Below are 57,671 nucleotides of genomic sequence, written 5' to 3' on the forward strand. Positions count from 1 at the left end.
ACTTCTCGGAAGTTTAACTGATGAGCAATTGACTGAAATTCTTACTTATCATGTACTTTCCGGCGAAGTATTTGCAGACGATTTAGGAGCTGAACAAGCCCCGGCTTCACTTGAAGGTGGAGAAGTGTTTGTAACGAAAGATGGTGACGGTAATGTGACGGTTAATGGATCAGCTTCCGTGGTCGCTGCAGATGTTGATGTTACAAATGGTGTTATTCATGCCATAGACCAGGTAATTCTTCCTGATGCATACGGCACCGTTGTTGATGCTGCTTCCAAACGCTATGATTTTGAAACGCTGGTCAGCGCTGTAGTTGATGCCGGATTGGCTGACGCACTGTCTGCAGCCGATGGAACTTTTACCGTATTTGCACCAACCGATGATGCCTTCGCAGCTCTTCCGGAGGGTCTCCTGGCAAGCCTGTCAGTAGAACAACTAGCTACTATCCTGAGTTACCATGTTTTACCGGTTGAAGTAGCTTCCGGTGATTTAGAAGATGAGCAAGCTCCTGCTTCACTAACTGACGAGGCAGTTTATGTGACTGTGGCGGACGGTAATGTTACTGTGAATGGATCTGCAGGTGTTGTTGCAGCTGACATTGCTACCAGTAACGGAACAATTCATGCCATTGATCAAGTAATACTTCCGAATGCATTTTTGGATATTGTTGGGATAGCTTCTAAAAACTATATGCTGAGTACTTTAGTCACATTGGTTGCTGATGCTGATCTCGTTTCAACTCTCCAGGGAGATGGACCATTTACAGTGTTTGCGCCGACCAACGCTGCATTCGAAGCTGTAAGTGAAACATTAGAAACCTTAACACCTGAGCAGGTAGAAGAGGTACTTTTATACCATACTGCTGCCACAGAGGCGCTTTCTGGTAGTCTTTCAGATGGAATGACGGTAACAACAGTCCAGGGAGAAGATATTACTGTTAATATTGATGGAGAAGGAAATGTAACTTTGAACGGCTCCGTGAATGTTACTACAGTTGACCTCCAGGGAACGAACGGTGTAATTCATATTATAGATGGTGTGTTATTACCACCAAGCTACACTGATTAATTAAGTTAGCGCAAGTTAGTACCATTACCCTAAAAAGAGAAAGGCAGTATGTTTTACGTACTGCCTTTTTTCTTTTAAAAAACCATTTAGAACCCTACCAAGTCCAGCGATAAAGAACAGGATTTTTTTGTACCCAGTGGTTCTTTCCGGGATAAGCTATTCTCATATTTACAAGTGGCCAATACATTTTATGATAAATTCTACCCGGTTTGATGTATTCAGAAATACCTTTAGCTTCCTCAATTCCAACTTCCGATCTCATTAGTAGCCTACCACCAAAGCGTTGATAAAAAGGGCCACTATCCAAGATTTCATCTAATTGTAAATACATTTCTGAATCTTTCGCCTTAGCCCGAATCTTACGTGCCGTCTTCAACCCGAATAGGGATAATTCATGGTTGGATGTTTCAATATCATTACATCGTAAAATTTCTCCACTTTTATCAATCAGCCAGGCCTTTTTTTCCCAAATTTCATTTTTATTCATCAAGTAATATACAAACGTAGAGTTGTTGAGATGATATCGACCCCAGTACCACTCAACAAAACTCTCTTTTAGAGGTTCGAATCCCACATTATGATCGTGATATCCTAAACCATTAAAATTTATTTCCTCATCATGGTACCCTGAAACCTTAATGTTCCCCGATACATGACATGAAGGCATCACCAGATTCCATTCATGAGATTCTTGTCCATTATCTTTTGAAGGACTGAACGGCTGAGACTGCCGGTCTGCACTGAATGTAAGATCGGCTACAATTGAATCTCCATTAGAAAGTGACTGGTCTAATGAAATTGAATATTCAAGTCGGGTTTGGTGACTTCGACCTTCAAAACGGTTATTTTCTACTCTTCCTTTTGGCAGTTTATTTGAATATTCCGCTGATTTTGAATCAACTTCCCGAAAAGAGTAATAGATTGGTTTACTACCTTTATAAATCGATATACTGATAGCCGGATACTGTTCTGCATTAGCGGATGAATTTTTCTCTTGGGCCTCTATATATCTTCGGGAAAATGGGTTTCCTTCATAAAAAATGATGACAAGTTTGTACCCGTCTGTGGATTGTGCATCAAAGTACCACCACTCATAACTCCCTGAAATCTTCTTCTCGGTTTTCGTATCCTTTGAGTAATTTGATATTATATTCATAGCATCAAAAGAATGGTAAGGGCATTGATTTCGTTCTTAACCTCTACCATTTTAACGACAATATCATGGCAATACAAGTAATTACCTGGCTTCTTTTTTTTGCTTTAATTTACCTATTGATCACTTCCCTGATTTTTATTCGAAACCGATTCGAACTTACCCCTCTTAGTACTTCACCAACATCTACCGAAAATCCAAAAGTATCTGTCTGTATTCCTGCAAGGAATGAAGAAAATAAAATTGGGAAACTGTTGGCATCTCTCGAAAATCAAACCTGGGAAAATTATTCGGTACATGTTATGGACGACCAATCCGCAGACCGAACATTTGAAATCGCTGAATCATATCAAAAAAAATTCCCAAACAATTTTTTTGTTCATAAGGGCGAAGACAAACCGGGTAACTGGTTAGGGAAACCCTGGGCATGCTACCAGTTATCAAAAAAATCTGATGGAGATATCCTTCTTTTTCTTGATGCAGATACTGAGGTTGCTCCAACAATGCTTGAGCACACCGTGAACTCCATGAATCACTACGAGTTAGATATGTTGACTGTTTGGCCCCGTCAAAAACTGATTACCTTTTGGGAAAACACCATCATCCCTGTGGTCTACTATACTTTATTAACATTGCTGCCTTCTATTTATGTCTACAGGGATCCAAGATGGATGCCATCAAAACTGCGAAAAAAGATGGCTCCTAAATTTGCAGCTGCCTGCGGCCAATGTATTGCTTTCAGACGTGATACATATGGAAAAATTGGCGGCCATGAAGCAGTTAAAGATCAAGTCGTAGAAGATGTAGAACTCGCAAAAACTATAAAAAAAAATGGATATGTCTTGCGAATGTTCAGTGGAATCGGCTCTGTAACCTGCCGGATGTATAATAATAGTAAAGAGATATTTGAAGGATTGAGAAAAAACTTTTTATTGGGTTTCAATGAGAATATACCTGCATTTATCATTGCAGGGCTGCTTCATTTAATAGTATTTGTATTGCCATTTTTTACACTCATTTTTTCGTTATTAATCTTTGATCCTACAATCTTTTTTCTTTCAATTGCATGTATCTCATTCATTCTTACTTTGAGATTAATTCTTGCTTTATGGTATCGTAATAATCCTTTGTTTGCATTTACACATCCCATTGCAGTTCTTTGGTTTCAGCTATTGGCTATTGTAAAGATCCGGGATTATTACAGCAGCAGTACAATCGTTTGGAAAGGCAGAGAAGTTTAAAATCAATCCTTTAACAGCTGTTTATTTTTATTGAATTAGATTGCATATTGAAGTAGATGAAGGAGTTGATCAAGAAATATCTTAAGTATCTGAAAATTGAACGCAATTCTTCTGAACACACTATTACCTCGTATCAAAATGATCTTTATCAGCTCCATGGTTCCGCTTCCCGGCACCTTGAGCAGGATGAAAATTCTCTTGATATTTCAGAAATTGACAGGCTTATCATCAGACTTTGGCTTGGAGAGCTTACTGAAGAAGGTATGGCAAGAAGTACAATCGCAAGAAAAGTAGCAGCCGTTCGTTCATTTTTTAAATACTGTTTTAAAAGAGGTTATATCCAAAAAAATCCTGCGCATTTGTTAATTATCCCAAAGAAAGAACAGCGGTTACCTACAACGGTACAAACCGGCGAAATTAGTGAAATGATGGAACTTGCCGGTGAAAATGACCCCGCTACAATTCAGGAACGAGCAATCCTGGAACTCTTTTACTCAACGGGAATACGATTGAGTGAACTAACAAATCTAAATGTAAAGGATATTCAATTACACCAAAAACAATTGACAGTTTTTGGCAAAGGAAGTAAGCAGCGAATAGTTCCACTTGGTGAAAAAGCTTTAACGGCCATTGAAAAGCATTTGGAACAAAGGAACCAGCTTTTTACTTCTGATACTAGTAGAGATATAAATGCACTTTTTCTGTCGGTTGGAGGAAAAAGAATCTATCCGCGGATGGTTCAGAGAATTATCAAAAAATATTTACTGAAAGTGAGTGAAGTGACTCAAAAAAGTCCCCATACGCTTCGTCACAGTTTTGCAACACATATGCTTGATGCCGGAGCGGATATTCGCTTAATTAAAGAATTTCTTGGGCATGCAAATCTAGCATCGACCCAAATTTATACACACACCAGTGTAGAACGTTTACAAAGAATATACAGTCAAGCCCACCCAAGGGCAGAAAATAAATCCTAAAGGAGGAAACTATGAAGACTACATTCACAGCAAGGCATTTCCAAAGCAGTCCGGATTTAAAGGAATATTGCTTAAGCGCAGTAGAAAAGCTTGACCAGTTTTTCGATAAGATTATTGTCTGCGATATTATACTTAAACCCGGACATGATGATGATAACCCCTCAATTGCTGAACTGAATGTAAAAGTACCAGGAACATTAATTAATTTGTCGGAAGCGGCGCCCAGTTACGAACAAGCAATGGGTGCTGCAGTTGACAACGCTGTAAGACAAATTAGAAAATACAAAACCAAACATTTCGAACATCAATAAAGTCTGTAACATTATTTCCCGTACGGTGAATCATGCATCAATAGTAATGCAGTTGTCGTGCGGGATTTTTTTATTGTAAATTTCGAATAATTCTGAACCATAACTTAAACCAATGTCTTTAGAAAACCAGGAAGCCATACCGATACGTGAAGATATCGAAGTATCTTACCTGATCGAGAAACTGAAAGAGCGTACTCAAATTGATATTGAAGCTTATGCGGGAAAGGATTATTCGAAAAAGAAGTTGGTCACTGAAGCCGATCTTCATCGTCCCGGTTTGGCATTAGCCGGCTATACCGACCTTTTTACCTATCAACGTATTCAGGTAATCGGAAATACGGAGTGTAATTTCCTGAGAAATTTATCCGAAAGTGAACGAACTAAATCGTTTGAAAAATTAGTTTCATTCGATCTGCCGGTCATCTTTATAACCAGCGGGAATGAACTTAGCAACGATCTTTTAAAAAAAGCTGAAAATAGAGGAATTCCTGTCTATCGTACGGAGTTGGAAACCACAAAATTCATGTACCTTCTCCGCGATTTTCTTGAAGATTATTTTGCCCTACAAACCATGCTGCATGGAACCATGGTAGATGTTTATGGAATTGGGATTCTGATCAGCGGAAAATCTGGGTTGGGTAAAAGCGAAGTAGCACTGGACCTCGTTGAAAGAGGACATCGGCTTGTTTCTGATGATGTTGTAATGCTTACCAAAAAAAGTAATGTATTACTGGCATCCGCTACAGAGATGAACAAGCATTTTATGGAGATCCGCGGACTGGGTATTATTGATGTGATGTCGATGTTTGGGATTCGCTCCATACGCTATCAAAAAAGACTTGAAGTTATCCTGGAACTTTCACTTTGGGAAGATACAGAAAACCTGAACCGCACAGGGCTCGACCACGATACTGTTGAAATTTTGGGAACAAAAATCCCCTTAATCCATTTACCTATTACTCCCGGCAAAAATATTACTGTAATTGCCGAAGTCATTGCAATGAACTATCTGCTCAAACATTACGGCTATGATGCAGCTGAAGAGTTTCAGAAAAAAATCAAAAAGCATATAGCAGATAAGAAAAATCGGCACGATATGCCAAGACGAGCTGTTGAATATTTTGAAGGGGATTTCGAGTAGTTTATTGGACATTCCTCATTTTTATTTTACACCCTAAAAGTGTACCTTTTTGAATCTAACTTGATCTCTTTGTTGTTTATTTTCTATGACAAGAAAAAACCATTTTTATTATGACTCAGACCGTTGCGAGTTTGTTCCTATAGAATACGATCTGAAAAAAAAGCTCATACACTCATTCTCTTTTTGGCTCATAAATGGAATTGTTTTGGCAGCGTTTGGTATTGCTTTACTTTCCAATTATGTGGGTACTCCTGCCGAAATTATGCTTAAAGATGAGAATCAAGCACTTGTGGAGCAGCTAAAATTAGCTGAAACATCAATCACAGATATTGAGAACCAGCTTGAATCTATTTCACAGCTTGATAATGAAATGTACCGTACAATTTTAGGACTCGACCCCGTTACTGAAGATCTTAGAATGGCGGGTACCGGCGGGTCTGATGCATACTCTGAATATGACTACTACAGTGAAGATACTGCCGCTATTTTAAGAAGTACTGCATCTAAACTTGACCGACTGGAACGAAGACTCGGAGTTCAAAAAGTATCATTTGCTGAAGTAAAAAAATACTATTCTACAAATAGAGAGAGATTGAAGAGCATTCCTGCTATTCGTCCGGTTAATGGAATCATTATAAGTGGTTATGGTATGAGAATTCATCCTGTATTACGATATAAGCGAATGCATGAAGGAATTGATTTCCGCGCTGACATTGCCACAGACGTCTATGCCACCGGAGATGGCGTGATTAAGTTTGCAGGGCGAAATGGGACCTTTGGCAACCTCATTGAGATCGACCATGGCTTTGGATTTGTAACTCGTTACGCCCATTTATCAAGTTTTGTGAATAATCTTAAAGTCGGACAAGAGGTTAAGCGAGGAGAACTAATTGGATTTACCGGTAATTCAGGTTTAACTGAAGGACCTCATTTGCATTACGAAGTGCTTGTTAATAACCGGCCAATCGATCCTTTAAATTACCTAATTGCAGATGTTACCCCGGAAGAATATTTACTTTTCAAAAGAAATGGTTCCACTTCAACCAATGAGCCTCTCTCCTACATCAACTAATTTTTACTGATTTTTTTCTTTTTACTGATTAATCCCGTTGTAACCCGGCAGATTCTTTGAACTAATTAATCAAGATCATCTTTTGGACCACATACGGCTTTGAAGCCTTTCTTCCGTATCGTTCGAATATATTGAAAGTCTGAATGTTTCCTTATCTTCTTCCTCAAATAGCTTATGTAAACATTGATATAGTTCGTTTGGGTATTAAAATCGATGCCCCATACCTTTTCTGCTAACTCTTCTTGAGATACTGTTCTGCCGGAATTACGAACCAGGTACACCAAAAGGTTGAACTCGCTGTTTGTGAGTTTAACCTCAGCGCCGTTTATTATCATTTTCCTTTCTATGAGATTAATTTTCATCTCATGACATTCCAACTCGCTTTCGGAACTGTTATGTGAATTTGTTCTCCTGTGAATCGCCTCAATCCGTGCTAAAAGTTCTTCCACACTGAAGGGTTTTGTGAGGTAGTCATCAGCTCCAACATTTAGAACTCTTACTTTCATGTTGGTTTCCTGTTCGGCGGATAAGACTAAAATCGGAGTTGTTACATCATTTTCACGCAGATCTACACAGACATCATATCCGGTACCGTCCGGCAGTCGTAAATCAAGAACAATCATGTCGTAATCGTTCTTCATAGCTTTCTCTTTACCGGCTTTAGCAGAGTCTGCCTCAGCAATAATCCCTCCGTTATTTTCAAGAGCTTTTTTTACGAGTAGCCGAACAGTTGGATCATCTTCAACTACGAGAAACTTTAATCCTTCTAATTTTTCCATATAATCATTGATGTTTTTATAGCACTGATGAACAGATTAGTTTATCTATTTGATTGTGTTGAAAAGTCTATAGTTTTTGTTACTTAGCCATTCACAAATCAAACTGATGAACTCATCATTAAATCTATGTTTTTGGTCGATTAGTTTAAATTCTGCTGAAACATTGTGATTAATAAGCCTTTTAATTTCGTTTCTTTGAGGCTGATAATCAACTAATTTATCGTGTTCCCCATGTAAAGCAAGTATATTTAAATGGGATATTAATTCCCATTTCTCTTCTAAAATTTCTGTTTTTATTCTCGCACCTGCAACAATTAATTCATTCACGAGTCTTGGTCTTGTTAATGAATAATATCCTGCAAGGTATCCCCCCATGGAATACCCAATTAAGCAAGTTCTTTCAACTTTAATTGAGTTTTTGATTTCTTTAAGGATTTTATCAATAAAAACGGATGTCTGTTCAAGCGAACTCAGAAACTGTTCCTGTTCACCATCATACAGATACCAGGATGCTCCCCAGTCTTTAACTTTCTTTTTGCTTCGTCTGTCATAGATAGGATAAGGGCCCTGGATGAAAAGATGATAAGCTTCAACTTTATCAACTATTTCTGAGCATCTTTCACTAAATACTTCAAGATTATCTTTAAATCCATGCAGATAAAGGACAAGGGGTTTTTCTATTTTTTCAGTTCCAGTTTCATGTACTCTAAATGGAACATCATAGCAAAATGAGGATTTTCCTGAAATAAGAAATTCATCATTATTATCATTCATTCTAAGTACAGTTATTTTGAAGAGGAGTGAATATTATTGATAATATTCTTCGTCAATGCAACTAACCTACAGTTTATAAAATCTATTTTCCATACAAATATGAAAACACTACATACAGAACGGGAAACTTTCAAGAATGAAAAGAAACTGTAGCTTAGTAATTGACTTTGGTAAGGGTGAGTCCTTTTGCCGGAGCTGCATGACCTTTCTGATCAGTTTTTGCTCCGGATAGCAGGTCACGGAATTTTTCTATCGGAAGCGTTCCATCGGAAATCCGTATCATGGTACCCACCAATCGGCGTACAAGGTGCCTCAAAAACCGATTTCCTTCGATTTCGTAAATCAATTTATATTCTCTTTTTTCCCACCGGCTTCTTGTAATAGTAGAAGTGGTTGTCATACCCCTTTCAGCCGGCGGGATACAGAAATTTATAAAATCATGCTCACCGGTAATCTCTTCAGCACATTCTTCTAACAGCTCAAAGGAAATAGGTTTGAAGGAATGCCAGGCAAAATTTCTCAATAGCGGGGAGGGTCTCTCAATAACAAGGTATTCATACTCTCTTGATGTCGCATGAAACCGAGCATGGAAGTCATCAGCGACCATCTTTGCATCAATGAGTGCTACATCTTTTGGAAGAAGTCCACTTAATGCCCTGTGAAGCCGAGAAATACTATATGAGTCCGGCAAATTGGTATGGGCGACCTGTTCCCTGGCGTGAACACCTGCATCTGTTCTGCCTTGCCCAACAATATTTATATCATCTTGATAAAATGTTGACAAAGCCTGTTCAATGACACCCTGGACTGTTCGGCCTTCCGGTTGCTTTTGCCAACCATTAAAATTTGTCCCGTCATATTCAAACGTCAGTTTATAACGGTTGCTCATTTTAGATATCCCATCAAAATTGCAGATTAACACGTGCTACAATCCCAAGTTCATCAGATGAAACAGAAATAGGCATAATGTTCAATTCCGGTTGATATGTTTGTTTTTTTGCACGGTTGTATGAACTAATAGCACTTAAAACTCTATTTACAACCATTAAACCAAGAATTGCTGGAAGTTGATTTTTAACGCGATCAACATCCGACTTTAAGTTATTATAGTTATCACGGTCCACTTCAGATTCCCATTTCCATTGGTTAACAGATTCAACTTCATAGAGGCGATTCCAATTTCTGCTTCTCAGTTGAAAATTGTTGTATTCTTCAATGGAATTAAAATCACCAACTGCTAACCTAAATGTTCGGCTCCGGTCTGAAATATCAACACCCGCTTTCAGAGAAGCTAAAGTCTCGTACTGGTCTTTGAGATTTCCCGCCCGTAATCTAAAGCCAAAGTATGAAGCGATCAGTGCAACTTCTGTACCCAAGTGTATTTGGCCTCTCCTCCACTGATCGGAATTTACGTAATAATGGCCCCAACCCGGTAGAATCAAGGATCGGACGAAAGCAGCTTCCGGTTTTACCCTATTCTGTGCCTGACATAAAGAATATGCTGAAGCAGTGAATAAGGTACTTAACATGCCAATGATCAGTATTCGATAAATCATCACTTAAGTAAGTCAGTTTGAGTCACTGCTCTAAAATAAAAAAAGCGACTCCAATTAATGAAGTCGCTTTGAAATGATTTTTACTTTAAGAAAGAACTACTCTCCATCTTTCGGAAGCAATGCTTTCCTGGAAAGTCGAAGTTTTCCTCCATGTTCAACTTTCAGAAGTTTCACTTTTACAGTATCACCAACTGAAAGAATGTCTTCTACACTTTTCACATGGCTGTGGTTCAACTCAGATATATGAAGCAATCCTTCTTTTCCGGGCACGATTTCAACAAATGCCCCGTACTCCTTAATCGCTTTCACTGTGCCTTCGTAGGTTGCGCCTTCATCTAGCTGACCAGCTATGGCTTGAATTCGTTTCTTGGCATTTTCAGCTTTCTCAAGACTGTCAGCTGAAATAGTGATCTGACCCTTGCCCTGATCATCCTCTTCAATCCAGATTTCCGTATCGGTTTCCTTCTGAAGAGTCTGAATCACTTTGCCGCCAGGACCAATCACAGCGCCAATACTGTCGCCGTCAATCGTCATGTTGATAAACTGGGGTGCGTATTCTGACAAGGTTTCTCTGCCCGTTGAGATGGTTTCAGCCATTTTCTCAAGTATATGCAATCGGCCGGTTCTGGCTTGTTCAAGAGCTTCTTCAAGTATTTCAAAGCTGATTCCCTGAACTTTCATATCCATCTGAGTGGCAGTAATACCGTCTGCTGTACCTGCGGTTTTGAAATCCATGTCTCCCATGAAATCTTCCTCACCACGAATGTCAGAAAGAACAACGGTGTTATTTTCACCAACAATCATACCCATTGCAATTCCGGCAACCGGTTTAGGCATCGGAACTCCGGCATCCATAAGCGCCATAGAACCACCACAAACTGATGCCATTGAAGATGAGCCGTTAGATTCTAAAATGTCGGATCTAACACGAATTACATATCCAAAATCTTCAAATTTCGGAAGAACCATCTTTAAAGCACGTTCAGCAAGATGACCATGACCAATTTCACGACGTCCCGGTCCTCGCATAAATCCAGCTTCACCTACGCAGAATGGAGGGAAGTTATAGTGCAGGTAGAAGGTTTTGTCCTCTTCAAAATAAAGAGTGTCAACTGATTGAGCATCTTGTTTGGTTCCGAGAGTTACTGAAACTAAAGACTGGGTTTCTCCGCGCGTAAAGATTGCTGAACCGTGAGCCCGGGGTAAATAACCAACTTGAGTCCAGATGTCGCGAATATCTTCAGGTGATCGGCCATCAATTCGGCGTTTCTTCTCAAGAATCATATTTCGGAGTTCTCGTTTCTCAATCTTGCTCAGCAGATCAGAGATTTCATCACCCGCTTCTTCATAATCCTCGGTAGCCGTCAATTCTTCAAGAACAGCGTCTTTAACTTCTTTTAGACGGCCATTGTACTCTTCTTTTCCAAGACCAATATTTACGATCTCTTTAATTTGCTCAGCAGCTTTCTCTTCAACTGCGGATTTTAAATTTTCATCGGCGGATTCCGCCTCAAATTCTCGTTTTTCAACACCAAATTCTTCACGAAGCTCTTCCTGAAATTCACAGAGTTTGACGATTGCCTTATGACCTTCTTTGACGGCTGCAAGCATTTCAGCTTCGCTCATTTCATCCATCTCTCCTTCAATCATAATAACGCTTTCGGCAGTACCGGCAACGATAAGATCCATATCGCTTACTTTCAGCTCATCGATAGTGGGATTAATAATAAACTCACCATCAATTCGGCCAACTTTAACCTGAGCCATCGGTCCTGCAAAAGGAATATCTGAAATGTGAATTGCAGCAGACGCTCCAAGCGCACCTAATACATCAGCTTCATTTTGTCCATCTGATGAGAATACCTGGCAAATAACTTGTGTGTCATTGTAATATCCTTCAGGGAAAAGTGGCCGTAAACTCCGGTCGATTAATCGGCTGGCGAGAGTCTCACCGTCTGATGGGCGACCTTCCCGCTTGATAAAACCACCCGGAAATTTTCCGCCTGCTGAAAAACTTTCTCGTAAATCTACAACCAGCGGGAAAAAGTCTTGTCCGGGTTTTGGCTCCTTGGCACTAACCACGGTACATAAGACCATCGTATCCCCCATGCGAACGGTTACGGCACCATCAGCTAACTTTGCAAGTCTCCCCGTTTCTACGGATAGCGTTTTTCCCGGTGCAAACTCAACACTTTTAAAATCTTCTTTCATAAAATCTATTTTTTCTTTCGTCTAAATTGTCAAATGTAATAATCCTTTTTTCAAGCAAATCAAACAAATACTCTGTGGTAAGCGATTGGTATTTGAGGATAAAAAAAAGGCACGAATGAACGTGCCAAAATGGAGATGCTTATTTTCTTATACCTAGATCTTTAATCAATTCGCGATATTTAATAATATCACTTTCTTTCAGGTAATTGAGAAGTCGCCTTCTTTTACCAACCATTTTTAACAGACCGCGTCTTGACGAGTGATCCAGTTTATTCTCACTCAAGTGCTCAGTTAGATCGTTAATTCGAGCAGTCAGAATAGCAATCTGTGCCTCTGTTGACCCCGTGTTATCTTCGGCGCCACCATAGTTTTCAATAATTTCTTGTTTCTTTTCTTTCGTTATACTCATTTCAAATTTCTAAAATTTACTTTATCTGATATAGCTACTTAAAATAATGTTATTTCATATGTTTTGCAATGTTAGGTGAGCTATTCCCTAAAACAGATTTAACTTCTTCTTTATCTTTATTCAACTGATTCTTCAATTCCTCTAGGCCATTAAACTGTTTTTCATCCCGAATTCTTTTTACAAATTGTAATTGAACATCTTTGCCGTAGATTTCAGTGTTGAAGTCAAGAATATGTACCTCAAGAGTTATTGCGTCGCCATTGAATGTAGGACGTTCTCCAATATTCATCATGCCCTTGTAGTAAGATTCTTCATAGCGAACCCAAACAGCGTAAACACCTTTTTTGGGAATAACTTTTTTTTCGTTCTGAGGCTTTATATTAGCAGTTGGAAACCCAATTTTTTTCCCTCTTTTATCTCCATGGACCACCGTTCCATTAAGAATGTAGTACTTCTCGAGAAGTGAAGCCGCAAGTTCCATATCCCCATCTTCATGCAGGGCATTCCTGATGGCTGTACTACTCACAGTTTTATCCCCCACTTCTTGTTTTGAGACCACGTAAGTTTTGAAACCCAGCTCTCTGCCTAACTCTTCCACGGTTTCAATGGTGCCCTCACGATTTCTGCCAAACTGGTGATCATACCCGATTACAAATGAAGACACACCAATTTTTTTCCAAATGACATCTCTCACAAACTCCTCCGATGTTAACAGTGAAAAATCACGATCAAAAGGAATCACTACCATCTCATCCACTCCAAGGTCAGCCAGTAATTCACTTCTCTCATCAAGCGAACTCAGTAATTTAATGCCTGCCTGTCCGGGATTGATGATATCCCTGGGATGTGGATCAAACGTAACAATAACGCTTCTTGCATCTTCTTCCTTGGCCAGATCAATTACACGGTTTACAAGTACTTTATGGCCTGCGTGAACACCGTCGAATGTACCGACTGTTAACACAGTTTTGAGGTTTCTTTTTACATCATCAAGAAATACGATATCAGCCATCTTTCTTTGATTTTATTCGTTCATCAAATTCTTCAGGAGTTAATGCATTGTCAACAGAGAAGTGACCCGTATCAATCCTTCTCAGTGACGTTAAGTGAGCGCGGCTCTCCAATTCAATTCCTAAATCGTGGGCCAAGGAACGAATATAAGTGCCTTTACCACAATGAACCCGGACTGTAATTTCAGGAAGTGAAAAATCTTCAATTTCTATTGAATGTATGGTAATCTGCCTTGGGTATAACTCAACATCCTCTCCTCTTCTGGCTTTTTTATAGAGCCGCTGTCCTTTTACACGGATTGCCGAGTATGCGGGGGGTACCTGGGAAATAGTACCTGTAAACTTATTTCTAATTGCTTTTCGAACGGCTTCCTCTGAAATATGGGTCCATTCCACCTCTTTATCGGGCTTCGTTTCAGCATCGTAACTTGGAGTTGATGACCCAAACTTAATGTTAGCAATATAAGTTTTTGGGAGTGCCTGGATTTGCGAGACCGTTCGTGTGGCTTTGCCTGAACACAATATCAACAGCCCGGTAGCCAATGGATCCAGAGTACCGGCATGGCCAACCTTTTTTGCAGGTATACGCCTTCGAATATATCTAACCACATCAAAACTGCTCCAGTGAATGGGTTTGTCCATTAATATGGCTGCTCCACGTTTATATATCTCTGAGTTTGTAATTTGATCGTTTTGCTTATCAATCACTGGCAAATCAGAAAGAGGAATTATGCTTTTTGCCATAGATAGTCACCCTTATTAGGATGGATCATTCTCAGAGCTCGAGTCCTCATCATAATCTCCGCGCCCTTCTCTTGCTTTTTTAAACAGGCGCTCCATTTTATTTACATATTCGGCTGTATCATCCTCATAGAAAAGAAGCTCTGGAATCCGCCGAACCTGGTTTTTAATTTTTGATGCGAGCTGATATCGAATCTCATCCTGTGCATCATCAATTGCTTTGTAAATGGCCTTAACATCACGGTCAGGTGAAAATATACTCAGGTAAACTTTGGCAATTGAAAGGTCCTGAGTCATTCGAACCTGGGTTACTGTAATAAATGTACCGGTTGGCTGATAATCTTGCTGAAGAATCTTGCCGATATCTTTTTGAATAACAGAACTAAGCCTTTCTGTTCTAATACTCATAATTCTCCAATTTTTTGTATGAGTTTTACTTCCAATTCTTCAAGAAAGGAATGTTTCCGGTAATTATCGCGCATCCTCAAGCTTACGTTTCTCTTCAACAACTTCGTAACTCTCGAATTCATCGCCTACTTTAATGTCGTTGAAGTTTTCGATACTTATACCACATTCGTAACCGGCCTGCACTTCTTTAACATCATCCTTGAAGCGTTTGAGCGTATCAATCTCACCATCATAAATCACTACTCCATCACGTATAATCCGTATTGGGTTGTTGCGATTTATTTTGCCTTCGTTAACATAACAGCCGGCAATAGTTCCTACACGAGAAATTTTGAAGATCTCACGAACTGTCACAAGTCCTTTCATCTCTTCTTTGATTTCCGGACTAAGCATACCCTCCAGGGCATCATGAACTTCATCAACCGCATCGTAAATAACACTAAACAACCGAATATCAATACTTTCATTTTCGGCAAGCTTACGTGCTGTTGATGTTGGTCGAACCTGGAATCCAATAATAATCGCATCAGATGCAGATGCAAGTAACACGTCACTTTCTGTTATTGCACCCGACCCTGTATGAATGATATTTACAGACACCTCTTCTGTGCTAAGTTTCTGCAGTGCACCGGAAAGGGCTTCAATAGAACCATCCACATCGGCTTTTATGATGATGTTCAGTTCAGAAACTTCACCCAGAGCCATTCTTCTGGAAAGATCATCGAGCGTAAGATGCTTGGTTTGTCTAAGTGATTGCTCTCTACGAATTTGCTGTCGCTGATTAGCAATTTCTTTAGCTGCTTTCTCCTCTTTCGGAACAATCAATCGATCACCGGCCTGTGGAGTATCATCAAACCCTGTTAACTGAATAGGGGTTGATGGCCCGGCTGCTTCTAACCGTTCTCCATGTTCGTTTTCCATCGCTCGTACACGGCCAAAAACCGGGCCGGCAACAAATGGATCACCCACTTTTAAGGTTCCGTTCTGTATAAGAATATTTGCAACAGTTCCTTTTCCTTTATCAATCCTGGATTCCAATACAATTCCCTGGGCAAGTCGGTCTGGATTAGCCTGCAACTCCATTAGTTCAGCTTCAATCAACACTTTTTCTAAAAGTTCGTCGATTCCTTCACCTGTATGAGCAGAAACTTCTGCAACCTGGTTCTTTCCGCCATACTCTTCAACGATTACACCGTGCTCAGAAAGCTGACTCTTAATCTTATCCGGGTTTGCGCCTGCTTTATCCATCTTGTTGATGGCTACTACCATTGGTACACCGGCTGCTTTGGAGTGATTAATCGCCTCAATTGTTTGAGGCATCACAGCATCATCGGCAGCTACAACAAGAATCACAATATCTGTTGCCTGTGCACCTCGGCTCCTCATTGCAGTAAATGCCTCGTGGCCGGGTGTATCAAGGAATGTAATTTTCTTACCAGAATCAGTTTCAACTTCGTAGGCACCTACGTGCTGAGTAATTCCTCCGGCTTCACCTGCAGCAACTTTTGCTTTACGGATATAATCAAGAAGTGATGTTTTACCGTGATCGACGTGCCCCATTACGGTAATTATTGGTGATCTTGGTTCGAGATCTTCGGGATCATCTTCTTCAACCTCGATTTCATCTTCGATCATCTCTTCCGCATCGACAAATTCTACATCGTAGCCGTACTCTTCAGCTACCAATTCGATCGTTGCGGCATCCAATCGCTGATTGATGGACACCATCATACCGAGCGACATACATGTTGTAATAACATCATTGGATTTCACTCCCATCAAATCAGCAAGATCACTTACTGTGATAAATTCAGTGACTTCGAGAGTTGTCTCTTCAAGTTCTTCGAGTTCCTCCTGCTGTGCCCGCTCTTCTTCTCTCTCTTCTCTTCTTTGTTTACGACGTTTTTGTCGTTTACTTCCAACAGTTTCACCCTCCTTAATTCTCTGGAGAGTTTCTTTCATTTTCTTCTCTACATCCTCTTCATCAACTCTGCTGCTTCTGCGTGATCGTTTCTTTTTAGATTTCTTCGAGGACTTGGCGGAGCTGTCGTCATCCTTTTTAGTTTTCTTTTTCTTGTCTTTTCTGGATGATCTTTCATCGGGATCGAGGCGATCTTTTCTGCGTTTTCTCTTTTTCCTCTTTTTCCTGTTTTCGCGTGAAAACTCAACCTTACCAAGAACTTTTGTACCACTCAGTCGGCCAGCACGCCCGCGGACAACATCTTCATCTTCTTCATCTTCTTCTTCGTCTTCTCCATCCTCTTCATCTTTTTCTTCTTCTTCCTCATCCTCATCTTCATCTTCATATTCTTCCTCATCCTCATGATCATGATCATCATCTTCTTCTTCCTCTTCCTCTTGGTCTTCAGAACCTTCTTCTATTTTTGTTTCTTGTTCTTCTTCAGGCTCTTTTTCTTTCTCAGCTTCTACTTCTTCAGATTTTTCTGCAACCTCTTCATCTTCATCTTTTTCTTCTACTTCAGCAGTTACCTCTTCTTCATCATCTGCTTCTGCTGCTACTTCTTCCTCTTCCTTATCTTCAGTAACCTCTTCAGGTTCCTCCGTAACTTCTTCTTTTTCTTCCTCTTTCTCTTTTTTCTCTTTGTCTGATGATTGATCATCTACAGGTTCAAGCTCTGCTTCAGGCCCCGAATCTTCCTCCGGTTCCAAAGGGAGATCATCCATCGGTTCGAGATGGCTTTCAATCGTCACGCTTTCATTTCGGCTCGACATGATTTGGTTTCGGCGGCTTTCATATTCCTCACGCGCTCTCTCATGTTCAATACTTTTCTCTTTGTCATCACCATACACACCCTCAAGCACCTCGTACATCTCCGCGGTGATGCTGGAGTTCGGACGATTGGTTACATCGAACCCATTCTCACTCAATGTATCTACAATTGATTGAGTGGCAACATTGAATTCAGATGCTACCTTAAATAGCTTTTTAGGTTTTTGCTTCGTCATAAATGGGTGTTACGTGTTTATCTATCTATAAAAAGTGAAAAATCTTTTAGAATCTAAAGGTACGATCAATCTTCTTCGTCCTCAAATTCATATGCTATGATATCGATGATTCTCTCAGCTTCCTCTTCTGTGATTCTGCCGTCGGTTCTTCGAACCAACTCATCTTCATCCAACTCAAGAACGGCACGAGCACTGTCGCAGCCAATCTCTCTTAGGATATCAATTGTTTCGGCACCAAAATCAATTTCAAATTCAGCAATGTCAATGTCGTCTTCCTCTTCAACTTCGCGGAATACATCAATTTCTGCATCTACAAGTTTAGATGCCAGACGTATGTTCACTCCCCCTTTCCCAATTGCTTTAGAAACCTCATCTGCGGGAACTAAAACACTGGCCCGGGAACCATCTTCATTTAGTTCAACTTTTAAAACTTTAGCAGGCTGGAGTGCACGTTTAATGAATTCGATCTTATCATCACTGTAATTAATGACATCGATATTTTCATTTTGAAGCTCTCGAACTACAGCGTGTATTCGGATTCCCTTCATTCCAACGCAAGCGCCAACAGGATCCACACGCTCATCATGGGAGATCACGGCAACCTTTGAGCGGTCACCCGGCTCACGCGCAATCCTTTTCAATTCAATGATTCCATCAAATACTTCAGGAATCTCGTTTTCAAATAATCTTTCAAGGAAAAGTGGCGATGTTCTTGATATAATAACGGTTGGATTTCCGCTGTAGCGTTTTACTTCTACCACTACGGCCCGTATCGTATCCCCTTTTCGGAATCGATCCTTATAAATCTGCTCATTTTTGGGAAGCAGCAATTCTACACCGTTATGATTCACCAGTATATCTTTATTATTTCGAACCTGGTAAACATCACCGAGAACTATCTCGCCAACTCGGTCGGAATAATCCTCAAATATATTATCTTTTTCAATCTCACGAATTCTCTGAGCCAACTGCTGCCGAGCCATCGTTACAGCTCTGCGCCCAAAATCCTGGATTGAAATTTCCTGTGCGTACTCATCGTAAAGTTCAAGATCAGGGTCATGCTTTTGAGCCTCCTCCAGTGCAATCTCCGTAACTTCATCTGTGAGCTCATCTGCGGGTACAACCTCGCGAATGTGCAAAATCTGAATTTCTCCTCTGTCTGCATTAAGAATCACTTCAAAAGCATCATCTGACTCATATTTCTTTCGGATCATAGTCCTGAAAACATCTTCAAGAATAGACAGCAGCAGATCTTTATCAATTCCTTTGTCTTTTGCAATTTCAGCAAAAGACTGAATAATGAGCTTCGAAATATCGTCTTGCATCAGATAATTACTTTAAAAGTTAACAACTAAATTTTGGGTACAATCTTTGTTTCCACAATACTATCGAATGAGATATCCTTCACGCCATTCTCATTCGTTTTTAATGAGATCTTATCCTCATCTACCTGCTCAATAACGCCTTCCAGCTTGTAATATTGATCATCTTCCCTGAACTTAACCTTTGCTGTACGCCCTTTGTTTTTTGCATATTGGCGTTTGTCAGACAATGGCCTGGACAATCCGGGAGACGATACATTAAGCCTGTACTGATTGGGAAAAATATCTTCCCTGTCCAGTACATCTCCAATTTTTTTGCTTAATGCCGAATATGTATCTAACGATACATTGTTGCTTTCAGAATCAACCAGTACCCAAACTTCTGGCACTTTATGATGCTTAATCTCCACATCAACAAGAAATGTATCCCCTTGATCTACAATGGGATACGCTATTTCTTTAATTTTTTTTATTGACTCGTTTTGCATCCGTATCACTACATATAAGTACAAAAAAAAGTGAGAACCTTTCGGTGCTCACTTCGCAGACTTGAAAAATAACCTAAAATGTAGAAAATTACAACTTAACTGGTTCGCTAATAGTTGGTAGAAACATTACGATTGTACTCTGCTTGCTACACTGTAAAATACTTTAACTTTTATTTATTTGATGAAAAGATATTCCTTATTTCTCTATATAAACCTAATGGTTTTTACTTTTTTATTTATCTCATCTTGTGGTGGCAACAACCACCAATCTGAAAATCAGGTTGATGAAAATGGACGAGAATTAGAATTCATAGCAGAAGTTTCTTTTGTAAAAAATGAAGCCGATACGATTTCATCGATAGAAGTTGCTGTTGCCGATGACAATCAATCCCGAAGCGAAGGTTTAATGAACGTTACAGAATTACCTTCAGATTCCGGAATGCTCTTCATTTTCACAAATAATCAACCAAGAAGTTTCTGGATGGCAAATACGCCCCTCCCTCTCGATATTATGTTTGTGAACTCCGAATTGGAGATTGTTCGAATTCACAGAAATACTCAACCATATTCACAAGAAAGTATTCAATCTGAAGTTCCGGCTCGTTTCGTGGTTGAAGTAAATGCGGGATATACACTTGAACACGACATTCGAGAAGGCATGAAAATCGCTATTGAGGGTGTAGATTTTTAAAATACTCCAGAGTTTTTCTCCCCTCCATACTCTTGAATAATTTTGTGATACAGTTGGATAGATTTTTTCCTCAAATCTTCGAGTGTACCATTATTCTCAATCGTATAATCTGCAAGATGGGTGAGTTTATTAAAGTCGGGTTGATTCTCATCCCTGTCCATCACTTTTTTCTTTGACACAGAATCTCTTTTGGAAACACGTTCCAGGCGATCCTCTCGATCACTTCTGACGATTACAACCAGGTCCAAATTTTCAGGCCTGCCATTGTTCAGGAGTAGTGCAGCTTCCTCTACAACCATCTCTTCACCGGCTTGTTTGGCTTCATTGCTAATCTCGACAAACTTTCGGGCTACCGCTGGATGTACAAGCTGGTTTAACTCTTCAACTCTACCCTCTTCAAAAGCTTGATGTATTAAATGGGGACGATTTAAACGGCCATCCGGATGATATGTGTCCTCGCCAAAGGCCTCGATTAAAGATTCTCTGAGCCGGTCGTCTGTAACCATCAACTCTTTGGCGAGATCGTCGGCATAGACCACGTTGGCACCCAGTTTTTCCCACTCTTTACAAACTGTGGTTTTTCCCGAGCCTATGCCTCCCGTAACGCCGACGGTAATCATGTTGAAACAGTTGCCGTATTCATGAGCAGGTATGCTTTCATGAATTCATCCAGATCTCCATCCATCACGCCCTGAACATCTCCGGTTTCGTGATTCGTCCTGTGGTCTTTCACCATGTTATATGGATGGAAAACATACGACCGGATCTGTGAACCCCACTCGTTGCTACTCTTAGAATCCTCAAGCTTCTGCTTTTCTCTTTCTTTGATGTTTTTCTCCAACTCGTACACTTTGGATTTTAACATCGTCATCGCTTTTTCCCGATTTTGCATTTGTGAACGCTCCTGCTGGCATTCAGCCACAACTCGTTCCTCACTACCATCAGATAAATTACCTGTCCAGATCAGGCGAACGCCTGTTTCAACCTTATTTACATTCTGTCCACCAGCCCCACTGGCATGAAATCGCTGAAGTTCAATATCAGAATCATTCAGATTTATTTCGATTGTATCATCCACGATGGGTGAGACAAATACCGAACAAAATGAGGTGTGCCGTCGAGAATTACTGTCAAATGGCGAGATTCGAACCAATCGATGAACGCCGCTCTCAGATTTCAAAAACCCGTAGGCATTAGAGCCCTTCACTTCAATCGTGGCACTTTTCAAACCGGCTACATCACCATCCTGGTATTCAATCACTGATACATCGAAACCTTTTTTCTCTGCCCAACGACTGTACATCCTATAGAGCATGACTCCCCAATCCTGGCTTTCAGTTCCACCGGCACCTGGATTAAAAGTAATAATAGCGTCCCGGTGATCGTCCTGATCGCTGAGCATATTTTGCAACTCTAAATCCTTCAGCTTCTCCCGAAAGCGGGAAACCTCTTCTTCAATTTCGTCCGTTACATCTTCACCTTCATCCAGGAATTGCTTATAAACCCGGATACTATCCCGTAACTCATCGAGCTCATCCCATTTTCCAACGATCTGTTTTTCAAAATCCAGATCACGCATCACCTGCTGGGCTTTTTCAGGATCATCCCAAAAGCTGGGATCCTGAGTTCGCTCTTGTAATTCTATGATTCGAACGTTGCGTTTCTCATAGTCAAAGATACCCCCTGAGCGCATCAAGGCGCTCAAAGAGTTCTTTGACTTTGTCAAATTGTATCTGACTCATCAATCTTTATCTGTTAAACAGTTTCGCAATGGCAAAACCTAAGAGTAACCCTCCGGCTAATGCAACTCCAACACCCGTTTCAGGATTTTTTTCTACATATTCGCGGGCATGAGAGTACTCTTTTTGGAGCTCTCCCTGGAGCCGGTCACCTTCAGATTTCAATTTTTTTCGAATTTCTGCGTAAGTATCCTTCAATTCTTTTCTTTCTTTCTCAAGAGTTTCTTTCAACTCCTCTTCTTTTGCTTTTAAATCAGCCATGTTTTCCTCCTTATTATTTAATTAGTGCGTTCAAGCAATTGATTTTGAATTAATAGCCTGGTCTCTGTACTGTAACTCGTATAATTTTCGATAAATTCCACCTTCCTTTTGTATCAATTCACGGTGATTTCCGCATTCCCTGATCTGACCTTTGTGCATCACCAGAATTTTGTCTGCACCCTGAATGGTCGACAACCGGTGCGCAATAACTATGGACGTTCGGCCCTGCATCATTTTTTTACAGGCGAGGGAAACAAGTTCTTCCGTTTCAGAATCAACACTCGAAGTTGCCTCATCTAAAATTAAAATTTTTGGATCATAAACCATAGCCCTTACAAAACAAATTAACTGTCTCTGTCCCATAGATAACGATGCTCCACGTTCCTGAAGTACAAAATCGTAAGTTCCGGGTAATTTTTTTATAAATTGATGCGCTTCTACCTCTTTTGCAGCTTCAATAACCTGTTCTCGCGTAATCTCTTCGTGGCCGAGTGTAATATTCTCAAGAACAGTACCTGAAAAGAGAGCGTTATCCTGTAACACGAGAGCAAATTGAGATCGTAAATTCTTTAAAGATACATCTTTAATATTTGTTCCATCGAGCAATATTTTACCTTCCTGGATATCATAAAATCGCAACAAAAGATTTATAAGCGTAGTCTTTCCGGCACCGGTAGCTCCAACAACTGCAAGCAGTTCACCCGGTTCTACATCAAAGGATACATCATTAATAATCAATTCTTCATCGGCATTATACCGGAAGGATACATTTTGGAATTCGATCTTCCCTTTTGGATTCTTCAGAGATTTTCCTTCAGAACTTTCAAGTACTTTCTTGGGTGTATCCAACACATTGAATATTCGTTCGGATGAAGCCAATGCCGACTGAAGTGTATTGTATTTTTCGGAAAGCCCCCGAATTGGATTGAAAAACTGACGTACATACTGGATAAATGCAAGTAGCACCCCAAATGTTACATCTCCCATAAGTGCCCGGCCCCCGCCATACCAAACAACCAATGCCATGGCAAGGCTTGCAAATACCTCAACCAGCGGCCAGAAAATTGAAAAATAGAAAATGGTTTTTATATGAGCTTTACGGTGATCGGCATTGATATCAACAAACTTCTCCTTTTCTTTCTTCTCGCGATTGAAGAGCTGAACTACCGACATTCCATTAATATGCTCTTGTACAAAAGAGTTCAGCCGGGCAATCTGGTCTCGAACTTCGAGATAGGCGATGCGAACTTTTCCCTTGAACCAGAAAGTTGCGTAAAAAAGCATGGGCAGGACAAGTACCGAGACAACGGTCAACTCCCAACTCATACTGAGCATAAAGTAGAGAATGAAAAAGATCCTGAAGAGATCTCCGATCATGTTTACAATTCCATCAGACAAAAGTTCACTCAGGGCTTCAATATCACTTGTGGTTCTTGTGATTAATCGGCCGATGGGGTTTTTGTCGAAAAATTGAACGTGCAGAGATTGGATTTTTTCAAAAACAGCATTCCGAATTCTGAAGAGAACTCCCTGTCCAAACCATCTCGTTACATAAGTATTGATGATGAGTACCACAAACTCACCAACCAAGGCGAGTACAAGAAGTGTGATTATCCAGAGGAGCCCATCTACATCACCAATTGCAATATGGTCGTCAACGGCTATCTGGGTCAGTTTTGGCCGTATTGTTCCCAGGTAAGACGCTGAAAGTGTGAGAAATATGGCAAACAGTGCCCACCAGCGATAAGGTTTGAAAAAATAGTAAAGCCGCCGAATCAATTCAGAATCGACGGCTTCAGTTTCACGTTTAGATTTCAAAACACAGTTCTAATTAGAAACGGTCAAAATTGTCGAAAGGTGTTCGCGGCGTAATATGTTTAGGTGGCCGAGATGAACCCTGGTTGTCGTTATTGTCGTTTTTTCGGCTTCGTTCAGGCCGTCTGCGTTTACGTTCGCTTGAGGAACTACTGCTTCGACTTCGTTTTTTTCTATCGGAAGATGAACTCTTACGCTTTCTAAAACGCTTTTTGCTACTATCAGATTTGCGGCTTCGTTTCTTGCTTTTTCCTCCACCACCACCTGACTTGTCGTTTGCCTCTTTTATATAGACTTTTTGCTGTACGATGCCTTTCTCTTGCGAAGGATTTGTAAATATGGGGCGCAATTCGGTGGCCAGCCATGCCGGAAAGAATTTGTCCCTCGCTTCTCGTAACAATACAAATGGGTTTGTATACCGGGCTGAAAAGTGACCAATTACCAATAATTTGGTTTGTGCCTCATTGGCAACCCGTGCGGCATCTGCTGACGTTGAATGCCCGGTTTCCACAGCTTTGTCAGCCAATGATTCACTGAATGTTGCCTCGTGATACAAGATATTTGTATTCATGGCAAGCTTCACAGCGTTGGGGCAATATTTTGTATCAGTAACGTAAGCAAAGCTGTCTCCGGGTCGCGGATGCCCCACAATATCGTACGATTTGACAATAGTGCCGTCTTCCAGCTCTACATCTTCACCGGCTTTCAATGCCTTATACTGAGCGTCTTCGGTGATGCCCATAGCTTCGGCCTTCTCGGCATCTACTTTCCCGGGTTTGTCTTTTTCCTGGAAACGATACCCAATACAGAATGTAGAATGATTCAGAGGCCGTGCTTCTACATAATATTCATCTTCATCTACGACCCGCTCCTCTTCAAAACCTTCTTCTACTTCAACAAAACTGATTTCGAAATTGAGATCTACATTTGCAAAGTTCAGGTTCCACTCAACATACTCTTTGACCCCTTTAGGACCAATGATTTTCAGAGATTTATCTCGTCGTTGTAGTTGCAGAGTGGAAAGAAGTCCTATAATTCCTGAGAAGTGATCTACATCGAAGTGGGTGATGAAGATGTTTTCGATCTTGGACCGTTTGAGCCCGGCCTGTAACATCCTCATTTGAGCGTTTTCACCACAATCGAAAAGGTGTACATCTCCTTCTCTCCAAAGTGCAACGGATGGTAAGTGTCTGGTTGCAGTTGGCGTTGCAGAGGCAACACCTAAGGGTACAATAATCATTGTTTATCTCCCGTATGTTTTTGTGGGCTTTTGCCGTTCAAACAAAAGGTCCCCGTTTTTGTGTTTTATATTTGAGCCAATTCTTGTTCAAGTAGTTGTTTACGGTACATGTCTGAGTAACGTCCTTCTACTTCTATTAATTCATCATGAGTACCGGATTCTATAATTGAACCATTTTGAATATAAAAAATTGTATCGGCGTTTTTAACTGTAGAAATTCTGTGCGATATCATAACCGTAGTAACGTGTGCAAGTTCCACCCTAAGATGCTCCAATATGGCATCTTCTGTTTTTGTATCAACGGCGCTGAGCGAATCATCAAAAATTACGATACCGGGTTTTTTTATAATTGCCCGGGCGATTGCTGTCCTTTGTTTTTGTCCGCCTGAAAGAGTAATTCCCCTTTCTCCCACAAGTGTCTCAAATTTTTTCTCAAAATCCAAAATATTCTGCAACACCTGTGCACTGTCAGCCGCTTCTTCAATCTGTTTCATTGATGCATCTTCAGCACCAAATGCAATATTTTCTTTAACCGTTGTTGAAAATAAGAAAGTTTCCTGCGGAACATAACCAATCACTTTTCTGAGATTCCGCAATCTCCATTCTTTAATATTGACCCCATCAATTCGAATTTCGCCCTCTGTTGGATCAAATAACCGCGGAATTAAATTTACTAGTGTTGTCTTACCAGCTCCGGTTCTGCCTACGATAGCAACGTTACTACCGGCGGTAATTTTCATATTCAGATCTTTTATAGCGTATTCATCTGAACCCGGATATTTAAAACTAACATTCCGGAACTCAATTTCTCCTTTTATCTCAGAAAGTGGTTTTGCAAACGATCCTTCTTTATCACGAATTTCAATCGGTTCTGAGAGCAGATTGTTGATACGTTCCCAGGATGCCAGTGATTTTTGCAATGTATTCACCGTATACCCTAAAGCAGCTACCGGCCAGGTTAAATAAGCTACATAAATAACAAATTCAGCGATATTTCCTATTGTTATGGCATCGTCAATCACCATCATTCCACCTTTCCAAACTACAATTACAACGGAAAGGCCAATCAAAAGATTAAGAGTTGGATGAAAAAGTGATTCAACTAAGTCGAGGCGAAGCTTTTTTACTCGGTAATCATCACTCTCTTTTTCAAACTTTTGCTGTTCATATGCCTGCCGATTGTACGCTTTAATCAGACGGATACTGCTGAAAGCTTCATTTGCCTTACCCGCAATCCTGGAGTACTGTTCCTGGATGATTACCTGGTATTTATTGATGTAACCGCTCACCCAATAGGCAAAGGCAGATAAAAAAGGTAGTGGAAGCAACGCCCAAAAAGTGAGTGTGGGATTTACAATGATCATCATACCAATGATAAAACCGGCACGTGTAAATGTATTGATGGTATACATCAATACGGGGCCAAAATATTCACGAACACGTGCTACATCTTCGGTAGACCGTGTATAAATTTCTCCTGATGAGTTCGCTGCAAAATATCGCTGAGGAAGCACCAGAAGTTTGTCCATCACACGATTACGAATATCAAACTCAATTTTTCGTGAACTTACAATCAAAGTTTGGCGTGTTGCGAAAAGAAGAATCCCATACAAAAGTACGGTTCCAACCAGCAGTAAAGAATTATAGGCAAGAATTTCTCCAGCTTCGCTCGAAAAGAGTATGTTCATCATTGAATCAAACTCGCCAGCACGTTCAGCTCCCAGCTGTTCAATACGATCCATCGTTCGACGGATCAGCACCGGAATCCAGATAAGAAAAAAATTGGATCCGGTTAGAAAAAGTGCTCCAAGAAGGAGAATCCACTTATATTTTTTTAAATAACGGTTAAGTTTTTTGAAAGAATCCAAATCAGGGGTTGTTTACAAGTCCTTTCGCTTTTTTTCATATTTGGAAAACGAACCTGTTTGTAATTTCATTCAGAATTTATTGGCCCAGTCATTCGCCAACAAATATCCTGAACGGTAGCCATCATCAACTGTATTACCACCCAGGTAATCACCAATAAGAGCAAGGGGTGCATCTTCATCTTCCAGCTCCAAATAGGGTCTGTTGATTACTTTTTGAGCACGGCTGTATCGCCAGAAATGTAACTGCTGCCACTTAGGGTTGGAAGCCCATCCTCCGGAAATTTTTGCAAATTCTCCCAACATTTTTTTAGTGACTATTTCCTCATCACTGGTTCGATGTTCTCTTGCAAAATCAGCGGTTGAATGAAGAACAAATGATGTTTCCTGGGTATCTCGTTTTAATTTTTCATTGGAAATAAATTCAAGCGAACTATTTCTGCAAATCAGCCCTTCCCACTCCGGTACTTCTTCATCTCCGTATCCCGCCATCAAGGAAAATGAGGGCTGGTAAGAAACCTCGTCAATCTGACGAACAATCTTCAGTGTATTGGTTTCATCGATCGTTGATGAGATTATTCCATATGCCTGTGGTGCGGGAAGTGCAATAATCACGGCATCAGCTTCAAAGGTATCACTGGATGTGAGATTCATCATCCATGATCTTTTTTTGGATCGATTCGTTCCAAAGTAGGTTAGACCCCCCACTTTCGTATTCGTACGGATATCGACCCACCGGCTCAGATATTTTCCAATTTGATTCATTCCCACTGTAGAGGTATAAAGTGCCTCAGTGGATTGATTTGGAGCTGAATCGAGAATTTTTTCCCCATCGTAGGCTGCGAAATTATCTCCCCATGTTTGAATCAATCCCTTATCTAATAGCTCAGCCGTGAATTCCCGAAATTCATTGGATTTTACGCCAAAGTATGAGAGTCCATGATCCACTTTTGATGCCAGATTTTTGCCGGCATATCGAGTTGCCATTCTGCCACCATATCCCCTGCTTTTTTCAAAAATTGTTACTTCGTGCCCCGCTTTTGCTAAAATTCGGCCGGCCGTCAAACCGGAAAGTCCCGCTCCGATAATTCCAATAACCATACTTTATGCTAAATTCTTTTTGGATGAAATTAGATTTAATACTGTGGTGCGGAAGTTAATGAATGATTCACTCTACTTCTTATCTTTTTTGATTCATATATCTTTTCTAAAATCTTTCCAGCTGTTTAAAGTCTATACCTCGTATAATTTTACTTGAGGCTCGACAGCCTCTTTTGATAGAAGTGCCGGCCAGTAGGCAACAACTTCACTTGCTTTTGGCCGTCCGCCTGCAAAGCCAGTTACACCGCTTGGCCCCGTTAATATTAACGGGGCGATCTCTTTTCCAAACCGATCCAAATCTTCTTTAGAATCTCCATGAACAGATATTCGCAACTGAACCTCATTCAAATCAGATTGATCTTTATTAAACTCAGACACATCCTCACTGCATGCATTCACACCTATAAAATCAACATTTGTAGCTCTGAATTTTAAATCGAGATTTTCAGCACGTTTTAGAAGAATCTCACCAGCTTTTTGAGCTTTCTTGAGAGCATCCGGCCAACTGTATACCAACGTAGATGAAAGTTTATATCCATCCGTATAACTTGCCGAAATTTTATATGTTGGTGTTTCAGGACGTCCTTTAATCCCCCAAACCTTTACTCGATCTTTACCATCTTGTTTAATCTGTATGCTGGTGAAATCTGCTATACAATCTGGTGTGATATACTCTTTTGGATCACCAATTTCATATAATAGCTGTTCTTTTACTGTCATTTCTGAGATAAGCCCACCGGTTCCTGCGTGCTTGGTTACAAAAAACGACCCATCCGGCCTTGCCTCAATGATCGGAAATCCGATATTTACCAGATCATCCACTGTTTCCCAATCTGTAAAATTTCCACCACTTACTTGTGCTCCACATTCAATGATATGTCCGGCAACCGTTCCTGCTGCCATCAGATCATTATTTTTAAGATCCCAATCGAATTCATACACCATTGGAGCCAGTGTTAAACCGGTATCCGTAACACGCCCCGTAACTACAATATCCGCCCCCTCTTTCAGAGCTTCTACAATCGGGCGACACCCAAAATAAACATTTGCACTGAGAAGGTCTTCCTTGATAGTTTTGATTAACTTTCCTGTCTCCATGTTCTTTAGCTGATGACCAGCTTCAATCAAATTATCCAGGTTAGGAAGAATATCGTCTCCATCCACAACTGCAATCTTTAAGCCACTGAGCCCGACCTTTTCAGCAACTTCCAGAATAGCATCTTTGCACGCATTTGGATTCACGCCGCCCGCGTTGGAGATGACCTTGACCCCTTCATGTTTTATCTCCTGAAGTGTTGCTTCAATCACATCTACAAAATCTCGGGCATAGCCATATTTCTCATTTCTCATCCGCTGCTTTTGCATGATAGACATCGTTACTTCCGCAAGGTAATCCATCACCAGGTAATCAATCTCTCCTCTTTTAACCTGGTGGATTGGTGCATTCGGTAAATCGCCCCAAAAGCCCTGTCCTGATGCAATTTTGATCTTTTCTTTCATACTCAATTTGTTTGTTGTGTGTGGTTCGTTGTTTGTGGTTTGTGTTTTGATGTTCTGTGTTGATCGAATATTGTGCTGGAGCAAGCGTCCTTGGTCAACGAAGCTTAAGCATAGTTGACTCTCTAGTGCCCTTTATCGAAGGTCACAAGTCTGAAGACTTGCGCCAGCTGGGGTTTATTCACATTTTTTTTTCAATTCAACTGACAACTAACAACAACCCACAAACAGTAACTGAATTATAAGGTGAATTTTACCTGATTTATAATGATTTTCAGCCAGCTGATTAATTTAAAATAATGATTATCTACAATGCTATTTCCAGTTGCTGCGCTGATTACAAACGATGCTGTTATATTTGGAATCTTGATGGCTATTCTTGCCATTATTTTTATCACTTCTCACAGCGACCATCCATTCTGGCAAAAATTTTACACATTTGTTCCCGCACTGCTTCTCTGCTATTTCATTCCGTCGTTATTAACCACTTTTGGAATAGTAAATGAAGCCGAATCGAATCTTTACTTTGTTGCTTCCCGGTATCTGTTGCCGGCATGTTTGGTTCTCCTGACTTTGAGTATCGATTTCAAAGGGATTTTAAATTTGGGGCCGAAAGCAATCATTATGTTTGTAACGGGTACTGTAGGAATTTTAATTGGTGGTCCGCTGGCCATTATTATTGTTGGTTTTTTTAATCCCGAAGTAGTTGGCGGTGCCGGCCCCGAAGCCGTTTGGCGGGGCCTTTCAACTGTTGCAGGAAGCTGGATTGGCGGTGGAGCGAACCAGGCGGCCATGTACGAAATTTTCGATCCCAGTGATGAACTCTTCGGTGCCATGGTTACCGTCGATATCATCGTTGCGAATATATGGATGGCTTTTTTACTCTACGGCGCTGGAATGTCTGACCGGGTAGACAGTTGGTTCAAAGCAGATTCTACTGCCATCACCGAGTTAAAAAACAGTATTGAAGAGTACAGGGCAAGTATTGCGAGAGTACCTACCTTTTTAGACCTGGTAAAATTGGGAGCGATTGCGTTTGTTATTACTGCATTGGGACATCTTGCCGGTGATATCATAGCTCCCTGGATAAGGGAAAATGCCCCGCTTCTCAGGCAGTTTAGCCTCGATTCAGCTTTCTTCTGGATCATTGTCGTTGCCACCACGGGTGGGCTGATTGCCTCTTTTACAAAAGTTCGGGAATTGGAAGGGGCCGGAGCCTCAAAAATTGGGAGTATTTTTATCTACATTTTGGTGATGACCATCGGCATGAAGATGGATATCTCATCCATGCTTGATGCCCCCGGATTTTTCGTGATTGGTGCTGTTTGGATTCTTATTCATATAATCCTTCTTCTCTCCGTTGGAAAACTTATCAAAGCCCCCTTCTTCTTCACTGCCGTTGGCAGCCAGGCAAACATTGGTGGAGCCGCTTCGGCACCCATTGTGGCTTCTGCGTTTCATCCGGCTCTCGCTCCAGTTGGAGTTCTGCTTGCTGTCTTAGGATATGCTTTGGGTACATATGCTGCGTACTTTTGTGCATTATTGATGCAGTCGGTGAGTTGAGCAGAAAAAGACATGGTATTTTTCTTGCCCTTCTAAAGACCTTTTTCAGTTGTGCATTAAAATCAAAAAGAAATGCTGTGCTAATAAGAAAAAATACCATGTCTCGAATACATTGATTTAGATATTCAATAATTCAGAGTCCTGACGTAAATCCCAAAATCGAAGAACTATTATTCTGTTCGATTCAGCTCTATAGAAAAGTTTGAACTGCTTATCTATTAAATGGAATCTGATGGATTTTATTCAGTAATTTCTCTTTCCTTTCTTCAGTTGTCATGACCGATCATTTTGTTTGAAAGCTTTTAAAATTATAACAAAACGGATTCAGTGCTCAAATATTCATCGATAAGGCAAGTAAAAGACATGGTATTTTTCTTTCTGGTTCAGAACTCCTTTTAATTTCCAGACTCACGTTCAAGATTAAACTTTCTGCTGGCAAGAAAAAATACCATGTCTAATACGAATTACCGATTCACCGCATCCCGATCTAAAAACTGCTCAAAGAGTTGATCGTGGCGGCTGGTCATTGGGATTTTGTAGCCATTAATGAATACATGTTCGATCTTTGTCAGTGCTTCAAACGGATCACCGTCAGCAATAAACAGGTTGGCTTTTTTGCCCTCTTCAATACTTCCAAGCTCATCTGCCACACCAAAAGCTTCAGCCGGATGAATTGTCACTGCTTTCAGCGCTTCTTCTTTACCCATTCCATACGTTGCAGCATATCCGGCATGAAATCCAACATTTCTTACGTTCTCGACGCCCTCACCGGTAGAGATCATCACTTTCACTCCGGCTTCTGCCATTAAACCGGCATTTTGATAAGGCCGCTGGTAATTATCATAATCGCGGGTAATATTGTACAGGCTTGTAGTAACAACCGGTATTTCGGCCTCAGCCAACTCTTCGGCTACCCTCCATCCTTCATTTACACCTGTAAATATGAAATGAATCTCCTCTTTATCGTTTGTCCATTCAAGCGCATTTTTGATGTTTTTTTCATGATTCACGGAAATAATTACCGGAACCTCACCATTCACAACTTCCCGCATCGCTTCCATTTTAATGTTTTTATCAGGTTGCTTCCGGCCTTCCGGATCGAGGTCATATTGTCGCCACATTTCATTATAGAACACTGCTTCTTTCCAAAATTCGTTTAGTTCTTTTAGTTCCTCTTCGTACTCTTTTTGAACCTCTTCATCGGATCTGTCATCCCAAAAACCGCCTTTAAGCGCTGACGGCCATTCGATATGAAGTCCCGCTGATCGCTCCATCGCCATATCATCTGGCGTATAACCCCAGAGATCAAGCAATGCTGCTTTCCCTGCAATCCCACCAGACGATGGAATTGAAACAACATTCGTGATGCCATTGACACGTGTAACTGGAATGGCTACTGAATTGGGGTTCACAGCAGTAAATGCCATCATATGTGGATTAAAATCACCTACTTCGTTAAAATCCTGTGTAAGGTCAATGGATCCAACTTCTTCAAGTCCAAGGCGGGTGTTGGCATCAAAAAAACCCGGATAAACATGCTTACCGGATGCATCAATCACTTGATAATCAGTTGGGATCTTAACGTTTTCGCCTACCATGGTAATGGTGTGATCCTCAATCAAAACTATGCCCCCTTCAATTGTGCCGTTAGTTACGGTGTGAATTGTGGCATTCGTGATGGCAAATTTTCCAAATTCAGGTTTTTCTGTGATCTGGGCGAATAATATTTGAACGCCCATGCATAAAAATGTAATCGTTACTAGAACTGCTTTTTTCATTGAACTGGTTATTTAGTATGATTGTGGAATTCCTGTTGAAGTGCCTGCCGGTTTTCCTGCGAATCAAAAAGCATAAACAGATCTTGCATGCAGGCATCTGTATCTCTTCCATCTGAGTTATGTATCTCCACGGATCGTGTATCCTCGTAATCTTCAGTGGCATTGATAGCACGATCTAACCTCATATCATCGGCGTCATTTTCACGATCGAAATACACTTTTCCATCAATAAGAGTCATTTCATTAACACTGTAAATGCTTAATGGATGGCCACTCCATATGGAGATATCACCATGTTTTCCTTCTTCAATAGAGCCGACATGCTCATCAATTCCGAGCTGAATAGCCGGATTAATTGTAATCATTTTTAATGCATCACTTTCTGAACTATTGCCATATCGAATGGTCTTTGCAGCTTCGTGATTCAGGTGTCGAATCAATTCATCAGAGTCGGAATTTATACTCGTCACCACGCCATTTTCATTCAAAATAGATGCGTTGTAAGCTGTGCTGTAATAGACTTCAAATTTGTATGCCCACCAATCGGAAAAAACGGATGCATGAGCGCCATATTCGGCAAGTTCGGGCGCTACCTTAAAGGCTTCGTTAGCGTGTTGGAACGTATAATTCTCCACACCATAATCCTCGAATACACGCGCGAGCATCAGGATTTCATCGGACCTGTAAGAGTGGCAGTGAACCAAAATATCACCCTCAATTATATCGGCTAGAACCTCAAGCCTCAGATTTTTTGCAACAGGTATGGGGGGAACTCCTTCGCCTGTTCGGTCATATTCTTCTTTAGCGGCGAGGTATTCAGTCCGGTTTCTTCGATAGTCGATGGCAGCATCAAAATACTCCCGAATCACCATTTCAACTCCCATTCGGGTACTTGGATGAATTCCGGAACCCTCACCGTGCACACGCATCGGATTCTCACCAAGTGCGAATTTTATGGTTTGAGGTGCATCTTCAAACATCAATCCCTTTTGATCTTGTCCATACCGCAATTTCAGCGTTGCATTTCGTCCTCCAATAACGTTAGCTGATCCATGCATCAAGTTGATGGTGGTCACTCCACCGGCCAATGCAGCATAGATCCTTACTTCGTTTGGATCGATCGATTCCTTCATGGTTACTTGTGGAGTTGCCGGAGCCGTTGCTTCATTGATATTTACACCATTCAGATGAGAGTGCGCATCGATGATTCCGGGCATCACATATTTGCCGCTTGCATCAATTCGGTTGACTCCCCGCGGCGCATCTATGTTATCACCAATTTCTGTGATGATTCCATCTTGAATCAAAACATCCGTGTTTTCAAGATTTTCTCCGGTAATGGTAATCACCGTTCCGTTTTCAATCAGAACCGAATCTGTTTCCTGAGCAGCAGCCTTATCAAATTGGCCGCTCACAAAAACAACCATGAAACTGAACAGTCCGATTACTGTTTTCAATCTGTTCCAATAAATAGATTTTCGTTCAAACATTGTATCCGATAAAATATTCTGTTTAAAATTCATGAACCTCTCCATTTGAGATGACCATTTTCACAGCTGATTCCTCTTCCAAAAACGGTGAATTAAATACTGCAAAACTTGCATTAAAGCCTATATCCAACTGACCAAGTGTTTCACTGATCTCCAGAATTTCTGCGGTATTTACGGTTAGAAGCTGAAGAATTTCATCTTCACTAAGGCCTCCCTCCTCTTTCAATGCGCGAAGATGTTCATGCAATTTATCTGCATCGAGCCCTGCACTTGCAAATCCAACGCTTACCTCTTCGTCGAGCAGAGTTCGAATATTTTCAGCCGCAGCTTTATATGCTTCAGCCTGGCGTTCTCTGTATCGCTCCTCTTCCTCAGATCCAGGTTCATTGGTATCGCTGTCTTCATCCTCCTTCATCCAGTCGGGTTTTTCGGGGAGTTCAATGGAAGCCAATACCGGAATCCCCATCTCACCAAGTTCATCCGCTTTGTAATGCACCGATTTACCAGATATAATGATTACATTCAGGCCGAACTCATTATTCAGAATCATAACTCGCTCAAAACCTTCAGGTGAATCTACACTGGCGTAAAGATGAGCATCGCCATTTATTAAAGGAAAAAGAGATTCTAAAACCCCATCTCTTTTAGGAGGTTGAATAGTTCCGTCAGCGTCTGCAAAATATTGGATGTGATCTTGCAGAGCTGTTGCATCGTACATGAGCTGACGAAACTGGGCCATTACCCCCATAGTTGTCGAAGGGTACGCTCGGCTTAACCACCCTCCGGCAGCTCCCTCCAATGCAAATTGATAGCCGGTTGATTCTTTTAACAGATGATCCGGAGTACCCTCGCCATTTAAAAAATATAGATCCGGCTGGCCAGCTAGCATAAATCCTTTCAGACCAAGGTTTGCCGAAGTGATACCTGTTTTCATTACATCTGTGAAAGTATTCCCCGAGGCGTCCAGGTGATCTCCCGCAGATCGGTCGGGTTGAATTCCTGCACGATCGTACCCCGGATTGCCGGGATCATCAGGTTGCTCAGGGCGTTCCGGCGGCTCCGGGCTTCCCCAGGTTCCGAGTCCGTCAATAAATCCCGGGTAAACGTGGAGTGAATCTCCACCATCGATGACGGAATAGGCATCAAATGGTATTTCAATATCTGAACCGACAGATTCAATGATTCCATCACGCCAAATAATTGTGCCCGAATCAATAACCGATCCGTCACTTTTATGAATTGTTACATTTTCCAAAGCGTAAGCTGGTGGGCTTTGGGCAAAAATTGATTCCGGCAGCGATAAGCAACTTATAACGAGTGCCACCGACAAGTAGTAGATCATTTTCATAGAAACATGTTTCGGTTTTAAGTTTGGCACGAATTATGAAAAGATTTGTACAGGTTCAAGGAAAAAACGTAAAAAATTTGTAAATAGAGCCACGAACTATTCTTTAAGACATGGTATTTTTTAGTACTAGCTAAAAGTATGTTGCTATAACTATATACGAAAACAGCAACAAATTCCTGACTGGCAAGAAAAAATACTATGTCTCTCTTATCCTATACCTGAATCACTCCGGTCTTAAATTCAGGGATATCAGGGTTGTGATTGGCGTATTCAATCGCATTTGAAATTTTCTTACGAGTCTCTTGAGGTGTGATGATATCATCGACCCAAAGCCGGGCTGCGGCGTACTTAAAATCCGTCTGTTTATCATAGCGATCTTTAATTTCTTTAAGAATTTCGGCTTTTTCATCATCCGTAATCTCCTCTCCCCTCTTTTCAAGTGATGAGATCTTTATTTGGGTCAACACTTTGGCCGCTTGGGTTCCGCCCATCACGGCAATTTGAGCTGTGGGCCATGCGTAGATAAATCGTGGATCATAAGCTTTGCCGCACATTGCATAATTTCCGGCACCGTAACTGTTCCCGATTATTACTGTAATCTTAGGCACGGTGGAATTTGCAACGGCATTGACCATTTTTGCCCCGTCTTTGATGATTCCGCCGTGCTCACTTCGTTTGCCAATCATAAAACCTGTTACATCCTGCAAAAAAAGTATTGGGATCTTTTTCTGATTGCAGTTCATTACAAAACGGGCGGCTTTGTCAGCACTATCGGAGTATATAACTCCACCTATCTGCATCTCTCCGGTTTTACTCTTCACGATTTTTCTTTGATTTGCCACAATTCCCACACTCCAGCCATCAATTCGTGCATAGCCGGTGATGAGTGTTTGACCATATCCTTTCTTAAACTCCGTGAAACTGTTCGCATCTACCACCGACTTGATGATCGGTATTATATCATACGGCTTGCTTCTGTCTTGCGGAAAACCAGACAATGCATCTTCCATTTTAAATTCAGGTTGAACAGCATCTTTTCTATTAAAATCAGCGTTTTCATACGGTCCAAGCTTACTTATCAAATCACGAATTGTAAGAATGCATTCCGAGTCATCTTCCATTTTATAATCTGTCACACCACTGATTTCTGTGTGGGTTGTAGCACCCCCAAGTGTTTCATTCTCGACATCTTCACCAATGGCTGCTTTTACAAGGTAACTGCCGGCCAGGAATACACTACCCGTTCCATCCACAATCAATGCTTCATCACTCATAATTGGCAGGTAAGCGCCACCTGCCACACAACTCCCCATTATTGCTGCAATTTGTGGAATTCCTTTCGCACTCAGCTGAGCATTATTTCTAAAAATTCGTCCGAAATGCTCTTTGTCCGGGAAAATCTCATCCTGCATGGGCAGATAAACTCCGGCAGAATCCACCAGGTAGATAATTGGCAGATGATTTTCGAGGGCAATCTCCTGGGCTCTCAAATTCTTCTTGGCGGTCATAGGAAACCAGGCACCGGCCTTTACTGTTGCATCGTTCGCAACAATCATACATTTCCTTCCGCTCACCGATCCAATTCCTGTCACAACTCCTGCCGAGGGACAACCTCCCTCCTCTTCATACATCTCATAAGCGGCCCAAATACCGAGTTCATCGAACTGAGAAATATCATCCAGCAATAAGTTGATGCGCTCTCTTGCCGTCATTTTTCCCTTTTTATGCTCTTTCTCAATGCGTTCAGGGCCACCTCCTTTCTCAATTTTTTCTTTCTCTTTTTCTAATGTATTGATAAGCTCCGGGAACCAATCTTCTTTCATTATGCTTGATATTAGATTACTTTTATGAGTTGATTATACCGATTGTGCAAAACACGTTCCAATGTGGTAAAATAAAAACTGCTGAATGCGTTATAAATGAAGTATATCATTACACAAAACTATTTAAAATGATAAAACAAATATCTACCCTGGTCCTGCTTCTTTGCCTGCTAACATCAAGCCTTTACGGACAACAACGTCAAGATCAGCGACGAAACACCGCTTATCAAGCATTATTGATGCGAACGGATAGGCCACATTCCTATTTCGATCATGTTTCCTTTCCGGTTAGTGACAGTACTTCTCAATTTGCCTTTCTGTTCCGCATAGACTACGACTCTGTGCCATTTATGAAAGCTGGCATAAATACGGAAAAACCAACTTCTGATGCTGAGTACTATGCTGACATCCAAATTGGACTTGAGATTTTTGAAGGACCAGCTTCAAAATCAAGGAATTCGTCACAGATACCCATATCTGTACTCAGAGATAACTGGCAAGATACTCTTTGGGTTGATTCTTACGAAAAAACCCAATCGAGAACTGATTACTTCCAGGGTATGATGAGCACTCCCTTGAGTACCGGTCAATATCATTATGAACTGCAAATTCCTCGCCCGGAATTACCGGTTGCTCAGGGAAACAGGTCCTCAAGACAAGACAGGCCAAACCCCAGAAGAAATCTAACTGTGAATGGAGTTGACGGTACTGAAGATCCGGATTTCATCTTGTTAAAATCATTTCAAAGCGGCCAATCTTCGTTTTCTGCCACTTTTTTGAATTATGGGGATAATATTCTTTATGGAGAAGATTACAGCGTTTTGATTCAAATCCCCTCTGACGCTGAACCGAATCAGCTAAGTTTGAACCTATATCGATTAACCGGAGGTGCTAATGCAGATTCAGAAGAACTCCGGCATTCTGTAGAAATTTCTTCAGAAAATATCATACAACTCAATAATGTTAATTTTAGAAATGAAAATGGAGAAATAGGTTTTCGGGCTGAGATTTCCGGTGAGGGCAGCAGTTACGCATATGTTCAGATTCCAAACAGAGATTTCGAAAACTCTATTTATAAACTTGCACTTGAGAATAATAACTCGGATGAGGTGATTGGTGAAAAGAGAATTCGGTCTCAGTGGTTGGATATGCCGGTTAGCCTTTACAACCTGGATGTTGCCATTGATATGCTTCGTTTTATTGTAAATGATGAACAGCTTCGGGAACTAAATTCAGGTTCCAACTCGGCACGTGAAAGAAAATTCAGGGAGTTCTGGGCACAACGAGATCCTACCCCGGATACTGAATTTAATGAGTTGATGACCGAATATTATAATCGGATCGATCATGCATATGAGGAGTTCTCGTCACTGCAGGTTCCGGGTTATAATACCGATCAGGGAAGAGCTTACATATTATACGGTCCCCCGGATCAAGTCGACCGGCGAATGCCTACCAATGCCCCAACCCGCGAAATTTGGGAGTACCCGGATAAAACACTCATTTTTGAAGCAACAACCGGATTTGGAGATTTTAAACTGATTTCAGAGCAGCAGTCGTAGATTAGAACACTTATCAGACATTGGATTTTTAATACCATTCATATCTTAAAATCTGAACTGAAGTTATTTTATACGAAGACATGTCTTGATGATTTGAAAAAATACAATGTCTCATTCTCAGCTATCGGCAAAATATTTTTTCCTGACCGTTGATCTTTCTATTATTCGGCCATGAAAAAACCGGTAATTGCCATAAGTATGGGAGACCCCAATGGAATTGGTCCGGAGGTTATTCTGAAATTTTTAAAGCAATATGACCTCTCAAATTCAATTCCTGTACTGGTCGGGAGTGGTAAAGTTGTGGAATATTACTCTGAAATCTGTGATATACATTTGCCAATCAGAAGATTTTCAGAAAAGGATTCACTCGAAAATGGAAATGTTTACCTGTTGGATCTGAATGAGAGTTCAAATTTTGAGATTAATCCCGGTGAAATCTCAAATCTAGCCGGAAAAATGGCCATGAAAGCAGTTGAAAAGGGGATTGAGCTTTGTATGAATAAACAGGCAGATGCGCTGGTAACCGCCCCAATCTCAAAAGAGTCGATCAATTTAGCGGGATACAATATCCCCGGGCATACTGAATTTCTTGCTGAAAAAACCAAAACTGAAGAAGTAGTGATGGTTTTAGCCAGCGAAATTCTGCGTGTGGCATTGGCAACGATCCACATTCCATTAAAAGATGTTTCCAGATCGATTACAAAGGGTATTATTCAGCGTAACCTGAGAATCCTTCAAAAAAGTTTGAAAGTAGATTTTGGCATCTATGAACCCAAAATTGCTGTCTTGGGGTTGAATCCTCATGCCGGAGATGGTGGTGTGATTGGAAAAGAGGAGATTGATATTATCCGCCCCGCCCTTGATGAATTATCTTCCGAGGGCCTCAATGTTGTGGGCCCTTATGCAGCCGATGGATATTTTGGAAATGGAATGCACGAACATTTTGACGCAACATTTGCTATGTATCACGACCAGGGATTAATACCTTTCAAAACACTTACATTTGGCGAGGGTGTTAATTTTACAGCAGGTTTACCGATTATACGCACTTCACCCGATCATGGAACGGCTTTTGACATTGCCGGCAAAAATATTGCCGATATGCATTCGTTTCAGTCAGCGTACCAAATGGCTGCAATGATGGCACAAAATCGAATTCGAAAATCATAAATGACGCTTACATTAAAAGAAAAACCAACCTATTCCGTCCTTGCCGATATTTATGATATCGTTATGGCGGATGTGGACTACGAAACCTGGGCTGATTACATCGACGAGATTATCCTGATGCATCAACCAACCGCCCGCTCTATTCTTGAACTGGCCTGTGGAACCGGTACGATTGCACTTTCACTCGAAGAACTCGATTGTTATGAAATTTCTGCAACTGATGGCTCACCCGACATGATCCGCATTGCCAGGCAGAAAGCAGCCAAGGCCAATTCCGAGATCAATTTTCAGACCATGAATTTTCTGAATCTTTCCTTTGAGAGATCCTTTGACGTGATCTATATGGTGTTCGACAGTCTCAATTACCTCCACACCAAAGAAGATATCATACAACTTCATAAAGAAGTGAAGAACATATTGAATCCCGGAGGAATCTTTGTTTACGATTTTACCACTCCGCGAAATTCGCGCAAAGCCATTCGCTTCCTAAATAATGAGTCAAAAACGATTGATGGTGAATATCGATATCACCGGGAAAGTTCGTTTAACGCCAAGGAACGTATTCACACCAACCGTTTCCATATCGAAAAACTGGATGAAACCAACGGAGATATCATTGAAAAATTTGAAGAGCAGCATCAGCAAAAGATTTATACTCTCGATGATATTCAGTCAATCATAAAAAAAACTGATTTTGAAGTTGTCCAGGCTTATGATGGTTTTGAACTAAAACCAGCTCACAAAAAAAGTTTAAGAGTTACAATGGTGCTGAAATGAGCAACGAAGTAATACAGATGACGGATGTGTCGGTGGCTTATAACGGGACACCGGTATTAGATAGCATTAACTTTTCGCTTGACGTGGGGGAGTTTTGCTACGTGATTGGCAGAACTGGTGCCGGAAAAAGCTCGTTTCTCAAGCTGATTTATAAAGATGTAAACCCGACAAAAGGATTGGTTAAAGTGGCTGATTTCGATCTTTCGAATCTGGCTGATAAGAAAATTCCATATCTCAGGCGCAGACTCGGGGTTGTTTTCCAGGATTTTCAATTATTACCCGACCGAAACGTATTTGATAATGTAGCATTTGCTCTTCGGGTAACCGGCCAAAAAAAACGATTCATCAAACAGCGGGTAATTGAAGTTTTGGGCTTAGTGGGATTGAGCCACAAAAGGAAAGCGATGCCTGATGATCTCTCCGGTGGAGAAAAGCAGCGTGTTGTTATTGCAAGAGCATTGGCAAACGAACCGAGACTTCTCTTAGCAGACGAACCGACCGGAAATCTGGATCCCGAGGCCAGTGCGTCCATCATGGAACTACTTCATCAAATAAACAACCGTGGGATGAGTGTGTTGATGGTGACACATGATTATGAGGTGATTCGAAAATTCCCAAATCGTACCGTTCAGATTGAAAATGGCAGTTTGCAGGATATCAAAGTACTGTAAAACTGCTTTTTATCTTGCAAAATTTATAATGGTTCACTTTTTTGTTGGTTCGAATATTAAAATAACTCATTCATCATGTTTGATTTTATTCTTGAAATTTTTCTGGACCTGTCACTTATAAGTGGTGTTATACTCCTGTTGATAAGTCCTTTCAAAAAGTTTAAAGAACACAGGAAGATATTGGTTCCGATGGCAATTCTGTTTATTGTCATTTCAATTGCATTTATTGATTGGAATGCAGTTGGTGAAGCTTATTGGGAAGGTTATCACTTTGCCAAAAATTTGTAGCTTTAGTTCTCTCCTAAAATTAATCCCAAAGTAGTTCTACACCTGATCAAAAAGGAAAATTGATCACCTTTCTCCAGGAAATAGATCAAATACTCTTTTCGGACTTCTTATTTTGCATTAATATGTATATATGTTAATATGTATTTATGCGAACGACGATTGATTTACCGGATGAAATTTTGAAAAAAGCCAAAATGAAGGCTATCCAGGAGAATATTACTCTGAAAGAGCTCTTCATTCGAAGTCTCGAAAATGAATTTGACAGTGCCACTTCTGCACCGAAAATATCCAAAGCTCCCTGGGAAAAGTTGCGAGGAAAAGGTTCTGCTTCTAACCTCTCCCCCTCCGATTCCGGTTTCGAGGGATATTCCGGACCCGATTGGAATCATTCTATTGGTGTGAATGAACCCAAAAAGGATTGATTTTGCTGGATACACATATCTGGCTTTGGTGGTTATTGGGGGATGGAAATTTGTCATCACAAGAAATGAAAGGACTCGATATTAAAGCTTCTAAACAGGAACTTTCAATTTCATGGGTAACGATTTGGGAGACGGAAATGCTTGAAAGAAAACAACGAATATCTCTTCAGCCGAACTTTCAAACATGGATTCGCGAAGCCACCAACCCGTTATTTATAAGTATCTTACCAGTAGATATCGACGTTGTACTTGCACAACGAAATTTACCGACTGACTTTCCTGCTGATCCGGCCGATAGACTGATTACCGCTACTTCACTCCTGGCAAAATATCCTCTTGCCACGCATGATCGCAGGATACTTGAATCCCAGCCATGTGAAATTTGGGAGGTTTAGGCATGAAAAACATGGTATGTCTCTTGCTAAAATGAATTACAGGTTAGACTACTAAATGATTGATCCGATCTGTTTCAGAGGCTTTATCCAGACATACCATGTTTAGACTTAACCAAGAACCAAATCACAAAATCGAAAAACCATCTTCCCCTCTCCTTTTGGTGATGGATACTCCTTATCCTCAATCTTTCCTTTTTGATGTGGAATTGATTCAGAAAAAATTGGTCCGCCAAACACAAATGTGTGGAATTCTCCATTTTCACCACATGGATCGATCTCTGCGGTCATTTCATCCAAAAACTCTTTTGAATATGTCTCACCTACATAATCAGAAACTGACTTTTTTTTTTCGACACAGGCAAAAATAGCTTTGAATCCGTCGTCAATAAATGAGTGAGCAAGCTTATCGGTATCTTCTCCCCAAATTGGAAAAAGTGCGTTCATTCCAACCTTTTCTAAATTCTTCTCTCTGTACTTCTTTAGGTCTTCCAAGAAAATATCTCCGAATGCGCAATGAGTGAAACCCTCTTCCATTAAGTTGTGCATCTGCTTTTCCATCAGGGAATTGTACTCATCCATTGATGGACTTGCAGAAAGCTTCAGGTAAGTGATTGGTATACCGAGAATCTCAGCCTGCCTCTCGATCAATTCCACGCGAACGCCATGCATTGAAACACGTTTTGTTGATTCATTCACTGAAACTAACAACCGTTCAACAGAATACTGATTATTCTTCAACAATCTTTGATGAGTAATCGCACTGTCTTTTCCGCCGCTCCAGCTTAGAATCGTTTTATATTTGGATGAACTAATGTTCAAACATTCTCTAGTTAAAGTTTAAGATCCGCGAAGTATCTGAAACTTCGCGGATCTTAGAAATTACAATGTAAACCGAACTCCTGCCCTAGCATGTAGTCCCATGGTGTTATACCCATAGACTTCAGTAAAGTCTGAATCAATCAGGTTTCGAACAGTTCCAAAAATTGTAAATGAACGATCAAAAACCGCATACTCGGCATATAAATTTGCAATCACATATGAATCCAAACTTACCTCCTCGGAGGTATAATTGTTGGCGGGGTTGAAAAACAGATCGGTCCGATCACCGGCAAACTCTCCATCAATTTTAACCAACAATCCATTTTCAAAACGATACGATGCATTCAGGCCAAAATTATGATTTGGCAATCGAATCAAACCAATACTGGACTGTTCAGCGCCCGCATCATTCAGTGTAATTGTTTCTCCATCCAAGTAGTTATAAAAAGCGCCAAGCGTTAAATCATTTGTAGCAAGCCAGTTTGTTCGAATTTCAACCCCTTGGGTTTCCACTCGATCCCGGTTGATATATCCGTTTGAAGTGAATGCAATTAGATTGTCAATCTCACGATCAAAGTAATGAGTCTCGATTTTTAAACTTTGATCTAACAGGTAAGTCTCAAATCCCACCTGGATGCTTCGGCTCTCTTCCGGCTCCAGGTCCGGATTTGCACCAAACTGACCAAAAAGCTGATCTATTGTTGGCGCTTTAAAGCCGGTACCGATCGAAGCAAAAAGTTTAAAACTATTATTGATCTGGTACGACGGGGAAAAACTGTAGGTTGAATTTGTACCATACTCGGAATGGATATTCGCCCTGTATCCGGCTTCAGCACGTAATCCATTACCCGCGTCTAAGAGTAGAGTGCCATAGGGACTGGTAAACGAAGTGGAGATTTCTGAGATTTGATTCTCTTCATCTTCCGGTCTCAGCCCCTCCTGCCAGTTTATCCCGGCCATGATATTCAGGGTTGGATTAAAACGGTAATTCAAGAATGTGTCGAAATTTTGAAAGCGCCCGTCAAGTGCTGTCTCACCAAATTCACTCGAAAAAATGCGCTCGGTCTCTGTAATCAAATAGGTTGAGTTGATATTGAAATCACCACTTTCAAAAATTGCCTGTAATCCGGGATTCCACATGTTATTTGTAAATGTATTGGAAGCATCCACAAAGGCGTCTGCGTCGTAATCTCCTTCAAAATCTGAATACTTTACAAATGGTTTGATTTTCAATCCTTCTACCGGCTCAATCGCCACATTCACATAGAAGGAATTTTGTGAATACCCATCGTTTTGAAAAGTGTCTGAACCTTTGGGTGTAGCCGCCGCACTGATACCATCGCTCGATTTATGATTGTATCCTAACGAATAACTAAGCACATCATTCACAGATCCGCTGATATCACCCGCTCCTTTAAACGAATTATAGGCTCCGTATTCAACAGTCCCAGAGGGTTGAAAGGTGCTTTCTGAAGTGCTTTTGGTGATAATGTTGATCACCCCGGCAAGAGCACTAGAGCCATATAAAGTGGATTGATTTCCTTTCAAAATTTCAATCCGCTCTACATTTTGAAGCGGCAAAAGTCGCAAATCAATGGCACCGCCAATCCCGGACGCATCACTGACCGCTACGCCATCCAATAAAATTAACGTATACTCCGTACTGGCACCTTGTAAAAAAAGGTCTTGGTTATTTGCCGGTGAGCCCTGCGAATTATTGATTCGTATACCACTCTGCTCATGCAGCAATTGTGCAAGATTACTTCCCGAACTTTCCTCTATCTCTTTCCGGTCGATAATTGTAACAGGACGTGATGTTTCCCGGGGTGAAATGGGAAGTTTAGAAGCTTGGATTACGATCTCCTCAAATTGAAGAGTTGTATCCGCTTGTTGAGATGTGGTTTGTGCTTGAAGTGAAGAGGCACACAAAAAAGCCCCAATTACTAGAGTTATGAACTGTTTGCTCATGGTTTTTTATAAATGTATTTAAAATTAAACCGATGAGCTTCCGATGAAAAAAGGTTGGGGATATATAGAATCTTCATACATGATTCTCTATTCCCGGCTCTTCCTCCGAAAGCCTGAATAATTAAAGGCAAACAGGCAGGTCTTCTGACTTACTCAATGCTGGCTGCCTTCCCGTCCCGAACCGCCTGGACAGTGGCATCGTAAGGCCAGCAATAATTGAGCTTACAGCTACGGGGATAGTTCCGGATTTCCCATCCTTCTCCGTCAGCCGACGGATTCAGAAGACAAGGCACCGGATTCCCTTTTCAACCCGATCATAAATCGGGTACCTGTTGCTAAACTCATGGTAAGCTGATTATTAGCGGAAGTCAACAATACTTTTTGACTGTTTTCTTTTTGATTTTCGTTTATTTAGTAGGCATCATTGAAACAAGTCATCTGATGAGTACACAGGTCAAAGTTTACACATGAAAGCTTTCTGACTCATCGGATGATTTCTCAATTTTAAACGATAAAGCATCAACGATGGACCCGAAACAACAGGCTATTCAGTTTTTTAAATCAGTCTTGAAGAATGTAAATCCAAGAGAATTTCTTCCTGATGTTGTTCAGTGGAATAAAGAAAGCAGAGTACTTTCTGTATATGATGAAAAGTTTGAGTTGAATGATGATCAGAAAATTTATGTGATCGGGACCGGAAAAGCTTCTCCTACAATGGCATTAGCTATAGAACAAATTTTAGGGCCGGATCTTGAGAAAGGTTTCATTATTGCTCCGCCTGGTACAGAAACATCACCCTCGAAAATTGAGATGATGGAGGGCTCGCACCCTCTGCCGGATGAGGATAGCGAAAATGCCACAAAAAGATTGCTCTCTCTGATCAAAGAAATCCCCTACGATTCGATTGTGATCAATCTGCTTTCCGGTGGAACTTCTGCACTGCTTTGCAAACCCAATGATGATTTAAGTATCGAGGATTTTCAGAAAACCTATAAAATATTGCTTGAGTCCGGTGCAGACATCCATGAAGTGAACACCGTTCGAAAAACTCTTTCTGATGTTAAAGGGGGGCGATTACTTTCTTATTTTAATGATGTCACACTGTTGGATCTTGTTATATCTGATGTTCCGAATGACGAACTCGCCTCAATCGGAAGCGGACCAACCACGCCGCAAGAGATCTCTTACGACAAAGCTTTCAAAGTCCTGAAAAAATATATGGTCTGGAATGATCTGCCCCATGAGGTCAGAAATCATTTGGCAGACAAAATGGACGCCGAGGCACAAAATGGAAGATCACTTCAAACAGAAGATCTTCGAAATCATCAACAGTGGATAGTTTCTTCTGCTTCGAAGGTAGCTCATCAAACCAAAGAGATGTTGATTCAAGATGGATATAAAACCACATTGATTGAACCGACATGGTCGGGTTTGGTTGATGAATTTGAAGATCACATTATGAATCAACTTGAAAAAAAGCTCAAGGATAATTCAGGAAAAAAAGCACTCATATTTTTTGGTGAAAGTACGGTAAAAGTCACCGGAGATGGACTTGGCGGACGAAACCAGGAGATTGCTCTTCGAATGGCGAAACAACTCAAAGAATTTAACCAATCGATCGTATTCCTGAGCGCCGGTACGGATGGAATTGACGGACCCACAGATATGGCAGGAGCAGTGGTTGATCAGAATAGTTATCAAGACGCAAAATCAAATGGAATAGATCCTGACCAATTCATTGACAATAACAACAGTTATCACTTTTTCGAAAAAGCTGGCGGACATATCAAAACTGGCCCCACCGGAAATAATGTGATGGATATTCAGCTTTTGTTGATTGAGGAGGGATAAGACATTGTATTTTTTCCAGTAGATTGAAAGATCAAATATATTCAGAAACTATTGTCGGTAACGATTCTTTTCAGTGGTAAGAAAAATAAAATGTCTCTTCGGTAATAGTTTTAAATTCCACCTTCACCCTTCCGTAAGTTTTCGTAGTTTTACACACTTCAGAAGTCAATACGAAGCTACATACATTTCATGCAAAAATTTACGCTACAGCCGGAGTCATCTAAACCAAAATCACCGCCGGATTTTCTTAAGGATTTAAATGAACAACAGAGGCGAGCCGCATCTCATACCCATGGTCCACTCTTGATTGTTGCCGGTGCCGGTAGCGGGAAGACTCGAGTCTTGACATACCGTATTGCATATCTCCTGCAGCAGCACCATGCTCTGCCAAAACAGATTTTAGCCCTGACTTTTACAAATAAGGCCGCTCGGGAAATGCAGGAGCGAATTCAGAACCTGATTGGTGAAAAAGCTTCCGGTTTATGGATGGGGACGTTTCACTCCATCTTTTCTAAAATTCTCCGGTTTGAGGCTGAAAAAATTGGCTTTGATTCCAACTTCTCAATCTATGATACGACTGATTCACAGAACGCTATCAAACTCATTTTAAAAGAGTTGAATTATGATCCGAGGGAGATCAAACCGAAAACCATTCATCGTAAAATCAGCGATGCTAAAAATCAACTGATTCTGCCCGGTGCTTATCAGTCACGATTTGTTCACAGTACGCTGGATGATATCACCGCAAAAATTTATGAGATCTACCAGATCCGGTTGATGCAGGCCAATGCGATGGATTTTGATGATCTGTTGATTCGCCCGGTTCAGCTTTTCCAGGAACATCCGGATGTGTTGGAGAAGTACCAGGATCGCTTCAAACATATCTTAATTGACGAGTATCAAGATACCAATCATGCCCAATATAAAGTGACAAAGCTGTTAGCGGATAAATATGAAAATATTTGTGTAGTTGGCGATGATGCACAAAGTATTTATTCATTCCGCGGGGCCGATATTGCCAATATTCTAAATTTTAAGAATGATTATGAAGATGCTACAGAGGTACCATTAGAGCAAAACTATCGATCTACAAAGTATATCCTGCAATGCGCCGATTCAGTTATAAAACAAAATGAGAAACAGATCGAAAAAACACTCTGGACGGATAACGATGAAGGTGACACTGTAACTCTTCTTGAAAATTTTGATGAACGTGATGAAGCAAATAGGGTTGTTAATCACATCAATAACCTGAAGCTCCAACACGGTTATCAAAACAACGATTTTGCAATTTTATATCGCACGAATTACCAGAGCAGGATTTTTGAAGAGGCACTTCGGCGAAAAGGAATTGCTTATCAGTTAGTGGGTGGACTTTCCTTCTATCAGAGAAAAGAGATTAAGGATGTACTCTCATACCTCACGCTCCTTGTGAATCCTGAAGATGAACAGGCGTTATTGAGAATTATCAATGAACCGAGCCGGGGAATTGGAAACAAAACACTGAATGATATCCTCAAAAAAGCCAGGAAAGAGCGTCGAAAAGTGTGGAATATCATTCAAAATGTTGAAGAGGCTGATCTATACAAGCCGGCAAAAGCAAAAATTGGCGAGTTCGTTGAAATGATTAATAACCTGAGAAATGAACTCGAATCAGGCACATCAATCCTGCAAGTGACGAAAAAAATGATGGAACAGAGCGGGTATATGAAAGCCCTGGTTGAAGAAAATAGTGCACAAGCATTAACTCGAAGAGACAATGTGCTCGAACTTCAGAATGCTATTGCCTATTTCCAACAAAATAACAGTAATCCAAATCTTGCTAACTTTCTGCAGGAAATCAGCTTAATTACAGATACGGATAAATATGATGAGGATAAACCGGCTGTGACCTTGATGACTGTCCACGCCTCTAAGGGACTGGAATTTCCAGCTGTATTCATTGTGGGATTAGAAGAGAACCTTTTCCCAATGGGTCCGCGAGATGGTGAAGAAGCCAATACCGAAGAGGAACGACGGTTGTTTTATGTGGCAATCACACGGGCTGAAAAGCACCTGTTTTTCAGTTTCAGTAAAATGAGGTACCGCTTCGGGGAAGAGCATCGACAGGCACGATCTCGTTTTTTGGATGAAGTAGATCCGGGAATTGTTCGAACCGAATCCGGTTCTACTATTCGACAAAAAGATCGTAAGAATTCGTCAACGAATGAGTCATCATCTTACGATCAAAAAATTGAATATGATTGGAAGCAACCCCTACAGTCTAAGAATTCTAAATCCTCCACCGGCGATTTTCAATATGAATATGATGATGATCCCTTTCATGCGGGGACTCATGTGATGCATCCAACTTTCGGTCCCGGAAAAATAATTCGCAGAAGCGGAACAGGAAAAGACTCGAGAGTTGTTGTATTTTTTAAGAACAGGGGACAAAAAACCCTGATGCTTCGCGCTGCCAAGTTACAAGTCCTCAACCAATAGGGATTTCCGAGTGCTGATCCTGCAAAAAAAGTACATTTTTTTATTTCTTTTACTACTATTTGTGTTTGTGATCCCAAAATCCTCTCACTCACAAATTTCTCTGACAACCGAGAATATGGCACTTGGAGGTGGTGGTACGGCTTACTTAACAGGATTTGAGTCTCTGTTTGTGAACCCTGCAAACCTGTATATCCAGGAGAAAACATATCGGATTCAAATCTCACTTCTCCAGGGTGGACTCTATCACGATACATTACTCCCTGTTTCAAACTCAATGGATCGTTGGGACAACTTCCAGAATCAAACCAGTTTCTTTGATAGTGAGTCAACCGTGACGGATTTGGGACCGGGGGATTTTGAAACTCTCCTCGATCGAAATTATCCAAGGAATAGCACAAGCCGGGAATTTTTAACTGAAGCTGATTTTTACTGGCTGGGTCTGAAGTGGGTACGACCCGAACGAAGTTATGCCGTTGCCTTACGCACGCGCTATGCATCTCGTTATGAACTCGGTCGTGGCCTTTTTTCACTGACACCGGTTGAAAAAGATACGGATATGATACTAGACCGGTCCTTTTTCCAAAAATCACAAGTATTTCATGAATTCTCTTTTGGATATGCTGAATCTTTCACCTTTCTGAATGGCCTCCTGCCCCAGCTATCAGAGTTTATCATTGGCATTGCACCGAAAATAGTGGTGTCAGGGGCTTCGATGGATGCCGGTTTTAAAAATTACTATACGAAGAATTCCGAATCATCATCCTGGGCTCATCAGCTCGAATACACTCAGCAAACTTCTGGAGTTTTATCGAATTATGGCAGGCAATTTTTAAATAACGGCATACTTCCATCTCAATCAAACGATGCATTCCGTGATTTAATGAAACCAGCCGGGATCGGATTTGGCCTGGATATCGGTGTGACTTATCTCATTACGTTTGGTGACGATCTTTCCATTCTAAGACAACAAAATCAACCTACTGAGAAATCTCTTCGAATTGGACTCTCCATCACCGATTTGGGAGCTGTATATCAGTATAAAAAGCCCTTTGCGTTCAATTCGGAATCCATAGAACGTTCCACTTCGGAATTCGGTCCTCTTTCAGAAACAGGGTTTAATGGTGCTTTGAATGAACACTATTTCTTCCTCTCTCAGTTTGATCAATTCTCAAACCTGACTGAGTCATCTCAAAATGAAAATCCTTATGAGGTGCTTCTTCCTACGTCCATCCAGGCTGGTGCGCTTTTTCAATATCAGCGAATAAAATTGATGGGCGATTTTAGCTACTCACTCTCGGAAACACCTTTTAACCATTCTGGTTTAGCAAGCTATTTAGGCATCGAGTTGCGACCTTTTCCTTTTCTGCCTATTCGCGGCGGAACCCGGTTCGCTCAAAATATGTCTGGCTACTATAGCTTCGGTACCGGTTTGGAAACAAAACACATCGATCTGAATATGTCAGTCCTGCTTAAAAGCCGGAATGCAGGCCCTACCTCTGAAGTTTTAGGAATGTCTTTCTTGGGGCTGAAATTCTATTTACAATAAACAGTACTGTCCAACTGTCATAAAAAAAGTAAGCACTCACAAATTGGCAGAACCCTTAAGTAACTTCTGACGTTCTGGTACCAATAGAATTTTTGGCTTTCATTTTGCCGATATAGGAATAGATAAGAAAAAAATATTAATCCACTCAACTTTATATGTTTGAACAACGAAATAGATTTCAGACGGCATTTGAAGACAAAAACGAAGGCTTTGACGATTTTGAACAGGCAATCCCTCTGATGAGTGAAGAGGAGGAAAAGAAACTGACTGAATCTGAAATTCCGGATAGTCTTCCAATTCTTCCTCTCAAAAACACTGTACTGTTTCCTGGGGTAGTCGTTCCAATCACAGTTGGAAGAGATCGTTCGCTTGCATTGGTGAAGGAAGCGTACGAAAATGATAAAACGATCGGTGTTGTCGCTCAGAAAGATGAATCGGTTGAAGACCCCGATCCCCAGGATCTTTATCAACTCGGGACGGTTGCTCAGATTCTGAAACTGATTAAAATGCCGGATGGCAGCAAAAGTATTGTCATCCAGGGAAAAAGCACATTTGAAATTGAGCAGTTCACTCAATCAGATCCATTTTTTAAAGCTGATGTGAAGCCGGTACAACAAAATATGGATCTCAGCGGGATTGAGCGGGATGCTTCGATGCGCTCTGTGAAGGAGACTGCTTCCAAGATTGTAAACCTCTCACCGAATATTCCGTCTGAGGCCTCGATTGCTATCAACAATATTTCGAGTCCCACATTCTTGTTGAACTTTATATCTTCAAACCTGCAGGTATCACTCGCCGAGAAACAAGACCTGTTAGAGATCATAAATTTCTCTGACCGTCTTGACAAGGTGATGGAACACCTTAACAAAGAACTCCAGGTTCTTAACTTAAGTGAAGAGATCCGTTCCAAGGTAAAAACGGATATCGACGATCAACAACGCGATTTTTACCTTCGCCAGCAGATGAAGGCGATCCAGGAAGCTCTTGGCGAAGACAGCGAGCAGCAGGATATTGCTAAACTTCGCAACCGCCTTGAAGCCAAGAAAAACATACCTGATGAGGTTGTTGAGGAAGCTGAGAAAGAGATTCAGCGTCTTGAAATGACTCCGAACTCTTCCCCGAACTATGGAATAATCCACAGTTACGTGGAATGGATTTTGGATCTTCCATGGGGAGACTATTCTGATGACAAGCTTGATCTGAAAAGAGCTAAAAAAATTCTTAATGAAGATCATTACGGTCTCGAGAAGGTTAAAAAAAGAATCATTGAGTACCTGGCTGTCCTCAAATTGAAAGAGGATATGAAGGCTCCAATTCTGTGCTTCTATGGCCCTCCCGGTGTGGGTAAGACCTCTTTAGGTAAGTCTATTGCCCGAGCTATGGATCGGGAGTTTGAACGATTTAGCCTCGGCGGTATACACGATGAAGCAGAAATTCGCGGCCACCGGCGTACATACATCGGTGCGCTTCCAGGCCGTATTCTGCGTGCGATGAAAAAAGCAGGTAAAGGCAACCCGGTCATGATGCTTGACGAGATCGATAAGGTTGGCTCTGACTTTAGGGGTGATCCTACATCTGCTCTTCTGGAGGTTCTCGATCCTGAACAAAATGATTCGTTTACGGATAATTATCTAGAACTGGAGTATGATCTTTCCAAGGTGATGTTCATCGCCACGGCTAACTCGCTGGAGACCATTCCCGCACCACTCCGAGACCGAATGGAGATTATCAATATCAGTGGTTACACGCAGGAAGAGAAGATCGAGATTGCTAGAAAATACCTGATTCCGAAGCAGATTGAAGAAAATGGTTTGACGAAAGATCAAATCAAAATTTCCAAAGCTGCCATTGAGAAAATTATCGATGAATACACTCGTGAATCCGGCGTTCGTAATCTTGAACGCAGGATTGCAGGTGTCTGTCGAAACGTAGCAGCACAAATAGCCAAGGATGATATTGAAAAAATGAGTGTCGGCGTAAACGATGTTCAGGATATCCTCGGCAAGCAGAAATTCTTCTCAGAAATTGCCGAACGCACAACTGTTCCCGGTGTAGCTACCGGCCTTGCATGGACGCCATACGGCGGAGATATCCTCTTTATTGAGGCGAGCGTTAGTAAAGGGAGTGGAAAACTCCATATTACAGGCCAACTTGGTGATGTGATGAAAGAATCTGCCATGCTTGCACTTTCTTACCTGAAGGCACATTCCGAAAGATTGAACATCCCTGAAGATGCATTCAAATACTGGGACCTTCATATTCACGTGCCGAAAGGCGCCGTACCAAAAGATGGACCCTCCGCAGGTGTCTCGATCTTCTCGGCTATTGCATCCATCTTTACACAGCGTAAAGTGAAGGGAACCTTAGCAATGACCGGTGAAATAACACTGCGTGGCCTGGTACTTCCCGTTGGTGGAATTAAAGAGAAAGTGCTGGCAGCCAAACGATCGGGTATTAAAAAAGTACTCCTTCCAAAGAAAAATGAGAAAGATGTTGATGAGATTGAAACCGACATTCTGGGGGATTTGGAGATTCAGTATCTCGAACGAATGGATCCACTACTGGATATTGTACTGGATGATGAACCTGTATCAGATCCTCATGAACGTTTTAATGTCTCTGACAAATATAAATCTCAAAATGGATCGTCTGGAGAAACGAAAGACACCAGCAAAGAAAGTCTCGTAATGGAATAAAAAAATAAAAAAGAAAGCCCCTTCTGACAGGGGCTTTTTTTTGATCCTCAACATGTATCAAATACAAATATTTTGAGGATTCATTAACTCCAAAACTTCTCACAACACACACTAAGCCGCAAATAATTCCAAATTTCATAATTTTCAATTTTTTTTGAAATTTGGAACGCAAGCTATGCTCGCACGGTTTTTGAGCCAAATAGTAACATTATGTTGCTTCAAATTCTCATTAAACTAACGAGTAATTATGGAATTATCTTCTCTTACTTTCGGAGAGTATTCACTGGTATACAATATGCTCTCCTTTACAATTGCATCGATGTTAGCTGCAGGTTTATTCTTTATCCTGGCGCAACATCGAGTAGCTCCGAAATACAGGATATCGCTAATTGTATCTACGCTGGTTGTGGGTATTGCAGCTTACCATTACTTTAGGATTACAGGAAGCTGGGCAGACGCATTTATGATTTCAGAAACCGGAAATTATGTGGCCAGCGGTAAACCTTTCAACGATGCATACAGGTATGTTGATTGGCTACTGACGGTACCCCTCCTATTGGTTGAGCTTGTATTGGTTTTAAACCTATCGCGCGAAAAAAGTGGACCGATGCTTACAAAGCTTGTTATTGCGGCTACACTCATGATTGGCTTAGGATACCCCGGCGAATTACTTGGGGCCGAAAGCATGTTTTCAGAAAGAGGACTTTGGGGATTCCTCAGTACAATTCCGTTTATTTATATTCTCTGGATTCTTTTCGGTGAATTAGGCAAAGCTATGGAGGGACAACCCGAAAGAGTTCGTGTTCTCTTCAGAAATATTCGTTTATTATTAATTTTTACCTGGGGCTTCTATCCGATTGTTTATATGGCTCCATTTTTCGGACTCACAGGTAGCGAATCTATAGTTGCCATTCAGGTTGGTTACACCATTGCCGACGTTCTTGCCAAAGCAGGATATGGTGTTATGATTTACGCCATTGCCCGTGAGAAATCTATAAATGAAGGCTATCAGCTTTCAGCTGCGTAACAAAAAGATCCCTTAAAAATTATCACCCGCTTTCCAATGCGGGTGATATTTTATTATGAAAGATAAACGAACAACTTTAAGAGCAGTTGCCATTACAGCTGCAATCCTATCGATTATTCTGGAACTTACATATCCGGCTTACTCCGATAGTGTCAAGTACCCTGTTCTGGGTCTATGTCTTCTTTTAATTGGAATTCCACATGGCGCCATCGATCATATTGTAACTTCGAAACTGTATAATTTATCACAGACCATTTCCGATCAAGCTAAATTTTATATCTATTATTTGGTCATGATGACTATTATGACATCAATATGGATAATAAATCCATTGTCAGGTTTTCTCGTATTTGCGTTTTTAACCATTTATCATTTTGGTCAGGCAGACCTCGAACATTTAGATATTAATAAGAACATTAAGAGATTATTGTTTCTATCCCGTGGGAGTATGATAATGGGTCTAATAATTATCAGTGATCTTCAGTACACTTCACCCATTCTTTTAGATTTAACAGGTATCAATATCCTTGAACAAATCTCCGGTGCTTCAATCCATAATACCCTACTTGCAGTTCTGCCTCTGCAGTACCTGGTAATACAAACTGCTACGCTGATGTATTATAAGTTTCAGGCAAGTGATATTATCTACATTTTGTTTGATGCATTCATAGTGGCTGCACTCTTTTTGATTGTGAACCCCATACTTGCCTTTGCAATTTATTTCGGCCTGTGGCATTCAGCCGGTCATGTCAAAGAAATGATGTCCTATTTTGAGAAAACTGGAATAAAAATGAATTTAAAATCATTTTATTTAAAAGCCCTCCCTCTCAATCTAATAACACTTATAGGTATTGGCTTGATATATTGGATAAGCCAAACTTACCAGTTCGAGCTTCAAATTGTCTCATTACTGTTTATCATTATAAGTGTGTTAACACTCCCTCACATGCTTATTGTTGAAAAAATGTATTCCAGATCGAGTAGTTTAGGATAATTAATCCTACGATTTTGAAAATACATTCAAAGACTTTGTACGAATTGCTCGATAACGCAAATCTAAATTGTAAATAAAGCCCTCGGTTTACTTTTTAATTAAGACTATCATCCTTTAACTTTAATTTTGCTACTGTCAACTACACGTTAAACTTATTGAAAGAAGGACGAGTTATACAATCAACCGGTAAGTGGTATAAAATTACTGCTGATGATAACACCATCGAAGCCCGGTTACCCGGAAAGTTTCGGCTCGACGCCAAAGAGGTTACCAATCCCATAGCAGTTGGTGATTATGTGGATTTTGAAACGGAAAACGACGGAACGGGAATCATCCGCGAAATCAAAGAGAGGAAGAATTATATACCAAGAGAGGCTACACATGGCCGCCGAGGTGAACAGATACTTGTCTCAAATGTGGATAGAGCCTGGGTTGTGCAAAGCATAAGAAAACCAAGACTCAATACAGGCTTTATTGACCGGTTCCTGGTGACCTGCGAGGCATATGAAGTACCGGCAGGTATTATTATCAACAAAAAAGATTTAGCCAATCAAAAAGATCTGCGATTACTTGAAGATAAAAGTGAGCTCTATGAAAATTTAGGCTATGAATTTTTGAGCACTTCTATTCATGATAAAGAATCCCTGCTGCAGCTAGCAGATCAACTCAAAAATCAAACATCAGTTTTTATTGGTCCCTCTGGAGTGGGAAAAACAAGTTTACTCAATGCCATAGATCCGGATATCGACCTTAAAGTTAATGAGATTTCAAGCTATTCAAACAAAGGAAAGCATACCACAACCTTTGCCAAGCTCATTGCATTATCATCTGGCGGATACATTGTAGACACTCCGGGCATTCGCGAATTTGGAATTGTTAACATCAAAAAAAGTGAGTTATCGCTGTATTTTCCTGAAATGAGAGAACCCAGAGAGCATTGTAAATATTATAACTGTACCCACTTTCACGAACCAAAATGCGGTGTAGTAGAGGCTTTTGAGGAGGGCAAAATCGATCCAGACAGATATCACTCCTATCTCAATATTTTGGAAACACTTCCTGATTACTGAACTATAAGAAATTAATTCGAACAGCTTTTTTAATTTCTTTCTGTAACTATGAATTGTAAATCCATTTTAAGCAGGTTCAAAATCAAGAGCGGTT

The 57,671-nt window shown here is 40.9% G+C and carries 49 protein-coding genes and 1 riboswitch (1 of these 50 only partly in view); of the genes, 22 read left to right on the plus strand and 27 right to left on the minus strand.

Features of this window, described 5'->3' with window-relative positions:
* Nucleotides 1-1,069, plus strand: the 3' portion of a protein-coding gene (locus L6773_RS05745) for a fasciclin domain-containing protein (RefSeq protein ID WP_237852907.1). It extends 698 nt beyond the left edge of the window; the window shows 1,069 of its 1,767 coding nt (coding positions 699-1,767); its start codon lies off the left edge, out of view; it ends in the stop codon at nucleotides 1,067-1,069.
* Nucleotides 1,070-1,163: 94 nt separating this feature from the next.
* On the opposite strand, the gene L6773_RS05750 is transcribed toward L6773_RS05745, so the two are convergent.
* Entirely contained in the window at nucleotides 1,164-2,225 is a 1,062-nt protein-coding gene (locus L6773_RS05750) for a carotenoid 1,2-hydratase family protein (protein ID WP_237852908.1), read from the minus strand.
* Between the two features lie 65 nt (nucleotides 2,226-2,290).
* Here L6773_RS05750 and L6773_RS05755 point away from each other — a divergent pair, with 65 nt between their 5' ends.
* The 5 genes from L6773_RS05755 to L6773_RS05775 all read left to right on the plus strand — a co-directional run bounded on the left by L6773_RS05755 (nucleotide 2,291) and on the right by L6773_RS05775 (nucleotide 6,964).
* A complete protein-coding gene (locus L6773_RS05755) occupies nucleotides 2,291-3,463 on the plus strand; it encodes a glycosyltransferase family 2 protein (RefSeq protein WP_237852909.1) in 1,173 nt (390 codons plus the stop codon).
* 56 nt (nucleotides 3,464-3,519) lie between these two features.
* Nucleotides 3,520-4,440 carry a tyrosine recombinase XerC gene (locus L6773_RS05760; protein ID WP_237852910.1) on the plus strand — a complete coding sequence of 307 codons (921 nt, stop codon included), beginning with the start codon at nucleotides 3,520-3,522 and terminating at the stop codon, nucleotides 4,438-4,440.
* A gap of 11 nt (nucleotides 4,441-4,451) precedes the next feature.
* Nucleotides 4,452-4,751, plus strand: a complete 300-nt coding sequence (locus L6773_RS05765) for an HPF/RaiA family ribosome-associated protein (RefSeq protein ID WP_237852911.1) — start codon at nucleotides 4,452-4,454, stop codon at nucleotides 4,749-4,751.
* A gap of 112 nt (nucleotides 4,752-4,863) precedes the next feature.
* Nucleotides 4,864-5,892, plus strand: coding sequence for an HPr(Ser) kinase/phosphatase (gene hprK / locus L6773_RS05770; protein WP_237852912.1), 1,029 nt, complete (start codon nucleotides 4,864-4,866; stop codon nucleotides 5,890-5,892).
* 85 nt (nucleotides 5,893-5,977) lie between these two features.
* Nucleotides 5,978-6,964, plus strand: a complete 987-nt coding sequence (locus L6773_RS05775) for a M23 family metallopeptidase (RefSeq protein ID WP_237852913.1) — start codon at nucleotides 5,978-5,980, stop codon at nucleotides 6,962-6,964.
* 65 nt (nucleotides 6,965-7,029) lie between these two features.
* Here L6773_RS05775 and L6773_RS05780 read toward each other — a convergent pair whose 3' ends face one another.
* The 12 genes from L6773_RS05780 to rimP form a co-directional block, all read right to left on the minus strand.
* A complete protein-coding gene (locus tag L6773_RS05780; protein WP_237852914.1) occupies nucleotides 7,030-7,743 on the minus strand; it encodes a response regulator transcription factor in 714 nt (237 codons plus the stop codon).
* Between the two features lie 45 nt (nucleotides 7,744-7,788).
* Complete coding sequence (locus L6773_RS05785; protein WP_237852915.1) at nucleotides 7,789-8,517, minus strand: alpha/beta hydrolase; 729 nt, start codon at nucleotides 8,515-8,517, stop codon at nucleotides 7,789-7,791.
* Between the two features lie 154 nt (nucleotides 8,518-8,671).
* Nucleotides 8,672-9,406, minus strand: a complete 735-nt coding sequence (gene truA, locus L6773_RS05790; protein WP_237852916.1) for a tRNA pseudouridine(38-40) synthase TruA — start codon at nucleotides 9,404-9,406, stop codon at nucleotides 8,672-8,674.
* Nucleotides 9,407-9,419: 13 nt separating this feature from the next.
* Nucleotides 9,420-10,073, minus strand: coding sequence for a hypothetical protein (locus L6773_RS05795; protein WP_237852917.1), 654 nt, complete (start codon nucleotides 10,071-10,073; stop codon nucleotides 9,420-9,422).
* A gap of 96 nt (nucleotides 10,074-10,169) precedes the next feature.
* Nucleotides 10,170-12,284 carry a polyribonucleotide nucleotidyltransferase gene (gene pnp, locus L6773_RS05800; RefSeq protein ID WP_237852918.1) on the minus strand — a complete coding sequence of 705 codons (2,115 nt, stop codon included), beginning with the start codon at nucleotides 12,282-12,284 and terminating at the stop codon, nucleotides 10,170-10,172.
* Between the two features lie 139 nt (nucleotides 12,285-12,423).
* On the minus strand, nucleotides 12,424-12,693 hold the full coding sequence (gene rpsO / locus L6773_RS05805) for a 30S ribosomal protein S15 (RefSeq protein ID WP_237852919.1): 270 nt from the start codon (nucleotides 12,691-12,693) through the stop codon (nucleotides 12,424-12,426).
* A 49-nt stretch (nucleotides 12,694-12,742) separates the two neighbouring features.
* Nucleotides 12,743-13,705, minus strand: coding sequence for a bifunctional riboflavin kinase/FAD synthetase (locus L6773_RS05810; protein WP_237852920.1), 963 nt, complete (start codon nucleotides 13,703-13,705; stop codon nucleotides 12,743-12,745).
* Nucleotides 13,698-14,447 (minus strand): tRNA pseudouridine(55) synthase TruB, encoded by a 750-nt coding sequence (gene truB / locus L6773_RS05815; RefSeq protein ID WP_237852921.1) that lies wholly within the window; start codon nucleotides 14,445-14,447, stop codon nucleotides 13,698-13,700. The genes L6773_RS05810 and truB overlap by 8 nt, the downstream gene beginning before the upstream one ends.
* Before the next feature lie 15 nt (nucleotides 14,448-14,462).
* Nucleotides 14,463-14,852, minus strand: a complete 390-nt coding sequence (gene rbfA, locus L6773_RS05820) for a 30S ribosome-binding factor RbfA (protein ID WP_237852922.1) — start codon at nucleotides 14,850-14,852, stop codon at nucleotides 14,463-14,465.
* A gap of 63 nt (nucleotides 14,853-14,915) precedes the next feature.
* A complete protein-coding gene (infB, locus tag L6773_RS05825; RefSeq protein ID WP_237852923.1) occupies nucleotides 14,916-17,819 on the minus strand; it encodes a translation initiation factor IF-2 in 2,904 nt (967 codons plus the stop codon).
* Between the two features lie 65 nt (nucleotides 17,820-17,884).
* A complete protein-coding gene (nusA, locus tag L6773_RS05830) occupies nucleotides 17,885-19,144 on the minus strand; it encodes a transcription termination factor NusA (RefSeq protein WP_237852924.1) in 1,260 nt (419 codons plus the stop codon).
* A gap of 26 nt (nucleotides 19,145-19,170) precedes the next feature.
* The gene (gene rimP / locus L6773_RS05835; RefSeq protein WP_237852925.1) at nucleotides 19,171-19,629 is read right to left on the minus strand and encodes a ribosome maturation factor RimP; all 459 of its coding nucleotides are present in this window, start codon (nucleotides 19,627-19,629) and stop codon (nucleotides 19,171-19,173) included.
* A 217-nt stretch (nucleotides 19,630-19,846) separates the two neighbouring features.
* Between rimP and L6773_RS05840 the strand changes: the two genes are divergently transcribed.
* Nucleotides 19,847-20,320 carry a DUF192 domain-containing protein gene (locus L6773_RS05840; protein WP_237852926.1) on the plus strand — a complete coding sequence of 158 codons (474 nt, stop codon included), beginning with the start codon at nucleotides 19,847-19,849 and terminating at the stop codon, nucleotides 20,318-20,320.
* Here the strand turns inward: L6773_RS05840 and coaE are convergent.
* The 8 genes from coaE to L6773_RS05880 all read right to left on the minus strand — a co-directional run bounded on the left by coaE (nucleotide 20,317) and on the right by L6773_RS05880 (nucleotide 29,841).
* On the minus strand, nucleotides 20,317-20,940 hold the full coding sequence (gene coaE / locus L6773_RS05845) for a dephospho-CoA kinase (RefSeq protein ID WP_237852927.1): 624 nt from the start codon (nucleotides 20,938-20,940) through the stop codon (nucleotides 20,317-20,319). The two genes, L6773_RS05840 and coaE, sit on opposite strands and share 4 nt — an antisense overlap.
* Nucleotides 20,937-22,062 (minus strand): peptide chain release factor 2 gene (gene prfB, locus L6773_RS05850; RefSeq protein ID WP_237852928.1). Its coding sequence is split into 2 segments (ribosomal slippage): nucleotides 20,937-21,992 and nucleotides 21,994-22,062, totalling 1,125 coding nucleotides; the frame shifts between segments, so codons are not numbered across the junction. The genes coaE and prfB overlap by 4 nt, the downstream gene beginning before the upstream one ends.
* Nucleotides 22,063-22,068: 6 nt before the next feature.
* Nucleotides 22,069-22,320, minus strand: a complete 252-nt coding sequence (locus tag L6773_RS05855) for a DUF883 C-terminal domain-containing protein (RefSeq protein ID WP_237852929.1) — start codon at nucleotides 22,318-22,320, stop codon at nucleotides 22,069-22,071.
* Between the two features lie 30 nt (nucleotides 22,321-22,350).
* Nucleotides 22,351-24,138 carry an ABC transporter ATP-binding protein gene (locus L6773_RS05860; protein ID WP_237852930.1) on the minus strand — a complete coding sequence of 596 codons (1,788 nt, stop codon included), beginning with the start codon at nucleotides 24,136-24,138 and terminating at the stop codon, nucleotides 22,351-22,353.
* A 13-nt stretch (nucleotides 24,139-24,151) separates the two neighbouring features.
* Nucleotides 24,152-25,375, minus strand: coding sequence for a ribonuclease Z (rnz, locus tag L6773_RS05865; RefSeq protein WP_237852931.1), 1,224 nt, complete (start codon nucleotides 25,373-25,375; stop codon nucleotides 24,152-24,154).
* A gap of 65 nt (nucleotides 25,376-25,440) precedes the next feature.
* Nucleotides 25,441-27,243 carry an ABC transporter ATP-binding protein gene (locus L6773_RS05870; RefSeq protein ID WP_237852932.1) on the minus strand — a complete coding sequence of 601 codons (1,803 nt, stop codon included), beginning with the start codon at nucleotides 27,241-27,243 and terminating at the stop codon, nucleotides 25,441-25,443.
* Nucleotides 27,244-27,312: 69 nt separating this feature from the next.
* Nucleotides 27,313-28,341 (minus strand): NAD(P)/FAD-dependent oxidoreductase, encoded by a 1,029-nt coding sequence (locus tag L6773_RS05875; RefSeq protein ID WP_237852933.1) that lies wholly within the window; start codon nucleotides 28,339-28,341, stop codon nucleotides 27,313-27,315.
* Nucleotides 28,342-28,473: 132 nt separating this feature from the next.
* On the minus strand, nucleotides 28,474-29,841 hold the full coding sequence (locus L6773_RS05880) for an acyclic terpene utilization AtuA family protein (protein ID WP_237852934.1): 1,368 nt from the start codon (nucleotides 29,839-29,841) through the stop codon (nucleotides 28,474-28,476).
* Nucleotides 29,842-30,150: 309 nt separating this feature from the next.
* Between L6773_RS05880 and L6773_RS05885 the strand changes: the two genes are divergently transcribed.
* A complete protein-coding gene (locus L6773_RS05885; RefSeq protein ID WP_237852935.1) occupies nucleotides 30,151-31,401 on the plus strand; it encodes a DUF819 family protein in 1,251 nt (416 codons plus the stop codon).
* Nucleotides 31,402-31,865: 464 nt separating this feature from the next.
* Here the strand turns inward: L6773_RS05885 and L6773_RS05890 are convergent, their stop codons facing one another.
* From L6773_RS05890 to L6773_RS05905, 4 genes are all read right to left on the minus strand, one after another.
* Nucleotides 31,866-33,179 carry an amidohydrolase family protein gene (locus L6773_RS05890; protein WP_237852936.1) on the minus strand — a complete coding sequence of 438 codons (1,314 nt, stop codon included), beginning with the start codon at nucleotides 33,177-33,179 and terminating at the stop codon, nucleotides 31,866-31,868.
* An 8-nt stretch (nucleotides 33,180-33,187) separates the two neighbouring features.
* The gene (locus tag L6773_RS05895) at nucleotides 33,188-34,702 is read right to left on the minus strand and encodes an amidohydrolase family protein (RefSeq protein WP_237852937.1); all 1,515 of its coding nucleotides are present in this window, start codon (nucleotides 34,700-34,702) and stop codon (nucleotides 33,188-33,190) included.
* Nucleotides 34,692-36,017 carry an amidohydrolase family protein gene (locus L6773_RS05900; RefSeq protein WP_237852938.1) on the minus strand — a complete coding sequence of 442 codons (1,326 nt, stop codon included), beginning with the start codon at nucleotides 36,015-36,017 and terminating at the stop codon, nucleotides 34,692-34,694. The genes L6773_RS05895 and L6773_RS05900 overlap by 11 nt, the downstream gene beginning before the upstream one ends.
* A 212-nt stretch (nucleotides 36,018-36,229) precedes the next feature.
* On the minus strand, nucleotides 36,230-37,840 hold the full coding sequence (locus L6773_RS05905; RefSeq protein WP_237852939.1) for an acyl-CoA carboxylase subunit beta: 1,611 nt from the start codon (nucleotides 37,838-37,840) through the stop codon (nucleotides 36,230-36,232).
* Nucleotides 37,841-37,968: 128 nt separating this feature from the next.
* On the opposite strand from L6773_RS05905, the gene L6773_RS05910 reads away from it, so the two are divergent.
* From L6773_RS05910 to L6773_RS05940, 7 genes are all read left to right on the plus strand, one after another.
* Complete coding sequence (locus tag L6773_RS05910; RefSeq protein ID WP_237852940.1) at nucleotides 37,969-39,402, plus strand: GWxTD domain-containing protein; 1,434 nt, start codon at nucleotides 37,969-37,971, stop codon at nucleotides 39,400-39,402.
* Nucleotides 39,403-39,573: 171 nt separating this feature from the next.
* Nucleotides 39,574-40,572, plus strand: a complete 999-nt coding sequence (gene pdxA, locus L6773_RS05915; RefSeq protein ID WP_237852941.1) for a 4-hydroxythreonine-4-phosphate dehydrogenase PdxA — start codon at nucleotides 39,574-39,576, stop codon at nucleotides 40,570-40,572.
* Nucleotides 40,573-41,349: a class I SAM-dependent DNA methyltransferase gene (locus tag L6773_RS05920; protein ID WP_237852942.1), complete on the plus strand. Its 777-nt coding sequence runs from the start codon at nucleotides 40,573-40,575 to the stop codon at nucleotides 41,347-41,349. It begins immediately after the preceding gene.
* On the plus strand, nucleotides 41,346-42,020 hold the full coding sequence (gene ftsE, locus L6773_RS05925) for a cell division ATP-binding protein FtsE (protein WP_237852943.1): 675 nt from the start codon (nucleotides 41,346-41,348) through the stop codon (nucleotides 42,018-42,020). Before L6773_RS05920 ends, ftsE begins: the two co-directional genes overlap by 4 nt.
* A gap of 75 nt (nucleotides 42,021-42,095) precedes the next feature.
* Entirely contained in the window at nucleotides 42,096-42,308 is a 213-nt protein-coding gene (locus tag L6773_RS05930; RefSeq protein WP_237852944.1) for a hypothetical protein, read from the plus strand.
* Nucleotides 42,309-42,454: 146 nt separating this feature from the next.
* Complete coding sequence (locus L6773_RS05935) at nucleotides 42,455-42,730, plus strand: hypothetical protein (RefSeq protein ID WP_237852945.1); 276 nt, start codon at nucleotides 42,455-42,457, stop codon at nucleotides 42,728-42,730.
* A gap of 2 nt (nucleotides 42,731-42,732) precedes the next feature.
* The gene (locus L6773_RS05940; RefSeq protein WP_237852946.1) at nucleotides 42,733-43,125 is read left to right on the plus strand and encodes a type II toxin-antitoxin system VapC family toxin; all 393 of its coding nucleotides are present in this window, start codon (nucleotides 42,733-42,735) and stop codon (nucleotides 43,123-43,125) included.
* Nucleotides 43,126-43,233: 108 nt separating this feature from the next.
* On the opposite strand, the gene L6773_RS05945 is transcribed toward L6773_RS05940, so the two are convergent.
* Both L6773_RS05945 and L6773_RS05950 read right to left on the minus strand, forming a co-directional pair.
* The gene (locus tag L6773_RS05945; RefSeq protein ID WP_237852947.1) at nucleotides 43,234-43,944 is read right to left on the minus strand and encodes a Dph6-related ATP pyrophosphatase; all 711 of its coding nucleotides are present in this window, start codon (nucleotides 43,942-43,944) and stop codon (nucleotides 43,234-43,236) included.
* 60 nt (nucleotides 43,945-44,004) lie between these two features.
* Nucleotides 44,005-45,912 carry a TonB-dependent receptor plug domain-containing protein gene (locus L6773_RS05950; protein WP_237852948.1) on the minus strand — a complete coding sequence of 636 codons (1,908 nt, stop codon included), beginning with the start codon at nucleotides 45,910-45,912 and terminating at the stop codon, nucleotides 44,005-44,007.
* A 117-nt stretch (nucleotides 45,913-46,029) separates the two neighbouring features.
* Nucleotides 46,030-46,260: riboswitch (cobalamin riboswitch) on the minus strand.
* 177 nt (nucleotides 46,261-46,437) lie between these two features.
* On the opposite strand from L6773_RS05950, the gene L6773_RS05955 reads away from it, so the two are divergent.
* The 7 genes from L6773_RS05955 to rsgA all read left to right on the plus strand — a co-directional run bounded on the left by L6773_RS05955 (nucleotide 46,438) and on the right by rsgA (nucleotide 57,577).
* Entirely contained in the window at nucleotides 46,438-47,763 is a 1,326-nt protein-coding gene (locus tag L6773_RS05955; RefSeq protein WP_237852949.1) for a glycerate kinase type-2 family protein, read from the plus strand.
* A 189-nt stretch (nucleotides 47,764-47,952) separates the two neighbouring features.
* Entirely contained in the window at nucleotides 47,953-50,244 is a 2,292-nt protein-coding gene (locus tag L6773_RS05960) for an ATP-dependent helicase (RefSeq protein WP_237852950.1), read from the plus strand.
* A 115-nt stretch (nucleotides 50,245-50,359) separates the two neighbouring features.
* Entirely contained in the window at nucleotides 50,360-51,790 is a 1,431-nt protein-coding gene (locus L6773_RS05965) for a DUF5723 family protein (protein WP_237852951.1), read from the plus strand.
* Nucleotides 51,791-51,945: 155 nt separating this feature from the next.
* Complete coding sequence (gene lon, locus L6773_RS05970) at nucleotides 51,946-54,486, plus strand: endopeptidase La (RefSeq protein WP_237852952.1); 2,541 nt, start codon at nucleotides 51,946-51,948, stop codon at nucleotides 54,484-54,486.
* Nucleotides 54,487-54,733: 247 nt separating this feature from the next.
* Complete coding sequence (locus L6773_RS05975; protein ID WP_237852953.1) at nucleotides 54,734-55,513, plus strand: bacteriorhodopsin-like; 780 nt, start codon at nucleotides 54,734-54,736, stop codon at nucleotides 55,511-55,513.
* Between the two features lie 55 nt (nucleotides 55,514-55,568).
* Nucleotides 55,569-56,507 (plus strand): Brp/Blh family beta-carotene 15,15'-dioxygenase, encoded by a 939-nt coding sequence (locus L6773_RS05980; protein WP_237852954.1) that lies wholly within the window; start codon nucleotides 55,569-55,571, stop codon nucleotides 56,505-56,507.
* A 155-nt stretch (nucleotides 56,508-56,662) separates the two neighbouring features.
* Nucleotides 56,663-57,577 (plus strand): ribosome small subunit-dependent GTPase A, encoded by a 915-nt coding sequence (gene rsgA / locus L6773_RS05985; protein ID WP_237852955.1) that lies wholly within the window; start codon nucleotides 56,663-56,665, stop codon nucleotides 57,575-57,577.
* The last annotated feature ends 94 nt before the right edge of the window (nucleotides 57,578-57,671 follow it).

The organism is Rhodohalobacter sulfatireducens (assembly GCF_022012475.1).
Classification (GTDB): Bacteria; Bacteroidota; Rhodothermia; order Balneolales; family Balneolaceae; genus Rhodohalobacter; species Rhodohalobacter sulfatireducens.

What these genes read in the sequence shown, in the direction of transcription:
- rimP (WP_237852925.1), bottom strand. Translation starts at nt 19,629, where the DNA reads ATGCAAAACGAGTCAATAAAAAAAATTAAAGAAATAGCGTATCCCATT.
- L6773_RS05975 (WP_237852953.1), top strand. Translation starts at nt 54,734, where the DNA reads ATGGAATTATCTTCTCTTACTTTCGGAGAGTATTCACTGGTATACAAT.
- L6773_RS05885 (WP_237852935.1), top strand. Translation starts at nt 30,151, where the DNA reads ATGCTATTTCCAGTTGCTGCGCTGATTACAAACGATGCTGTTATATTT.
- L6773_RS05920 (WP_237852942.1), top strand. Translation starts at nt 40,573, where the DNA reads ATGACGCTTACATTAAAAGAAAAACCAACCTATTCCGTCCTTGCCGAT.
- lon (WP_237852952.1), top strand. Translation starts at nt 51,946, where the DNA reads ATGTTTGAACAACGAAATAGATTTCAGACGGCATTTGAAGACAAAAAC.
- L6773_RS05880 (WP_237852934.1), bottom strand. Translation starts at nt 29,841, where the DNA reads ATGAAAGAAAAGATCAAAATTGCATCAGGACAGGGCTTTTGGGGCGAT.
- hprK (WP_237852912.1), top strand. Translation starts at nt 4,864, where the DNA reads ATGTCTTTAGAAAACCAGGAAGCCATACCGATACGTGAAGATATCGAA.
- L6773_RS05905 (WP_237852939.1), bottom strand. Translation starts at nt 37,840, where the DNA reads ATGAAAGAAGATTGGTTCCCGGAGCTTATCAATACATTAGAAAAAGAG.
- truB (WP_237852921.1), bottom strand. Translation starts at nt 14,447, where the DNA reads ATGGCAAAAAGCATAATTCCTCTTTCTGATTTGCCAGTGATTGATAAG.
- L6773_RS05900 (WP_237852938.1), bottom strand. Translation starts at nt 36,017, where the DNA reads ATGAAAATGATCTACTACTTGTCGGTGGCACTCGTTATAAGTTGCTTA.
- truA (WP_237852916.1), bottom strand. Translation starts at nt 9,406, where the DNA reads ATGAGCAACCGTTATAAACTGACGTTTGAATATGACGGGACAAATTTT.
- rbfA (WP_237852922.1), bottom strand. Translation starts at nt 14,852, where the DNA reads ATGAGTATTAGAACAGAAAGGCTTAGTTCTGTTATTCAAAAAGATATC.
- L6773_RS05950 (WP_237852948.1), bottom strand. Translation starts at nt 45,912, where the DNA reads ATGAGCAAACAGTTCATAACTCTAGTAATTGGGGCTTTTTTGTGTGCC.
- L6773_RS05785 (WP_237852915.1), bottom strand. Translation starts at nt 8,517, where the DNA reads ATGAATGATAATAATGATGAATTTCTTATTTCAGGAAAATCCTCATTT.
- L6773_RS05760 (WP_237852910.1), top strand. Translation starts at nt 3,520, where the DNA reads ATGAAGGAGTTGATCAAGAAATATCTTAAGTATCTGAAAATTGAACGC.
- L6773_RS05775 (WP_237852913.1), top strand. Translation starts at nt 5,978, where the DNA reads ATGACAAGAAAAAACCATTTTTATTATGACTCAGACCGTTGCGAGTTT.
- L6773_RS05765 (WP_237852911.1), top strand. Translation starts at nt 4,452, where the DNA reads ATGAAGACTACATTCACAGCAAGGCATTTCCAAAGCAGTCCGGATTTA.
- nusA (WP_237852924.1), bottom strand. Translation starts at nt 19,144, where the DNA reads ATGCAAGACGATATTTCGAAGCTCATTATTCAGTCTTTTGCTGAAATT.
- L6773_RS05795 (WP_237852917.1), bottom strand. Translation starts at nt 10,073, where the DNA reads ATGATTTATCGAATACTGATCATTGGCATGTTAAGTACCTTATTCACT.
- rnz (WP_237852931.1), bottom strand. Translation starts at nt 25,375, where the DNA reads ATGATTATTGTACCCTTAGGTGTTGCCTCTGCAACGCCAACTGCAACC.
- L6773_RS05935 (WP_237852945.1), top strand. Translation starts at nt 42,455, where the DNA reads ATGCGAACGACGATTGATTTACCGGATGAAATTTTGAAAAAAGCCAAA.
- L6773_RS05895 (WP_237852937.1), bottom strand. Translation starts at nt 34,702, where the DNA reads ATGAATTTTAAACAGAATATTTTATCGGATACAATGTTTGAACGAAAA.
- pnp (WP_237852918.1), bottom strand. Translation starts at nt 12,284, where the DNA reads ATGAAAGAAGATTTTAAAAGTGTTGAGTTTGCACCGGGAAAAACGCTA.
- L6773_RS05875 (WP_237852933.1), bottom strand. Translation starts at nt 28,341, where the DNA reads ATGGTTATTGGAATTATCGGAGCGGGACTTTCCGGTTTGACGGCCGGC.
- infB (WP_237852923.1), bottom strand. Translation starts at nt 17,819, where the DNA reads ATGACGAAGCAAAAACCTAAAAAGCTATTTAAGGTAGCATCTGAATTC.
- L6773_RS05840 (WP_237852926.1), top strand. Translation starts at nt 19,847, where the DNA reads ATGGTTTTTACTTTTTTATTTATCTCATCTTGTGGTGGCAACAACCAC.
- L6773_RS05965 (WP_237852951.1), top strand. Translation starts at nt 50,360, where the DNA reads ATGGCACTTGGAGGTGGTGGTACGGCTTACTTAACAGGATTTGAGTCT.
- rpsO (WP_237852919.1), bottom strand. Translation starts at nt 12,693, where the DNA reads ATGAGTATAACGAAAGAAAAGAAACAAGAAATTATTGAAAACTATGGT.
- L6773_RS05930 (WP_237852944.1), top strand. Translation starts at nt 42,096, where the DNA reads ATGTTTGATTTTATTCTTGAAATTTTTCTGGACCTGTCACTTATAAGT.
- L6773_RS05980 (WP_237852954.1), top strand. Translation starts at nt 55,569, where the DNA reads ATGAAAGATAAACGAACAACTTTAAGAGCAGTTGCCATTACAGCTGCA.
- ftsE (WP_237852943.1), top strand. Translation starts at nt 41,346, where the DNA reads ATGAGCAACGAAGTAATACAGATGACGGATGTGTCGGTGGCTTATAAC.
- L6773_RS05780 (WP_237852914.1), bottom strand. Translation starts at nt 7,743, where the DNA reads ATGGAAAAATTAGAAGGATTAAAGTTTCTCGTAGTTGAAGATGATCCA.
- L6773_RS05855 (WP_237852929.1), bottom strand. Translation starts at nt 22,320, where the DNA reads ATGGCTGATTTAAAAGCAAAAGAAGAGGAGTTGAAAGAAACTCTTGAG.
- pdxA (WP_237852941.1), top strand. Translation starts at nt 39,574, where the DNA reads ATGAAAAAACCGGTAATTGCCATAAGTATGGGAGACCCCAATGGAATT.
- L6773_RS05755 (WP_237852909.1), top strand. Translation starts at nt 2,291, where the DNA reads ATGGCAATACAAGTAATTACCTGGCTTCTTTTTTTTGCTTTAATTTAC.
- L6773_RS05750 (WP_237852908.1), bottom strand. Translation starts at nt 2,225, where the DNA reads ATGAATATAATATCAAATTACTCAAAGGATACGAAAACCGAGAAGAAG.
- L6773_RS05910 (WP_237852940.1), top strand. Translation starts at nt 37,969, where the DNA reads ATGATAAAACAAATATCTACCCTGGTCCTGCTTCTTTGCCTGCTAACA.
- coaE (WP_237852927.1), bottom strand. Translation starts at nt 20,940, where the DNA reads ATGATTACCGTCGGCGTTACGGGAGGCATAGGCTCGGGAAAAACCACA.
- L6773_RS05890 (WP_237852936.1), bottom strand. Translation starts at nt 33,179, where the DNA reads ATGAAAAAAGCAGTTCTAGTAACGATTACATTTTTATGCATGGGCGTT.
- L6773_RS05960 (WP_237852950.1), top strand. Translation starts at nt 47,953, where the DNA reads ATGCAAAAATTTACGCTACAGCCGGAGTCATCTAAACCAAAATCACCG.
- L6773_RS05810 (WP_237852920.1), bottom strand. Translation starts at nt 13,705, where the DNA reads ATGGCTGATATCGTATTTCTTGATGATGTAAAAAGAAACCTCAAAACT.
- L6773_RS05955 (WP_237852949.1), top strand. Translation starts at nt 46,438, where the DNA reads ATGGACCCGAAACAACAGGCTATTCAGTTTTTTAAATCAGTCTTGAAG.